51 protein-coding genes and 1 other annotated feature (1 of these 52 running past the window's edge) are annotated in these 57,671 nt (G+C 60.1%); of the genes, 48 read left to right on the top strand and 3 right to left on the bottom strand.

Features of this window, described 5'->3' with window-relative positions:
• The 29 genes from NUV99_08240 to NUV99_08100 all read left to right on the top strand — a co-directional run.
• Positions 1-322 carry the 3' end of an amino acid ABC transporter substrate-binding protein gene (locus tag NUV99_08240; GenBank protein ID MCR4420099.1) on the top strand. 938 nt of this gene lie to the left of the window's left edge, so only the last 322 of its 1,260 coding nucleotides appear in the window; its start codon lies beyond the left edge, outside the window; it ends in the stop codon at positions 320-322.
• A gap of 175 nt (positions 323-497) precedes the next feature.
• Positions 498-2,270: an amidohydrolase family protein gene (locus NUV99_08235; GenBank protein ID MCR4420098.1), complete on the top strand. Its 1,773-nt coding sequence runs from the start codon at positions 498-500 to the stop codon at positions 2,268-2,270.
• Between the two features lie 175 nt (positions 2,271-2,445).
• Complete coding sequence (locus NUV99_08230) at positions 2,446-3,306, top strand: 3-hydroxyacyl-CoA dehydrogenase family protein (protein MCR4420097.1); 861 nt, start codon at positions 2,446-2,448, stop codon at positions 3,304-3,306.
• Positions 3,307-3,349: 43 nt separating this feature from the next.
• Positions 3,350-4,129 carry an enoyl-CoA hydratase-related protein gene (locus NUV99_08225; GenBank protein ID MCR4420096.1) on the top strand — a complete coding sequence of 260 codons (780 nt, stop codon included), beginning with the start codon at positions 3,350-3,352 and terminating at the stop codon, positions 4,127-4,129.
• 23 nt (positions 4,130-4,152) lie between these two features.
• Positions 4,153-5,343 carry a thiolase family protein gene (locus NUV99_08220; GenBank protein ID MCR4420095.1) on the top strand — a complete coding sequence of 397 codons (1,191 nt, stop codon included), beginning with the start codon at positions 4,153-4,155 and terminating at the stop codon, positions 5,341-5,343.
• Positions 5,340-5,819, top strand: coding sequence for a Zn-ribbon domain-containing OB-fold protein (locus tag NUV99_08215; GenBank protein MCR4420094.1), 480 nt, complete (start codon positions 5,340-5,342; stop codon positions 5,817-5,819). The genes NUV99_08220 and NUV99_08215 overlap by 4 nt, the downstream gene beginning before the upstream one ends.
• A gap of 172 nt (positions 5,820-5,991) precedes the next feature.
• Positions 5,992-7,614 carry an AMP-binding protein gene (locus tag NUV99_08210; GenBank protein MCR4420093.1) on the top strand — a complete coding sequence of 541 codons (1,623 nt, stop codon included), beginning with the start codon at positions 5,992-5,994 and terminating at the stop codon, positions 7,612-7,614.
• 135 nt (positions 7,615-7,749) lie between these two features.
• A complete protein-coding gene (locus NUV99_08205; protein MCR4420092.1) occupies positions 7,750-8,574 on the top strand; it encodes a methyl-accepting chemotaxis protein in 825 nt (274 codons plus the stop codon).
• A gap of 36 nt (positions 8,575-8,610) precedes the next feature.
• Entirely contained in the window at positions 8,611-10,041 is a 1,431-nt protein-coding gene (locus tag NUV99_08200; protein MCR4420091.1) for a sigma 54-interacting transcriptional regulator, read from the top strand.
• Positions 10,042-10,247: 206 nt separating this feature from the next.
• Positions 10,248-10,895 carry a cobalamin-dependent protein gene (locus NUV99_08195; protein ID MCR4420090.1) on the top strand — a complete coding sequence of 216 codons (648 nt, stop codon included), beginning with the start codon at positions 10,248-10,250 and terminating at the stop codon, positions 10,893-10,895.
• A 5-nt stretch (positions 10,896-10,900) separates the two neighbouring features.
• Positions 10,901-12,247, top strand: coding sequence for a uroporphyrinogen decarboxylase (locus NUV99_08190; protein ID MCR4420089.1), 1,347 nt, complete (start codon positions 10,901-10,903; stop codon positions 12,245-12,247).
• Positions 12,248-12,373: 126 nt separating this feature from the next.
• A complete protein-coding gene (locus NUV99_08185; protein MCR4420088.1) occupies positions 12,374-13,639 on the top strand; it encodes an amino acid ABC transporter substrate-binding protein in 1,266 nt (421 codons plus the stop codon).
• A 165-nt stretch (positions 13,640-13,804) separates the two neighbouring features.
• Positions 13,805-14,674, top strand: coding sequence for a branched-chain amino acid ABC transporter permease (locus tag NUV99_08180; GenBank protein ID MCR4420087.1), 870 nt, complete (start codon positions 13,805-13,807; stop codon positions 14,672-14,674).
• Positions 14,675-14,678: 4 nt separating this feature from the next.
• Positions 14,679-15,629, top strand: coding sequence for a branched-chain amino acid ABC transporter permease (locus NUV99_08175; GenBank protein ID MCR4420086.1), 951 nt, complete (start codon positions 14,679-14,681; stop codon positions 15,627-15,629).
• Position 15,630: 1 nt separating this feature from the next.
• Positions 15,631-16,350 carry an ABC transporter ATP-binding protein gene (locus NUV99_08170; protein MCR4420085.1) on the top strand — a complete coding sequence of 240 codons (720 nt, stop codon included), beginning with the start codon at positions 15,631-15,633 and terminating at the stop codon, positions 16,348-16,350.
• Between the two features lie 7 nt (positions 16,351-16,357).
• The gene (locus NUV99_08165) at positions 16,358-17,062 is read left to right on the top strand and encodes an ABC transporter ATP-binding protein (GenBank protein ID MCR4420084.1); all 705 of its coding nucleotides are present in this window, start codon (positions 16,358-16,360) and stop codon (positions 17,060-17,062) included.
• Between the two features lie 336 nt (positions 17,063-17,398).
• The gene (locus tag NUV99_08160; GenBank protein ID MCR4420083.1) at positions 17,399-18,544 is read left to right on the top strand and encodes an acyl-CoA dehydrogenase family protein; all 1,146 of its coding nucleotides are present in this window, start codon (positions 17,399-17,401) and stop codon (positions 18,542-18,544) included.
• Positions 18,545-18,798: 254 nt separating this feature from the next.
• A complete protein-coding gene (locus tag NUV99_08155; GenBank protein ID MCR4420082.1) occupies positions 18,799-20,115 on the top strand; it encodes an ABC transporter substrate-binding protein in 1,317 nt (438 codons plus the stop codon).
• A 76-nt stretch (positions 20,116-20,191) separates the two neighbouring features.
• Positions 20,192-21,064 (top strand): branched-chain amino acid ABC transporter permease, encoded by an 873-nt coding sequence (locus NUV99_08150; protein MCR4420081.1) that lies wholly within the window; start codon positions 20,192-20,194, stop codon positions 21,062-21,064.
• Position 21,065: 1 nt separating this feature from the next.
• A complete protein-coding gene (locus NUV99_08145; protein ID MCR4420080.1) occupies positions 21,066-22,133 on the top strand; it encodes a branched-chain amino acid ABC transporter permease in 1,068 nt (355 codons plus the stop codon).
• Positions 22,093-22,857, top strand: a complete 765-nt coding sequence (locus tag NUV99_08140; GenBank protein ID MCR4420079.1) for an ABC transporter ATP-binding protein — start codon at positions 22,093-22,095, stop codon at positions 22,855-22,857. Before NUV99_08145 ends, NUV99_08140 begins: the two co-directional genes overlap by 41 nt.
• Positions 22,850-23,593 carry an ATP-binding cassette domain-containing protein gene (locus NUV99_08135; GenBank protein ID MCR4420078.1) on the top strand — a complete coding sequence of 248 codons (744 nt, stop codon included), beginning with the start codon at positions 22,850-22,852 and terminating at the stop codon, positions 23,591-23,593. Before NUV99_08140 ends, NUV99_08135 begins: the two co-directional genes overlap by 8 nt.
• Before the next feature lie 17 nt (positions 23,594-23,610).
• Positions 23,611-25,251 carry an acyl--CoA ligase gene (locus tag NUV99_08130; protein ID MCR4420077.1) on the top strand — a complete coding sequence of 547 codons (1,641 nt, stop codon included), beginning with the start codon at positions 23,611-23,613 and terminating at the stop codon, positions 25,249-25,251.
• A 64-nt stretch (positions 25,252-25,315) separates the two neighbouring features.
• Positions 25,316-26,587 (top strand): MFS transporter, encoded by a 1,272-nt coding sequence (locus NUV99_08125; GenBank protein ID MCR4420076.1) that lies wholly within the window; start codon positions 25,316-25,318, stop codon positions 26,585-26,587.
• A 115-nt stretch (positions 26,588-26,702) separates the two neighbouring features.
• Positions 26,703-28,235 (top strand): acyl-CoA/acyl-ACP dehydrogenase, encoded by a 1,533-nt coding sequence (locus NUV99_08120; GenBank protein MCR4420075.1) that lies wholly within the window; start codon positions 26,703-26,705, stop codon positions 28,233-28,235.
• Positions 28,236-28,629: 394 nt separating this feature from the next.
• Entirely contained in the window at positions 28,630-29,790 is a 1,161-nt protein-coding gene (locus tag NUV99_08115) for an iron-containing alcohol dehydrogenase (GenBank protein ID MCR4420074.1), read from the top strand.
• Between the two features lie 32 nt (positions 29,791-29,822).
• Positions 29,823-31,709: an aldehyde ferredoxin oxidoreductase family protein gene (locus NUV99_08110; protein ID MCR4420073.1), complete on the top strand. Its 1,887-nt coding sequence runs from the start codon at positions 29,823-29,825 to the stop codon at positions 31,707-31,709.
• 33 nt (positions 31,710-31,742) lie between these two features.
• Entirely contained in the window at positions 31,743-32,030 is a 288-nt protein-coding gene (locus NUV99_08105) for a MoaD/ThiS family protein (GenBank protein ID MCR4420072.1), read from the top strand.
• Between the two features lie 75 nt (positions 32,031-32,105).
• The gene (locus NUV99_08100) at positions 32,106-32,954 is read left to right on the top strand and encodes a C-GCAxxG-C-C family protein (protein ID MCR4420071.1); all 849 of its coding nucleotides are present in this window, start codon (positions 32,106-32,108) and stop codon (positions 32,952-32,954) included.
• A gap of 127 nt (positions 32,955-33,081) precedes the next feature.
• Here the strand turns inward: NUV99_08100 and NUV99_08095 are convergent, their stop codons facing one another.
• Complete coding sequence (locus NUV99_08095) at positions 33,082-33,273, bottom strand: SPW repeat protein (GenBank protein MCR4420070.1); 192 nt, start codon at positions 33,271-33,273, stop codon at positions 33,082-33,084.
• A 369-nt stretch (positions 33,274-33,642) separates the two neighbouring features.
• Between NUV99_08095 and NUV99_08090 the strand changes: the two genes are divergently transcribed.
• From NUV99_08090 to NUV99_08080, 3 genes are all read left to right on the top strand, one after another.
• The gene (locus NUV99_08090) at positions 33,643-35,928 is read left to right on the top strand and encodes a diguanylate cyclase (GenBank protein MCR4420069.1); all 2,286 of its coding nucleotides are present in this window, start codon (positions 33,643-33,645) and stop codon (positions 35,926-35,928) included.
• 19 nt (positions 35,929-35,947) lie between these two features.
• Positions 35,948-37,924 (top strand): ASKHA domain-containing protein, encoded by a 1,977-nt coding sequence (locus tag NUV99_08085; protein MCR4420068.1) that lies wholly within the window; start codon positions 35,948-35,950, stop codon positions 37,922-37,924.
• 70 nt (positions 37,925-37,994) lie between these two features.
• Positions 37,995-38,801, top strand: a complete 807-nt coding sequence (locus tag NUV99_08080; GenBank protein MCR4420067.1) for a methyltetrahydrofolate cobalamin methyltransferase — start codon at positions 37,995-37,997, stop codon at positions 38,799-38,801.
• Positions 38,802-38,908: 107 nt separating this feature from the next.
• On the opposite strand, the gene NUV99_08075 is transcribed toward NUV99_08080, so the two are convergent.
• Entirely contained in the window at positions 38,909-40,585 is a 1,677-nt protein-coding gene (locus NUV99_08075) for an FAD-dependent oxidoreductase (GenBank protein ID MCR4420066.1), read from the bottom strand.
• 370 nt (positions 40,586-40,955) lie between these two features.
• Here NUV99_08075 and NUV99_08070 point away from each other — a divergent pair, with 370 nt between their 5' ends.
• The 9 genes from NUV99_08070 (at position 40,956) to NUV99_08030 (ending at position 47,362) form a co-directional block, all read left to right on the top strand.
• Positions 40,956-41,714: a DUF169 domain-containing protein gene (locus tag NUV99_08070; protein ID MCR4420065.1), complete on the top strand. Its 759-nt coding sequence runs from the start codon at positions 40,956-40,958 to the stop codon at positions 41,712-41,714.
• Positions 41,715-41,781: 67 nt separating this feature from the next.
• On the top strand, positions 41,782-42,240 hold the full coding sequence (locus NUV99_08065) for a thioredoxin family protein (GenBank protein ID MCR4420064.1): 459 nt from the start codon (positions 41,782-41,784) through the stop codon (positions 42,238-42,240).
• A 16-nt stretch (positions 42,241-42,256) separates the two neighbouring features.
• Entirely contained in the window at positions 42,257-42,514 is a 258-nt protein-coding gene (locus NUV99_08060; GenBank protein MCR4420063.1) for a thioredoxin family protein, read from the top strand.
• A gap of 2 nt (positions 42,515-42,516) precedes the next feature.
• On the top strand, positions 42,517-42,780 hold the full coding sequence (locus NUV99_08055) for a thioredoxin family protein (GenBank protein ID MCR4420062.1): 264 nt from the start codon (positions 42,517-42,519) through the stop codon (positions 42,778-42,780).
• Positions 42,777-43,031 (top strand): thioredoxin family protein, encoded by a 255-nt coding sequence (locus NUV99_08050; GenBank protein MCR4420061.1) that lies wholly within the window; start codon positions 42,777-42,779, stop codon positions 43,029-43,031. Before NUV99_08055 ends, NUV99_08050 begins: the two co-directional genes overlap by 4 nt.
• A 37-nt stretch (positions 43,032-43,068) precedes the next feature.
• Positions 43,069-44,172: a TRAP transporter substrate-binding protein gene (locus NUV99_08045; protein MCR4420060.1), complete on the top strand. Its 1,104-nt coding sequence runs from the start codon at positions 43,069-43,071 to the stop codon at positions 44,170-44,172.
• Between the two features lie 109 nt (positions 44,173-44,281).
• On the top strand, positions 44,282-44,773 hold the full coding sequence (locus tag NUV99_08040) for a TRAP transporter small permease (protein MCR4420059.1): 492 nt from the start codon (positions 44,282-44,284) through the stop codon (positions 44,771-44,773).
• A 40-nt stretch (positions 44,774-44,813) separates the two neighbouring features.
• Complete coding sequence (locus tag NUV99_08035; protein MCR4420058.1) at positions 44,814-46,112, top strand: TRAP transporter large permease; 1,299 nt, start codon at positions 44,814-44,816, stop codon at positions 46,110-46,112.
• Positions 46,113-46,249: 137 nt separating this feature from the next.
• Entirely contained in the window at positions 46,250-47,362 is a 1,113-nt protein-coding gene (locus NUV99_08030) for a TRAP transporter substrate-binding protein (GenBank protein MCR4420057.1), read from the top strand.
• 338 nt (positions 47,363-47,700) lie between these two features.
• On the opposite strand, the gene NUV99_08025 is transcribed toward NUV99_08030, so the two are convergent.
• Positions 47,701-48,750, bottom strand: coding sequence for a permease (locus NUV99_08025; GenBank protein MCR4420056.1), 1,050 nt, complete (start codon positions 48,748-48,750; stop codon positions 47,701-47,703).
• A 421-nt stretch (positions 48,751-49,171) separates the two neighbouring features.
• On the opposite strand from NUV99_08025, the gene NUV99_08020 reads away from it, so the two are divergent.
• From NUV99_08020 to NUV99_07990, 7 genes are all read left to right on the top strand, one after another.
• Positions 49,172-49,930 carry a C-GCAxxG-C-C family protein gene (locus NUV99_08020; protein MCR4420055.1) on the top strand — a complete coding sequence of 253 codons (759 nt, stop codon included), beginning with the start codon at positions 49,172-49,174 and terminating at the stop codon, positions 49,928-49,930.
• Positions 49,931-50,117: 187 nt separating this feature from the next.
• Positions 50,118-50,864: a Sir2 family NAD-dependent protein deacetylase gene (locus tag NUV99_08015; GenBank protein MCR4420054.1), complete on the top strand. Its 747-nt coding sequence runs from the start codon at positions 50,118-50,120 to the stop codon at positions 50,862-50,864.
• 55 nt (positions 50,865-50,919) lie between these two features.
• Complete coding sequence (locus tag NUV99_08010; GenBank protein MCR4420053.1) at positions 50,920-51,528, top strand: transposase; 609 nt, start codon at positions 50,920-50,922, stop codon at positions 51,526-51,528.
• A complete protein-coding gene (locus tag NUV99_08005) occupies positions 51,464-52,156 on the top strand; it encodes a hypothetical protein (protein ID MCR4420052.1) in 693 nt (230 codons plus the stop codon). The genes NUV99_08010 and NUV99_08005 overlap by 65 nt, the downstream gene beginning before the upstream one ends.
• Before the next feature lie 222 nt (positions 52,157-52,378).
• The gene (locus tag NUV99_08000; protein MCR4420051.1) at positions 52,379-52,699 is read left to right on the top strand and encodes a metalloregulator ArsR/SmtB family transcription factor; all 321 of its coding nucleotides are present in this window, start codon (positions 52,379-52,381) and stop codon (positions 52,697-52,699) included.
• Positions 52,700-52,811: 112 nt separating this feature from the next.
• Positions 52,812-53,034 (top strand) — a binding site (T-box leader).
• 43 nt (positions 53,035-53,077) lie between these two features.
• Positions 53,078-55,000 (top strand): threonine--tRNA ligase, encoded by a 1,923-nt coding sequence (gene thrS / locus NUV99_07995; protein MCR4420050.1) that lies wholly within the window; start codon positions 53,078-53,080, stop codon positions 54,998-55,000.
• Positions 55,001-55,485: 485 nt separating this feature from the next.
• Positions 55,486-57,543, top strand: a complete 2,058-nt coding sequence (locus NUV99_07990; protein ID MCR4420049.1) for a heterodisulfide reductase-related iron-sulfur binding cluster — start codon at positions 55,486-55,488, stop codon at positions 57,541-57,543.
• Positions 57,544-57,671 lie beyond the last annotated feature (128 nt).

The raw sequence follows: 57,671 nt of genomic DNA, 5'->3' as shown, positions 1-57,671 counted from the left end.
GTTTGCGGATCTCTTCCACAAGTACTATCCGGGCGAGGAGTGCAACTACTGGGGCGAACTCTACTTCTATTCTTCGTTGCAGCACTTCCAGCAGGCCATAGAAGAAGCCGGGACGCTGGACCAGAGCAAGATCCGGGAACTTCTGGCCACCAAGACCTACAATACCTTTACCGGGCCGTTCAAGTACGACCCCGACCGCTTCTTCCGCGGTCACCTGGGCCAGATAGGGCAGTGGCAGAAGGGGATATTCGAGGTAGTCGATCCGGGCGAACACCGTACCGCCGCGCCCATTGTGAAGCCCGCCTGGCCCAAGAAGCAGTAGCCTGAACCGGGCCGAGCCCCGGCTCCGCCCCCCAGGCCGCGGCAAAGAGGCCGAGGGCGGGGCCGGGGCGTAGGAAGCAGAGGTTCGTCCGGGGTGATGGCCTGCTTGCGGCCGGGGGACCGAGGTACGTAAACCGGGTCACGAAGCTCCTGAAGAGAGGAAGCTGCTACCGATAATGAAGGGTCAGGTATTCCCCCGGGAACTCCGGCTCAGGGCTCGGGCGGTGGCGCTGGGGCAGGAATCCCCGGATTTGCTGGTTCGGGACGTCACGGTTCTAAACGTCCATACCGGAACTTTGCTGCCCCACTTTCATATTGCCACCGCCGGCCCCCTGGTAGCCGGGCTGAGCCGGGATGAATTCTCTCCCGGCTCCCAAACGGTGGTGCTGGAGGGTCGGGGAAGGTATGCCATTCCCGGCTTTATCGACGCTCATGCCCACCTGGACGAAGGCGTTGTGACCGTACCGGAGTTCCTGCGCCATGCCCTTCTCGGGGGTACCACCGCCTACGTGACCGACACGGCGGAGGTAGGCAATGCCTTCGGCTGCCGGGGGGTAATCTGGTTTCTCGAGTCGGTCATGGACCAGCCGGCTCACGTTTTTGCCCTGGTGTCGCCCATGGTGCCCGGAGATCCGCAGCTTCTGCCCGGTCACCGCATGCAGCCGGAAGAGGTGGCCGAACTCCTGAGAAGGGCAGAAGTAGTTGGACTGGGCGAGAGCTACTGGACCCGGGTGGTGCGCGACGGGGGGGACCTGCTGACCCTCTATTCCCTGGCGGAAGAGACAGGTAAGGTCGCGGAAGGACACGGCGCGGGAGCGAGAAAGGAGTGTCTGGCGGCCCTGGCATGCTGCGGCATAGGTTCCTGTCATGAGGCCATTAGCCCGGAGGAGGTGAAGGACCGACTATCGCTGGGTCTGTTTACCATTGTGCGCGAGGGTTCGGTTCGGCGCGACCTGGAAGGAGTGGCTGCCCTTGCGGGGGAAGATTTTGATTTCCGCTACCTCGGTTTGGGTACGGATGGCGTGAACCCGGTGGATCTCCTGCGGTACGGGGTAATGGAGTACGTGGTGCAAAAGGCCATAGACTTGGGTTTTGATCCCGTCCGCGCCGTTCAGATGGCCACCATTAACAACGCGACGCATTTCGGGCTGGAACGGTACGTGGGCAGCATCAGCCCCGGGCGTTATGCCGATTTCCTGCTGGTTGAAGATCTTCACCATGTGGGCCGACCTCAGGCCGTAGTGGCCAAAGGAAGATTGGTGGCACAGGATGGGCGCCTGCTGGCCCCTCCCCGCCGTCACCGCTTCCCGGAAGAGGCGCACCGTGCGCTGGACTTCTCCCGGCGTTTTCTGGCCTCCGAATTGACGATAACGGCGCCGCCGGGCACACGTCGGGTGCGGGTGCGCATTGTCCACCAGCGCAATGACGTGGTGACGGAAGAGCAAACACTGGACGTACCCTCTCAAAAGGGGCGGCTCACCTTGCCGCCGGGCATAAACCTGGGGCTGGCCGTGAGTACCCTTCGGCCGGCCAAATGGAGTGCGGGACTCATTTCCGGCTGGAACCTTAGGGCCGGAGCCTGTGCTTCCAGTGCGGTCTGGGACGCGCCGCAGGTCGCCGGCGTGGGGGCCAGCGCGGAAGAGCTGGCGCTGGCCGTGAACCGGGTGGGAGAAATGGGTGGTGGAGTGGCAGTCTGTGAAGGCAACCAGATTGTGGCGGAACTGCCCCTGCCTATAGGAGGGATTATCAGCGACCTGTCCGTGGAGGAAGTAGCCGCCCGCATGAAAGCCATCGATCTTCACCTACGTCGTTTGGGTTATCCCTATGCTAATCCCTTTCTGGCCCTCCGGGTGATGGGCTATGTGGGGGTCCCCCGCCTGCGTCTAACCGCTTGCGGCCTGGTGCGGGTGGGCTCACTGGGAGGCGAGCCGGTGCCTTTGATGCTCTGAAATGTTTTGACCCTGGAAGGTTAACCAGGCCTTGACAAGCAGTACTTCGATGGAGTTAACTATTATTGTGAGCTGCCGCTCGTGAAGTTTTTCACCTTGCTTGTGGTGCCGTCCTTTTACACTGCCAGGAGTTCATCTTAACTAAAACCGCCCCAAAAAGGAAGGTGTGTGCCTCATGGAGATCAGAACCATCGGCATCCTGGGCGCAGGAAGCATGGGCCGGGGCATTGCTCAGCTTGCTGCCCAAAGCGGTTTTCAGGTAGTCCTGAGTGACACCGACCTGGATATTGTAGAAAAAGCGGTCGCGAGCGTCGAGCAGCAGTTGGCCAGACTGGTAGACAAGGGGAAGCTCTCCGACGAGGACAGGAAGAATACCTTGGGCCGCATCAGGAAGGCCGCAGGGGTCAAGCCGTTGGCGGAAACCGATTTTGTCATCGAGGCGGTGTTTGAGGACGAGCAGCTTAAAAAGGACATTTTCCAGGAACTCGACCAGATTTGCCGTCCCGAAGTACTCCTTACTACCAACACTTCCACCATCTCCATCACTTCTATCGCTTCTGCCACCAAGCGGCCGGACAAAGTGGCGGGGATGCACTTCTTTAATCCGGCTCCGGTAATGCGGCTGGTTGAGGTCATCCGCGGTTATTACACCTCCGACGACACCGTACGGACCGTGATGGATCTGGCCCGCCGTATGGGTAAAACCCCGGTAGAGGTAAAGAAAGACTCGCCGGGCTTTCTGGTGAACCGGATCATGCTGGCCCAGTTCTGCGAGGCCATGAAGCTTCTGGAAGAGGGCGTGGCTACGGTGGAAGACATTGATACCGCCGTTAAGCTGGGCCTCAACTATCCCATGGGTCCCTTTGAGTTGATGGACTTCACCGGAGTGGATATCGCCCTTCACACGCTGAACTACCTGTGCAACGAGTTCAAGGAAACCCGTTGGAATCCGCCTTTCAGTCTCAAGCGGGTGGTCAAGGCCGGCCGCTACGGTCGCAAGACGGGCCGCGGCTGGTATGATTACTCGGATAAGTAATGGCAACAGTACTTTTCGTCTTACGGAGAAGGGAGTGACGGGTGTGGATTATGAAACCATTCTCGTGGCCATCGAGGGACCTGTAGCTACCGTCACCCTCAATCGGCCGCCTTTCAACCCCCTAAACTCCAAGGTTTTTCAGGAGTTGGAGGCGGCCTGCACCCGGCTGGAGGCCGATCCCAACGTAAGGGCGGTCATTCTGACCGGTGCGGGTGAACGCGCCTTTGCCGCCGGTGCCGACGTGACCGAGTTGGCCCAGTTGACCCCCCTGGGAGTGCATGCCTTCAATCGCGTCTCCTGGCGGGCCATGAAGAAGCTTGAGGACCTTTCCAAGCCCACGGTGGCCGCCCTGCGAGGGCTGGTGCTGGGTGGGGGTTGTGAGCTTTCCCTGTGCTGCGACTTCCGGGTGGCGGCCGACAACGCCAAGTTCGCTCAACCGGAGTTGAATCTGGCAATCATACCCGGCGGCGGGGCTACCCAGCGGCTCCCGCGTCTGATCGGCATGGCCCGGGCCAAGGAACTCATCTTCCTCGGCGAAACCATCGACGCCGCAACCGCCCTACAGTACGGGTTGGTGCACCGGGTTGTGCCCGCGGATAAGCTCATGGAAGAAGCCAAAGCCCTGGCGGAGAAGCTGGCCGCCAAACCTCCGGTGGCCCTGGCCACTCTTAAGCGGGTAATGCACGCGGGGATCAACGTGGATCTGGATACCGGGCTCCTGTTTGAGAACGAAGGATTTGTGGTGAACTTCTCCTCGGAAGACGCCCAGGAGGGTCTGAAAGCTTTCCTTGAGAAACGCAAACCGGTTTTCCGCGGGCGCTAGAAGTCCAAAAGGTCAACCTGGAGGTGAAGGTGGTAAGCATGGACAGGAACGTGTGCATAATCGCCGGTGGGATGTCGCAGTTCGGGGTGCGGGAGGCTTCGCTGAGGGAAATCTTCCAGGAGGCGGCCAAGGCCTGTTACGAGGACAATCCGGCCGTAAAGCCCAAGGACATAGACGGGATAATCGTGGCCAGCGCCTATCCAGAAAGGCGGGCCTTCCAGACCCATTTGGCTCCCCTGGTAGCCGAGCATGTGGGTATTAAGCCCAGGAGTATATGCATCAGGTGCGAGGTATTGTGCGGCAGCGGCAGCGGAGGAATCATCCTGGCTTACGGCCTGATCAAGAGCGGCGCGGCCGATGTGGTGATGGTCATCGGGGCCGAGAAGACCTACATGCCGCAGAGGTGGGAAACATTCTATTCCGAACTGGCCTCTCAGGATCACGAGTTCGACGCCCCCCACGGCATCGGTCTGCCGCCGCCGATCTTCGCCCTGGTGGCCAAGCAGCACATGAAACAGTACGGAACCACCGAGGAACAGCTGGCTATGGTATCGGTGAAGAACCGGCGCAACGGCATGAACAACCCCATGGGTCAGTTTCGTCAGCCCATCGACTTGGACACGGCCATGAGCGCCAGGCCCATTGTGCCGCCCTTGAAGCTCTACGACTGCTGCGCCCTCACCGACGGCGGAGCGGCGGTCATTCTGGCCTGCGAGGAGAAAGCCAAGGATCTCACCGATCGGCCGCTGGTGTACATTCGCGGCACCGCCCAGGCCTCCGTTCACAACATGAGCGCCAACATGCCCAACTGGACCACCTGGGAATCCCTCAAGATCGCTGCCCAGAAGGCCTATCGGGATGCGGGAATAAGGCCTTCGGACATTGACGTGGCCGAAACCCACGACTGCTTCACCATCTCCGAGATTATTGAGTACGAAGACCTGGGCTTCTGTGAAAAGGGTGAGGGCGGCCGTTTCATCCAGGAGGGCAAGTCCGACTTCGGCGGCCAGGTGCCGGTCAACACCGACGGGGGTCTGCTGAGCTGCGGTCACCCGTTCGGAGCCACCGGTATTCGCCAGGGCATCGAGATCATGAAGCAGCTTCAGGGTCGGGCGGCACGCCAGGTGGAGGGGGCCAGGTTTGGTCTCACGCATAACCTCAGTGGCGGCATTGCCACCCATACCGTGGTGATCTACGGGAGGGATAAGGATTGATCGGCATACCGTATCTGGAAGGCAAGTACGCGGCTACCATGGACCTCTATTCCCAGCAGAGCAAGGAGTTCAACCGCAACTACAAGTTCTACGAGCACCTTCGGGAAGGACGCTTGACTACTACCCGTTGTCGTTCCTGCGGCCAGCGCATGTATCCGCCACGGGTGATGTGCCCGTACTGCACCAGCGACGACCTGGAGTGGGTGGACTTACCTACCCGGGGAAAGGTGCTGGTGTTTGTGGAGCAGTACCAAGGCGTACCCCAGGGATTTGAAGCTCCGCACATTCTAGCAATTATTGACCTTCAGGGCGAGCTCAGGTTTACCACGCGGATAGTCAACTGTAAGGCCGGAGAGCTCAAAGAGGGTGACGAGGTGCGTATGGTGGTATTCCCTCTCCCTCCGTCGTTAGTGGAGACGCGGAACGGGATAGAAGAGAGGGAACGTGTGTTCTACGCCTTTGAACCGGTGAGATAGCTCAAATAGGGCGCGCCGGCCCCTGCGGCCGGCCTCGCTGTCAAGTGAGAAGCGAGGAAGGGCAGGGGCCGGGCGGCCCGTAAATCGGGGAGCCGGCACCATCGCAAATGCGGATCGCGTGCGGAACTTGCCCCCGAGCCGGCTCAGTACAAAGCGCGAAGGAGGTTTACCCGTGAGGGCCTCTGTATGGGAAACGTTTGTAGAAGCGGCCGAGAGATTTCCTGCCCGTACCGCACTGATCTATCAGGGAACGGAGTTCACGTACGCGGAGCTGAGGTCTCTCTGCGAGCGCCTGGCGGGCGCCATGTGCGGGTTGGGAATACGTAAAGGGGACCGCGTTATCGTCTACATGTCGCACTGCCCCCAGTGGGTGATTACCTGGTTCGCCGTTCAGCGCCTGGGAGCGGTGGCGGTTCCGGTAACGCACTTTTACGGTTCGCACGACCTCAACTACATCACCGCCGACAGCGGGGCACAGGTGGTATTCTGCACCGATGCCAACTTCGAGAATGTGGCGGAGATCGCCGAGGAGCGCAGTCTCCGCCACATAGTGGTTACCACCACGGCGGAGATGCTGCCCGGTTGGCGGGGGATACTCGACGCCAAGGTGGCCGCCGCCCAGGGCAAGCAACTACCCCAGGGCGAAAAGGTGAAGGCTTATGTGAACCTCCTGCGGGACGGCGGCGAGGCGCCACCCTATGGGGGCATCGCGCCGGGAGATCTGGCGGAAATCCTTTACACCAGCGGTACCACCGGGCTGCCGAAAGGAGTACCCCTTGCCCACGATGTGTTTCTCCAGGCGGCGGACGTGCAGCGGGCAGGCAGCAAACCCTTGATTCCCATAGGCCGGGACGTGGTTCTGCAGGGTTCGCCGCTGTACCACGTTTTGGGCCAGAACATCGGATTGGGAGCGCTCCTGGCCGGCGATACCCTGGTACTCCTACCCTCCATGAGTATTGACACGGTGTTGGAGGCCATCGACCGCTATCGGATTACCACTCTCTTCGGCACCCCTACCTTCTTCCGCATGATACTGGAGCACCCGACCGTAGACCAATATGACCTGAGTTCCCTGATATGGTGCTATACGGGTGGTGACTACCTCCCTCCGGCCCTTATTGACCGGTGGCAGCAGAAGGTAGGCAGGTATATATATCAGGGCTTGGGTGCAACCGAGGCTTCCGGCGGGATCACCATGACACCGGCGGAGGGCAAGATCCCCGACGGAACCGTGGGCAAGCCTCTCTCCGTGTGGAAGGTGAAGTTGATAGACCCGGATAGCATGGAGACCGTAGGTCCTCCCGGTCAGGGCGAACTGCTGATCTCCTCGGACTGCATGGTGCGGTCTTACTGGAACAAGCCCGAGGAAACCGCCGAGCGCTTCCTCACCCTGGACGGGCGCCTTTGGTATCGTACCGGCGATATCCTGCGCATAGACGAGGAAGGCTGGGTGTACTTCCTGGACCGGTCCGGGGACATCATCAAGCACAAGGGCTACCGGGTAGTCCCGTCAAAACTGGAGCGGGTGCTCACCGAACATCCGGCCGTTTCTGCGGCGTGCGCCATAGGCCTGCCCGATCCCGATGTGGGGGAAAAGATCAAGGCTTTGGTGGTGTTGAACCGGGAAGGCCCGGGAGTGCGGCCTGAGGAGCTGCTGGCATGGTGCAAGGAACGTCTGGCCTCATATGAGGTTCCGCACTGGATCGAGTTTAGGGATACTCTTCCCACCTCGCCCTCGGGCAAGATTCTGCGGCGGAAGGTGAGAACCGAGGAGCGCCAGAAGCTGGGGCTGTAGGCCCGGGCGGGCCGGTTACGGCGGTGGGCTCCCATTTCCGACGCGGGGGCCCACCGCATTGCGTCACCCGAATAGTGGATAGCCTTTCCTTTCCGACTGTTCGGTAAAACTATAATACCGAGGAGAGATCCTGGTATGGATGCTCTGGAGCAGGTTATCAAGGTGGCTCCTCTTTTTAGGGAATTGCTGGGACCCGAATACACGCTGGCGGTTACCGATTTGGAGAAATATATATGGCACATGGAAAGCGAAACCTTTAAGCTCGGGGTTCAGCTTAACGACCCCATACTACCAGGCTCGGTAGCGGATCATGCCCTTAAGGCAGGAAAGCGCCAGGTGCGCGTGGTGCCCAAAGAGGTGCGCGGCATTCCGTATATGGGCATGGGGGTCCCCATTCGGGACGAAGAGGGCAAGGTCGTCGGGGCGCTGGTATGCGTGGTGGGCACCGACCTGCAGGCCGAGGTCCAGGGGATAGCCAGTCGCATCCGGGACAATCTGACGGTGATTAACGACGAGGCCAACTCCCTGGCCTCAGAAGCTCAGGAGTTGGCCGCTTCCGCCACGGAGCTTTCCAGCAAGGCAGAGAATATCCGCAGCGAGATGCAGAGTATGGAAGGGGTGCTACAGCTTATCCGGGACATAGCTTCCATGACCCGGCTCTTGGGCCTGAATGCCGCCATAGAGGCGGCCAGGGCCGGCGACCAGGGGCGGGGTTTCGGCGTGGTGGCGGCAGAAATACGCAAGCTGGCGGAGAATACCCAGCGTAACGTTCAGGAAATTTCTGGCAAACTTTCTCAGGTCATGGGCGCCATAGCCGGATTTCTGGACAGCGTGGTTCAGATATCCGGTGTGGCCGAACACCAGGCTTCTTCCAGCCAACAAATGGCAGCCGTACTGAACAATATGGAGAAGGAAGCAGCCCAGTTGACGGAGATAGCGGCCAAGCTGATTAAGTTATAGGGGAAACAGCCTCGGAAAGGCGGGACGGAGGAACCAGTGGCCAAGGAGATCGAGATTGTCCGTCGGCCGGAGTCGGAGCTGTTAAGCCGGCTGGTGGGGCGGCACCTGGCGGAGTTCTTCGACCATATCGACGACGCCATCATGGTTATCGACGCCGAGGGGCGGATAGTGTATGTAAACAAGGGGTACGAGAGAATCGTCGGCGTCGAGGCGGGAAGAGTTTTGGGGCGCAACCTGGTTGCCCGCAATCCCCACGATAAGCTGGTTCGGGCCTTGAAGACCGGCCAGCCGGTTTATAACGAAGACCTCTACGACGAGAGCCTGGGCTATCGCATACTGGCCACCTGCCTGCCCCTGAGGGACGAGCGGGGAACCATAATAGGGGCTATCGGCATTGGTACCTCCTCGCCCGTTTACCATTTGTCACAGCGTTTGGCCTCGATGGCCTGTACCACCCGAGGGAAAAAGCAGTCCCGCCTTCCCGTGAGTCGAGAGCTCCTTCCCGAGCCCTTTAACCGGATAGTAGGCCACGATCCGGCCTTTGTGCATTCTCTGAATATGGCGGCCCTGGCGGCCAAGACGGACTGTACGGTGATGCTGCGCGGGGAAACCGGCGTAGGCAAGGGAATAATCGCCGAAGCCATCCACCGGTCCAGCCCCAGGGCGCAGGGGCCGTTCGTTTCCCTTAACTGCGCGGCCATTCCGGAGAGCCTTCTGGAGTCCGAGCTGTTCGGTTACGAGGCCGGGGCGTTTACCGGCGCCAGCCCCAAAGGAAAACCGGGTAAGTTCGAGGAGGCCCACGGTGGCACCCTCTTCCTGGATGAGATAGGCGATCTATCTCTGAATATGCAGGCCAAACTCCTTCGCGCTATCGAAACCAAGACCATCGAGCGGGTAGGAGGAGTGAAGCCCAAGAGGATAAATACCCGGTTGATTGCCGCGACCAACAAGAACCTGGAGGTGCTGGTTCAGGAAAAGCAGTTCCGGGCCGACCTTTACTACCGCCTGAACGTCGTGCCCATCTTCGTACCCGCCCTGCGGGAACGGCCGGCAGATATACCCCCGCTGGCCGCCCACTTTCTGGCCCACTTCGCCTCTCTCTACGCCAAGGAGGCGGCCTTTTCTCCTTCGGTCCTGGAAGTCTTCGAGAGGCATACCTGGCCGGGAAACGTGAGGGAGCTGATCAACGTGATCGAACACGCGGTGGTGATGTGCCAGGGCGGGGTGATTCTGCCCGAGCACCTGCCCGAGTACCTGCGAGCTTATTGGTCCGACACTCTGGCAACCGGACCGGTCACCAGAGGTTCCGAAGCGCTGAAGCTGGACGAACTCCTGGAAAAGGTGGAAAGGGAGGCTATTGCGCTGGCCCTGCGCCGGGCGGGAAACAACCGGTCGGAGGCCATTCGGCTACTGGGCATAAGCCGCCGTGCCTTTTATTACAAGCTGCGCAAGTATGGTCTGGGTTAGCCCACACTGGGCTCGGTAGTGGATACTCCGCCGTCACTTCCGGAAGGAATCGCAGGGAGAAGATCGAAGTATTAGTTAAAGAATAGTATTAGGGCTTTTGAATAAGTGCTTTATCTCTGGGGGGAGGTGAAGGAGGAACTCGAGAATGTAGTGGAGAATAAACAGGCCTTGTAGACCAGAAAGCAAGAGGAGGGTGAAGAGAGAAAATGGAAACCAACACCAAGTCTCTGGCCGAGGCGATTGCCGAACTCCGAGAGGAAGAAGCTCTTAAGATCGCTCGGACGTTGCTGGACTTCGGCACCAAGCCTATAGATCTACTGGATGCTTGCCGCCAGGGGGTGGAGGTGGTAGGGCAGCGGTTTGAAAAGGGCGAGTATTTCCTGCCCGAGCTCATGCTGGCCGGCGAAGTATTGACCCAGATTTCGGGCATGGTAAAAGAAAAGATGAGCCAGGCGCCGGAAGAGGGTGGCGTCAGCCGGCTGGGCAAAGTGGTCCTGGGCACGGTCAAGGGCGACATCCACGACATCGGTAAGAACATAGTTTCTTTTCTGCTGGACGTGAACGGCTTCGAGGTTATCGACATCGGGGTGGACGCGCCGGCGGAAAAGTTCGTGGAGGCGGTACGTCAGCACCAGGCCCAGGTGGTAGGGATGAGTTGTCTCTTAACCCTGGCCTACGAGCCCATGAAGGAAACCGTCGAGGCCCTGGCCGCGGCAGGACTACGGGATAAGGTCAGGATCATGATCGGCGGAGCCGCCACCAACGATCAAGTTCGGGCCTATACGGGTGCGGATGCCTGGGGCAAGGATGCAGTAGAGGCGGTTAATCTGGCCCGCAAGTGGGTGGGGAGGTAAGGCCGATGTTTCCCGAAAACTGGAAGCAGATGGCTCCCGACGAGAAGTATCGGGCGCGCGTAGAGGCGTGGCTGGAGGCCAAGAACGTAGCCTTCTCCAGCGAGGAGGTTCGGGCAGCCTATCGGCAGCGCGTGCAGCGCTTGGTGGACGCCATAGAGCTGAAAAAGCCGGACCGGGTGCCGGTGACCCTGATGGTAGGGTTCTTCCCCCCGAAGTACGCCGGCGTCACGGCCCAGGAGGCCATGTACGACTACGGCAAACTGGCCGAAGCCTTCAAGAAGTTCAACCGGGACTTTGCCACCGACTCTCTGACCACCTGCGTGCTGATTGGAGCGGGAAAGGTCTTTGAGATTCTGGACCTGCAGCTCTACCGGTGGCCGGGCCACGGTACCCCTCCCGACACGCCGTACCAGTGCGTGGAGGAGGAGTACATGCGGGAAGACGAATACGATCTTTTTATTCGCGACCCTTCCGATTTCTGGCTTCGCTACTATCTCCCCCGCATCTTTGGGGCCCTGAAACCCTGCAGCATGATGATGCCGCTTACCGACCTGATGGAGCTACCTTTCATGGGGCCCTTCATGGTAATGATGGGTCTTCCCGAGGTTCAGCAGGCATTTGAGAAGTTACTCGAGGCCGGCCGGGCGGCGATGGAGTGGATCCAGACTGCCGGCGCCGTGGAGGCGGAGAATACGGCTACGCTTGGTCTGCCCGGACTGTTCGGCGGCTACACCAAGGCGCCCTTCGACACCCTGGGCGATACCCTCCGGGGTACGCGCGGCATAATGCTGGACATATTCCGGCGGCCGGACAAGGTACTGGCGGCGCTGGACCGGCTGGTACCGCTGGCCATCGATATGGGGCTCCACAGCTCCCAGTTCGGCGGAAGTCCTTGCATCTTCATTCCCATCCACAAGGGCGCGGATGGCTTCCTGTCCCGCGAGGCCTTCGCTAAGTTTTACTGGCCAAGCTTTAAAGCGGTACTCCTGGGCCTGATCAATGAGGGCCTGGTGCCGCTCGTCTTCGTGGAAGGTAGCTACAATCAGCGCCTTGACTTTCTCGCCGATCCGGACCTCCCGAAGGGAAGGATCATCTGGCTGTTCGACCAGACCGACATGGTAAAGGCCAGGCAGCTTTTGGGAGGGAAGGCCTGTATCGCCGGGAACGTGCCCCTGGCCCTGCTGAAGGTCGGGTCTCCCCAGGACGTAAGGGCCTACGTGAAGGATCTGGTTGAAAAGGTAGCCGGTGAGGGCGGGTTTATCCTCTCCAATGGCGGAGTACTGGACGATATCAAGCCGGAAAACCTCCGGGCCATGATAGACGCGGCCTTTGAGTACGGGAAATACCAGTAACCCGTAGGCCACCTTTGATGGGTGGGGGGGTGAGCACCGGGAGGAGGGGGTAGGTCTGTCCGCACTTCCGTGGAAGTTGGAGGGTAATCGGTCCTTCGGCAATTCTTTGAGGGGGGAACGTCCGGTATGACCAAGAGGCGTTTGCGTTGGGTGTCGGTGGTGTTGAGCGTGGTGTTGGTCCTGGCCTTGGTAGCCGGGTGCGCCGGCCAGAAGCAGCAGCAAGCGGCGGCTCCGGAACCGAGTGCCAAACCGGCCAAAGACAAGATCGTCATCGGGCAGGCCATCTCGCTCTCCGGGCCCATGGCCATGGGTGTCGCCACCACCAGCGGGCCGGTATACGAGATGTGGGTCAAAGAGGTGAATGCTCAGGGCGGCATTTACGTTAAAGAGTACGACAAGAAGCTACCCATTGAGTACGTCAAATACGATGATAAATCCGACCTGGGCACCATGACCAAGCTGCTGGAGAAGCTAATCCTGGAAGACAAGGTGGACTTTGTACTGCCTCCGTGGAGCACGGGGTTCCTCTACGCTGCTGCTCCCATAGCCAACAAGCACCAGTATATCCTGATCGGCGGTCCCGGGGGCGCGGTCAAGCTTGAAGAGATCATGCCCCAACTGCCCTACTTCTTCCAGGTATTGAACTTCTCCCGCTCCCAGATGCCCGTACTGGCCCAGATCCTGAACGAACTGGGCATAAAGAGCATAGCGGTGGTGCATCACGAGGACCTGCATGGCGTGGAGTACAAGGAAGTAGGGATTCCCGAGTTGCAGAAGGCCGGCCTTGATATCAAGATGGTTAAAAGCTTCCCCTTGGGCAGCAAGGACCTTTCCCCGCTGCTGAAGGAGGCCAAGTCCATGGGGGCCGAAGCCTTTATAGCCTTCTGCTATCCTGAAGAGACCATGCTTCTTACCCAGCAGGCCATCGAGCTTGGCATCAATTTCAAGGCTTTCTTCTGCACTGTGGGTCCCTACGCTCCTACCTATCGTGATGCCTTCGGAGCAGAAGCCGTAGAGGGAGTAATGGGCGGCGGGGCCTGGAACGAGAAGAGCAGCCCGGGTGCTGCGCAGTTCGTAGAACTCTACAAGAAACACTTTAACCGGGAGCCGGACGACTACTGGGGCCAGCTCTACTATTACTCCTCGCTGCAGCACTTCCAGCAGGCTATAGAGGAGGCCGGGACTCTGGACCAGAGCAAGATCCGGGAGGTTATGGCTACCAAGACGTACGATACCTTCGTGGGTCCGTTCAAGTACGATCCGGACCGCTACTTCCGCGGCCACCTGGGCCAGATCGGCCAGTGGCAGAAGGGCCACTGGGAGGTCATCGATCCCGGCAAGAACCGGACTGCGCCGCCCATACTGAAGCCGGACTGGCCGAAGAAGAAGTAGGAAGAAGCGGAGAATCGGACGCCTGAAGCCGTTCTGCGGGTCGGTATTGGCCGGCTAATGACCAGATAGGCCGCCCGTACGGGGAAGGCAAAAAGGCCTTGTCCCTAGGCGGGCGGCCTCCTGGTGACTGTTTTCTCCAAATATTCCAGAGGATGGGAGAAGACTATGCTGGTTACCGTACTAGACGTGATCGTTGGCGGTATACTCCTGGGAGGAATTTACGCCCTCATTGCCGTCGGTTTGAGCCTGCAGTACGGCGTGGCCAGGGTGCTCAACGTGGCCCACGGTGAGTACATCATGTTGGGCGCGTTCATTACCTGGGCGCTGTACGCTGGTTTCGGGGTGAACCCGCTTGTATGCCTGGCCGTATGCGGTCCTCTGATTCTGGTCGTGGGCTACTTCCTCCACCGAACCATTTATCAGCGGTTGCGCGCTTCATCACCTACGGTAGACGCCTTCGAGGGAAGCTCGATGCTGGCTTCCTTTGGTCTTCTGTACGTTATCCAGAATGTAGCCATCCTGATTTGGGGCGCCGACATCCGCGGGTACTCCTACCTGGCCAACCCGGTGAATATCGGAGGCGCGGTGTTCGCGGCCAACCGGCTGGTAATGCTGGCCTTTGCCCTGGGTATCGGGATTGCCTTCTACCTGTTCTTGGCCCGCACCCGCATCGGCAAGGCCATTCGGGCCGCTTCCCAGGACGCTGCGGCTGCCGGCCTCATGGGCGTGAACATCGAGCAGGTTCTGGCGCTGTGCTTCGGTCTGGGCGCCTTGCTGGCCGGGGTGGCCGGCACTCTCTTGAGCATGTCTTATAGCGTCTACGCCACCATGGGGTTTGAATACACCATAATCGCCATCATCATTGTGGCCCTGGGTGGGTTGGGGAGCATTCCGGGCAGCTTCATCGGAGGCTTCTTGCTGGGCATAATCGGGACTATCGTGACCTATTTCGAGCCCGGTCTGGCCATGGTGGCCTATTACCTGCTGTTCATGGCCCTACTGTTGATAAGGCCGACGGGGATTATGGGGAGGTAGGCGGATGAACCAACCGGTACTGGTACCCGAGACTCTGCCTGCGCGGAAATGGTTGCCGTGGACTTTGCTGGTAGCGGCGGCAGTTATCCTGACGGTGGTTCCGTTGTTCGGCGGCAAGTATGTTTCCGTATTCCTCAGCAATACCTACATGTATGTGGTGCTTACCGTGAGCTGGATTGTTTTTTCCGGGGCTACCCGCTACGTTTCCCTGGCCTCGGCGGCGTTTTTCGGTATCGGCGTCTATACCGCGGCGCTGTTGGGGATGAAGGTGCCGATTTATGAAGCCTTGTTGGTCGGCGGACTGATCAGTTTTGCCTTTGCCCTGTTGGTGGGCGGCATTACCTTGAGGCTGAGAGGTATTTACTTCGCCATGTTTACCTTGGGCCTGGTGCAGTTCGTCGGGACCCTGCTGCGCTGGGCAGAGGTACACTTTTCCGGTCGGGTGGGCCGCCTGGTCCCCTATATGGACTATCTCACCGTTTACTACCTGATGTACGCCATTCTTCTGGCGGTGTTGGTTGTCAGCTTCCTCATAAATCGGTCGCGGTTTGGGCTGGCCCTGCGGAGCATCGGCGAATGCGAGGAGGCGGCCGAGCACGTGGGGATCAATACCACGTGGGCGAAGGTCCTGGCCTTTGCCATCAGCGCCTTCTTCATGGGGGCGTCCGGGGTGGTTATGGCCAGCCGTTGGACCTATGTCGATCCCACCATAGCCTTTAACCTTCAGTTGAGCTTTATGCCCGTCCTTATGGCCGTTTTCGGCGGTATGGGTCAGCTCTACGGTCCGGTCATAGGCGCGGCGGTATTCACTTACCTGGAGGATTTTCTCATTACCCGATTTCCATATTTCTACATGCTGATTTTCGGGTGCGTGATGGTGGTTACCATCCTTTACTTGCCTGAAGGCTTGGTGGGCCTGATCCAAAAATGGCTGAAGCGGGAGCGGGGAAGGTAACATGAGGATGCTGGAGATTGAGAAGCTGACCAAGCGCTTCGGCGGGCTGGTAGCGGTATCGAATCTGGATTTCCACGTGGAAGAGGGGGAAATCGTCGGCCTCATCGGCCCCAATGGGGCAGGTAAAACCACGGTATTTAACCTGGTATCCGGGGCCCTGGTCCCTGATGCCGGGGTGATCGCCTTTAAGGAGAGGCGGATCAGCGGCCTCAAACCGCACCAGATCTGCCGTCTGGGAGTGTCCCGGACCTTTCAGTCGGTGAAGATCTTCCCCAACCTGACGGTTTTCGAGAATGTTGTCACCGGGTATCTTTTTGGCGCCTCCGGGCGTGGGGCCGGTTCAGACGCCGCTCGAGAGGTGGGAGAGATCCTGGAATTCGTAGGGCTGGCTCCTATGGCTTCGGTACCGGCTCGTGACCTGACCCTGGTAAACCAGAAACGCCTGGAAGTGGCCCGGGCCCTGGCCAGCAAGCCGGAGCTGTTGCTGCTGGACGAAATGATGGCCGGCCTCAACCCTACCGAGGTGGGTGAGGCTATGGGGCTCGTCCATCGCATACGCGAGCGAGGCGTAACCGTGGTAATGATCGAGCACGTGATGAAGGCAATAATGAGCGTGTGTCAGCGGATCGTAGTTCTCCACCACGGTGAGAAGATTGCCGAAGGCAGGCCGGAGGAAATCGCCCAGAATCGACAGGTAATAGAAGTATACTTGGGAGAGTGAGGAGGTCATGCTGGAAGTATTCAACGTTCGCTCTTTTTACGGGAAGCTCCAGGTGCTATGGGACGTTTCCCTCAAGGTAGACGAGGGGGAAATAGTGGCCCTCGTGGGGGCTAACGGAGCCGGCAAGACTACTCTCCTCAAGACTATCTCCGGCTTTCTGCCCCCGGCCTCGGGAGAGGTGGTCTTCCTGGGTGAGCGTATCACCGGGTCGCCCCCGCACCAGGTGGTGGAAATGGGCATTTCCTACGTACCGGAGGGTGGCAGGGTCTTTCCGGACATGACCGTCCGCGAGAACTTGGATATGGGGGCCTATACGCCCCGGGCCTGGAAGAGGCGGCATGAATATATGGAACAGGTCTTTGAGCTGTTTCCGCGCCTGAAAGAGCGCCAAAACCAGTTGGCCAGGACGCTGAGCGGAGGCGAGCGTCAGATGCTGGCGGTGGCCCGGGGATTGATGGCCTGCCCCAAGCTTTGCATAATCGACGAGATGTCCTATGGTTTGGCGCCGCGGGTGGTCACGGAGGCGTTCGGCCTGATAAAGAAGCTGCGCAATCAGGGGATTACCGTGCTTCTGATCGAGCAGAATGTGCGTCAGGCCCTGGAGATTGCCGACCGGGCCTACGTATTGGAGAACGGCCGCGTAACTTTGGAAGGAGCGGGCCAGAAGTTGTTGGGGAGCGACTATGTGAGAAAGGCCTACCTGGGTTTGTAGTGGGATCTAACGCCTGACGTATACTTTATATACAAGGGTTTATCTGAGTCGGACAGCTGTATATAAAATATATAGCAGCGATTTCGCCTTTGCCGGCGCGGTTCACATGCCGATGTGATCTCGGTAGCAGGGCCCCCTGTATATCTATTATACACCCGGGGAGATAGCAGGGGGCCGCCCCCGCTTTTCGCCGGTGGTTGTGGGTGTTGGCCTTGTGCGTATTGAACAGATTGTCCGCAGCTGGCACTTTGCTTGCTTGAAGCAAAGCCCGGCAACAAAGGCAGAGTGGGCCCGGGTGAGCCCGTGGCGCGCTACTTAAACCGGGAGGTCGCAACGGTGGAATTTCGGTTGGACGAAGAACAGGAGAGTATTCGGCGGACGGTAAGGAGAATAATGACCGAAAAAGTGGCACCGCGCGCTCAGGCCATTGATGAAAGGGAAGAATTTCCTTGGGACGTGAAGGAACTATTTGCACAAAATGGGATTTTTGCGCTTGCCGTTCCTGCGGAATACGGTGGGATCGATGGGCGTCTGACTACCTACTGTGCGGCCATGGAGGAGGTGGCTCGGGTCTGTGGCTCGAGTTCCATGATCTTGGGCAACCAATCGTTGGGTTCGATCCCTATTATCGTGGCGGGCAACGAGGATCAGAAGCGCAAATACCTGCCGAAGATAGCCGAAGGGGATATTCTGCCTGCCTTTGCTCTGACCGAGCCCAACGCGGGGTCGGATATCGGCTCCATGCAGACGCGGGCCGTACCCGATGGGGACGGGTACGTGATTACCGGTACCAAGACTTTTATTACCAACGCTCCGGTAGCCGATCTTTTCACCGTCTTCGCCAAGGTGCCCACCGAAACCGGGGACAGGATTTCTGCCTTCCTGGTCGAGCGGGGCATGCCGGGTTTGTCCACCGGCAAGGTGGAGAAGAAGATGGGTCTACGCGGGTCCCCTACGGGAGAAGTGGTCCTGGACGGCGTCCGCGTAGGGGCGGAAATGCTTTTGGGTAAAGTGGGAGACGGTTTTAGGATTGCCATGAAGTCCCTGGATAAGGGACGAATCGGTACCGCTTTCCAGGCCATCGGCCTGGCGCAGGGGGCACTGGAGGCCGCGGTTGAATATGCCTGTACGCGGGTTCAATTCGGCGTACCGATTATTGAGCATCAAGGAATCCAGTTTATGATTGCGGACATGGAGACCAAGGTGCAGACGGCACGGTGGCTGGGGTACTACGCGGCATGGAAATACGACTGCAAGGACCCCGACGTCAGCAAGTACTCCGCCATGGCCAAGCTCTGGGCCACGGACATAGTCATGGACGTAACCCGGGATGCGGTGCAGGTCTTTGGGGGTTACGGTTACACCCGCGAGTACCCGGTAGAGCGCATGATGCGAGACGCGAAGATATTTGCCATTTTTGAGGGCACCAATCAGATTCAACGGGTAGTAATCGCCCGGGCGCTGGCGAAAGCCGCTCGTTGACCGTTAGGAAGCTGGGCCGTGTACTTTGAACCGGCCCGTCCCCGTGGAACTTTTTAAGGTTTGTAAAACGAAGTAATTGGCATGAAAATGATACTGGGGTCGATTTGAGCCAATATTGAAGGCAGTGCGGTTGTTGACAGAATTGATACTAGAATGCTTTAATCGTATGGAATTCGCGAATGGGGGTGAGAATGTCATAGCAGATCGAGAGGCAATTCGTTTGGCCGATAAGACTTGAGAAGGGAGGCCCTTGCATGATCCGACTCGCGAGTAGAAGAAACTCGGCAGTGTTCTGCTTAATCCTTGCAGGATTGTTCCTCTTGGGTCTGGCCGGTTGTGGCGGAGGCGAAAAGGAGGCGGCGCAGCCCTCCGGGCAGGCGGAGCCGGTGGTTATGGCGGTGGTTACCGCCTTGGGTTCAAGTGAGGGCCAGGATAGCTTGAGGGCGGCTCAACTGGCTGCTGAGGAGATCAACGCTCAGGGCGGGATCTCGGTAGGTGGAACCAAGAGGCCGATAGAGATAATCTCTATCGATACCCGCGAGCACGAGGCCGGGGTTCCGGTGAGTGATGCCTTGGCCGCTCTGGAAAAGATCATCACCGAGAAGAAGCCACACGTTATCGTTTCGGGAGCTTTCCGTTCCGAGGTTCTTCTGGCTTCCATGGACCTGATACCCAAGTATAAGATTCCTTATATTATTAACATCGCCAAGAGCACCAAGTTTGAAGAAAAGGTTTTGTCGGAGCCGGAGAAGGGCAAGTACTTCTTCCGTCTCGGCAGCAATTCCGCCCATATGGCCCAGTATTTGGGCGGGCTGCTGGAGAACATCAACCAGCAGTTCGGCTTCAAGAGCGCCTACCTGGTAATTCAGGATACCCTTTGGGCACAGGGCACCGGCAAGGCAGTGGAGGGTTGGCTAAAGGAACACGGCTGGACGGTGGTCGGGTACGACGCCTATCCGGTTGGTGCTTCTGACTTCTCCGCTACGCTCTCCAAGGCCCTGCAGGGCAAGGCCCAGGTAATAATTCCGGTGTTCGACATGCCCCAATGCGCCATTCTGGTCAAACAGGCGCGGTCCATGAAGGTGCCGGCGCTTATCGTCGGTCGTCTGGCGCCGCTGGTTCCCCAGGAGGCGTGGGACGTGTTCCAGGGCGAGATCGAGGGGGTTGTCTGCGCGGTAGAAGAATACGGTTCCGTTCCCGTAAAGGCTGCGCCCAAGTCCGTTGCCTTTGTCGAGAGTTTCACCAAGAAGTACGGGGAAGAGCGCGCCCGCAAGATGATCGATCACGGCGTAGGCGCCTCGTACGATGCGGTTTACATGGTAGCGGCCGCCATAGAGCGCGCCGGATCGCTTGACCCGGATGCCGTCAGCAGCGCTCTGCAGCAGACCGACATGGAAGGCACCATAGGCAAGATCAAGTTCGGCAATGACCATCAGGCGATATACGCACTGGATCCCAAGGAGGGAGCTATTGGCGGAGCTTTCCAGTGGAAAGCTCCCGGCGTGCGGGTGCCCGTCTATCCTCCGTCCGTGGCCGAAGGCCAGATCGAGCTTCCCAGTTACATGAAGTAAGGGTCCGGGGGAGCGGGTGCGGAAAGCCCGCACCCGCTCCCCGCATATTACTGCCGGGGAGGCGAAGTGGGTCGGCATGATCGAGAGCGCCTTGATCTACGGTTTGGTGAACAGCCTGGTAATACTCCTCACCGCCCTGGGATTCAGCCTGGTATTCGGCCTTAGCGGCATCGCCAACTTGGCACACGGCGGGCTCTATATAATCGCCGGCTACCTCACCTGGATACTGTTGAAACGTCTTGATCTCCCGTTGGTCGTATCCATTGTGCTGGCCATCCTGGTGGTGGCAACCTGCGGCGCCCTCCTTTATCGGGGGGTGATCCGGCCGATCAAGGGTACTACGTGGTCCGAAGTGGTATCCACTTACGGTATCCTGGTGTGCATAGTGGAGTTTTTCCGCTGGCGGGGCTTCATCACCTACGAGTTCAGTCTGCCGCCCTTCCTTAAGGGAGGAATTGAAATCCTCGGCGTCTCCCTTGATTACCAGCGGCTTTGCGTGGTTATTATTGGGGCGTTGCTGTTGCTGGCCCTATTCCTTTTCTCGCACCACATGCGGCTGGGGCTGGCGCTCCGGGCCATGGCCCAGGACGAACTGACCGCCCTCAGCGTCGGTATCGAGCCCAACTGGACGGCCACGGTGAGCATGGCTCTGGGAGGGGCACTGGCAGCCATTGCGGCCGTCACTCTGCTTCCCATGGGGCTCATCACCGTCAATCTGGGATACGACATCCTGGTGATAGCCCTGGCGGTTTCCGTCCTGGGGGGGCTGGAAAGCCTGGTGGGGCTGGCGCTGGCCAGTCTGCTTCTGGGGTACGCCCAGATACTGGTCTCGACCTTCGTGGGCAGCCACTGGATGGAAATAGTCTACCTGGTAGCCATAATCGGGGTACTGATCTTCAAGCCCTCAGGCATCTTGGGCAAATTCAAGGAACTGGAGGAGAGGGTGTAAATTGCAGCCGTATCGTAAGGAAAGGCTGGACCGGGGCGCAAAGGTCAGGACCGAAGATATCTACGCATTGGCCTCCTTACGGGACCTGGTATACGCCCTGGGGCCTCGGGCGCTGGCGGTAATCGCTCTGCTGATAGCCCCGTTTTTGGAACCCCTGATAGGCGTCTACTGGATGAAGGTCCTGCTCATTACCCTGGTCGTTTCTCTGCTGGCGGTGAGCTGGGACGTTCTCGCCGTAGCCGGTTTGCCCTCGTTAGGCCAGGCACTGTTCTTCGGGGTTGGCGGCTACATGACCGGGTATCTCAATCACCAGTTCGGCTGGCCTCCCGGGGTCTGCATACCCATAGCCACCGTAGCCGGTGCCGCTCTGTGCACGGCACTGCTTACGCCGGTATTGCGTCTGAGGGGCATTTACTTCGGCCTGATTACGCTGGCACTCCCCCTGGTGTTCTCCCGGCTGATCGAGGCTACCAAGATCCTGGGCGGAACCGAGGGGCTGAGCGGCCTGGATCCATTACCCAATTTCACACTGGAACTCTATCTGGGTATAGCGGCGGTGCTGTTCTTTGCCTTTGCCTACCGGCGTCTAATAGAATCCGACTACGGCATGGTACTGCAGGGGATCAACGCCAACGACCGGGTGGTACTGGCCTCGGGCATAAGCCTTACCAAATTCAAGGTTGAGGCGGTGTTCCTGGCTGCTCTGCCCGGTACGCTGGGAGGGGCCTTGCTTACCCATCATTACCAGTTCGTAGGGATGCCGGCTTTTGCCATGGAGTATTCCCTTCTCCCCCTGGCCAGCGCGGTAGTGGGGGGTACCGGTACGCTGGTGGGGCCGGTGCTTGGAGCCTTTATTCTTACCCCCCTGTCCGAAGTGCTGAGGAGCTTCGGCACGCTGCGCATGGTAGTATACGCCATCATTCTGGTGGTGTTCGCGGTGGGCGTTCCCGAAGGGCTTTTGCGTTTCCTGCAGCGCAAGTATCACCAGTTCCAGCGGGTCGTCCCGGTAGAGGAGGTAGCGTGGTCGGATGGATCAGGTGCCGATCTTGCAGATCGTCGAACTGCGTAAGAACTTCGGAGGGGTAAGGGCGGTAGACGGAGTCTCGTTTGAGCTGCGCCCGGGAGAGGCGGTGGGCATCATCGGGCCCAACGGCTCCGGCAAGACCACCCTCGTCAACCTCATCACCGGATTTGTCCGGGCCACTTCCGGGAGGGTGTATTTTAAGGGAACCGACGTTACCGGAATGCCCCCCTATCGCCGGGTCAGTCTGGGGATGGCCCGCACCTTTCAAATGGCCAAACCTTTCTATCACCTGCCGGCTTACAAGAACCTGGTAGTACCCCTGTACTCTGCCCGGGCAAGCAAGCTGAAAGGCGGAAGATACGGGCATCGCGGGGAGACGGCCATCCGCCTGTTGGAGGAGGTGGGGTTCGACCGCGACTCCCTGGTGCCGGAAAAGCCGGCGGGAAGTCTTCCCCACGGGCACCTGAAGCGGCTCGAACTGGCGAGGTGCCTGGCCCTTGAGCCCGACCTGCTCATCCTGGACGAGCTGTTCTCCGGCATGACCGTTTCCGAGGTTGCCGGCGTGATCCCCCTGATCGAGCGGCTGCGGAGAGAGGGCAGGACGCTGCTCATGGTAGAGCACCGGCTGAAGGAACTCTTCCAGGTGGTCAACCGGGTAATAGTGCTGAACTTCGGCCGGAAGATTGCCGAGGGCACCCCGGAGGAAGTAATGCAGATGGAGCACGTACGGGAGGCGTACATGGGAAGCGAGGTGGGCCTTGGTGGTTGAGGCAACGAACCTGACGGTGTTCTATGAGAACGCCCTGGCCCTCAACCGGCTGAGCCTGCGGGTGGACCACGGCGAAGTGGTGGGGGTTTTCGGACCCAACGGCGCGGGGAAGAGCACCCTCATGCTCGTGATCTCCGGCATACTCCAGCACTTAAGGTACCGGGAGCAGCGCAGAGGGGGAGAAAGGATAGCCATATACGGGGAACTCCAATTCGAGGGGGAGGACATCCTGGAAGCCTCGCCGGTGCACCGGGTGAAGCGGGGGATCGTTCTCTGCCGGGAAAGACACCCCGTCTTTCGGGAGAGCAGCGTTATAGAGAACCTGAAGATCAGCGGCTACCTTCAAAGCCGATCTGCCGTTCGCGAGCGGATAGAACTGGTCTTCTCGCTGTTTCCCAGGTTGAAGGACCTGAAAGGCAGACGGGCCGGCATGCTGAGCGGCGGCGAGCAGCAGATGCTGGCCATCGGGATGGCGCTGGTGGCCGGTCCCAGGCTGTTATTGCTGGACGAACCTTTGCTCGGGCTCAGTCCGGCCATTCAAAGCGAAGTAGTAAGGGGTATCCGGAATATCAGAGAGCAAGGTATTACGGTGCTGGTCACGGAACAGTATGCCCGCCCCCTGATGCCGGTAATTGACCGCGGGTACGTGATCGAGAACGGGAATCTGGTGTTGGCCGGAACGCGCGAGGAACTGCTGGACAATCCCGAAGTGAAAGCGGCCTATCTCGGGTGGTAGGAAGGGAGGGTTTGGCAATGGCTCATTCACCTTCGGTCTACGATGCTTTTGAGGCGGTGGCCAGAGAGGCGCCCCGTAAGGCGGCGCTGGTATACCTCGGAGAATCGGTTGCCTATGCCGAGCTGGAGGGCTTGTGCTCCATCCTGGCCAGGGCCCTGGCCGACCTGGGCCTGAGGCCCCGGGATCGGGCGGTGATATACCTCCCTACCTGTCCCCAATGGATAATCGTCTGGCTGGCACTGCAGAAGGTAGGAGCCGTGGCGGTGCCGGTTCACCATTACTACAGCTACCGGGAACTCGAATATATAGTGGTGGACAGCGAGGCGAAGTTCGTTTTCTGTGCGGATACCAACTACGGCTACGTGGCCCAGATCCTCGGCGAGGCCCCATCCGTGAAAGTGGTGGTTAGCAATCTGGCCGATTTGCTGCCCTGGTGGAAACGGGGCCTGGGGCGGCTGATGGACAGACTGCCGTCCGGGCGGGTAGCCTTGCAGACCAATGTCCTGCGGCTGAAGGATCTGCTGCACTGGAAGCAGGAAGCGAAACCTTTTGTTCCCGAAGACTCGGCCGGAGTCCAGGACCTGGCGGAAATAGTCTACACCGATGGGACCACCGGCTACCCCAAGGGCGTGCCGGTGACCCATGCCCTCCTACTGAGAAGTACGTCGGAGCAGAGGAAGGCGAGCGAGTTGATAGTACCCAGGGGAAAGGATACGGTAATTCAAGGAACGCCGCTATGCCACGTGTTCGGCCAGGTAGTGGGGTTCGGGGCCCTGTTGAGCGGAGAGACACTGGTGTTGCTGCCCCGCATGAACCTGGATGCCCTTTTCGACCATATCGTCCGGTACCGCGCCACCACCATTTTCGGGACTCCCACGCTCTTCCAGATGATCCTGCGGCACGAGAGACGGGATCAGTACGACCTCAGCTGCCTGCAATACTGCCTGTCCAGCGGCGACGTGCTGCCGGCCGAGGTACAGCGAGAATGGGTGGAGAAGGTGGGCCGACCGCTGTACCAGGCATACGGCACCACCGAAGCCTGCGGGCCCATTTCGCTCACCCTGCCCGGCGAGGAGGGACCGGAGGCCGGCATCGGACGGCCCTTAGCCTACTGGGAGGTCAGAGTGGCGGACCCGGAGACCCTTACCCCGGTTGAGGTTGGGGAAGTAGGTGAACTTCTGGTGCGCTCGGAAACCATGGTCACCTCCTATTGGAACAAGCCGGAGGAAACCTCCGAGCAGTTCGTTACCATTGACGGTAAGGTATGGTATCGTACGGGCGACCTGGTCAGCCGGGACCGCGAGGGGAGACTCTTCTTTGTGGATCGGTCGGTTGACGTTATCAAACATAAAGGGTACCGGATTGCGCCCTCAAAGATTGAGCGCGTGCTCCAGGAACACCCCTCGGTGGCCACGGCCTGCGTGGTAGGTATACCCGGCGCGGAGACCGGAGAAACCATCAAGGCTTTTGTGGTGCTGAAGGGAGGAGCGCGGGGCACCACGGCCTACGACCTGGTGCGCTGGTGCCGGGAAAGGCTGGCTCCCTTTGAGGTGCCGCAGCATGTTGAATTCCGGGATACGCTGCCCAAGTCCAAGACGGGTAAGCTCCTGCGCCGGGAGTTGAGATCGGAAGAGCGGCGCAAACTCCGGGCCTCGTAGCCTTGACCGGCTTCTCCAAGCGGAGCCCGCCTGGGGGAGGGATCCGGAGTGGGAGCTTGACGACTTGGCCGCTGCCGGGTCCCTTCCCAATGGTTTCGGTCCCGTGGGGGTGATTCAACTGCACTACGGCTGGACGATGATGCTCTTGGGCATGCTGGCCACCATGGCCTCTCACGGGCTGGGCCGCATGTCCTTTACGCTTATCCTGCCGCCGATGAAGGCGGGGCTGGGCCTGACCTATACGCAGGCGGGGTTGCTTGGGACGGGCAATTTCGTCGGCTACGTATTCTTCTCGTTGGTCGGGGGCTTCCTGGCAACTCGTTACGGCAGCCGGCGAGTGATCTCCCTGTCCCTGGCGCTCATGGGAACGACCATGGCGCTTACCGGGCTGGCCAGGAGTTTCCCCTGGGCCTTCGTTATGCGTCTGTTGACCGGAGTGGGCAACGGCGGGGCGTACGTACCGGCCATGGCCCTGGGCTCGGCCTGGTTCACCGCGCGGTACCGCGGTGTGGCCACGGGCATCGTGGCCGGCGGCGTCGGCCTGGGAACGATGCTGGGCGCAGTTTTGGTGCCGCTCATTATTCGGGTCCACGACGCGGCGGGCTGGCGTTTTGCGTGGTACTACCTGGGCGGCCTGGCTTTGGCCGTCAGCGCGATAGCTTACGGCTTCCTAAAGAGTTCCCCGGAAGAAGCGGGAATGGAGCCGGTGGGGTCCGGTGCAGGCCCTGACCCGGGCAATGGCCCGGGAGCTACGACCGTGAACGGCTTCCCTTACCGTGAGAAGGGACTCTGGCACTTGGGTCTTGTATACCTGGCGTACGGGTTTTCTTACGTCATATATATGACCTTTTTCGCCGCCTACCTGAACAATGAGATCGGCTGGCCGTTAGGTCGGGTCAGCACCCTGTGGGCGCTGGTGGGAGGTCTCAGCATCATTTCCGGCGGCCTATGGGGCAGGGTTTCGGATTATCTGGGGCGCCGGTACGGCCTGGCCCTGGTTTATCTGGCCCTCATGATAGCCTACCTCGCATTTGCCTTTTCCCGCACTACGTCGGTCTTATGCTTCTCCGCCATCCTCTACGGCCTGAGCTTTGCCGGCATCCCCACCATAATGGCCGCTGCCAGCGGCGACTTCGTCGGGCCCCGGCTGGCCCCGGCCGGGTTGGGTTTTGTGACCGTGTTCTTCGGAATCGGGCAGGCCTTGGGACCTGCCGTGGCCGGATCCCTGGCAGATGCCACCCGGACCTTTGCCTGGGCTTTCCTCCTGGCGGCGGCGCTTTCGGCTCTGGGACTGGCGGGGTCGCTGTTGCTTCGACCTCCCCCTTCCCGCTCCTGATCTGCCTACCCCCCCCCTTGGCCCGCCGGTAATCGCCCCGAGTGGGAGGTTTTCGCGGCCAGGACGAGAATTCTCACCATGGGACAAACCGCAAATCCACGAGGGGGATCTGTGCATGGAGGCCTTTCCCTGGTGGTCGGAAGAACACCGGCGACTGAAGCAGGAGGTAAAGCACGTAGTAGACGAGCTCGTTACCCGAGCCGAGGAGGCCTGGTGGAAGCGGGAGTTTCCCTGGGATGTCGTGCGCGTTCTGGCGGAGCGGGGCTACTTCGGTGCCGGCATCGCCAAGGAGTACGGCGGAATGGGGTTGGGCGTGACCGGCACCGCTATCGTGGGCGAAGAAGTGTTCCGACTTCCCGGAGCGGGAATGGGGGCCTTTGGCGCCAGCATGCTGGGCGGAGTGCACCAGATAGAGAAGTTCGGCACCGAGGAGCAGAAGAAGAGGTTCCTTCGCCGTGTGGCCGCCGGAGAACTGGGAGCGGTGGCGGCCACGGAGCCTTTCGCCGGCACCGATGTGGCCGGAATGGAGACCGTGGCCCGGCGGGATGGCAACTACTATGTGATTACGGGTAAGAAACGATTCGTAACCGGAGCCGGAGTGGCCAGCCGCTACATGCTGTACGCACGGACCAGCGACGACCCGGACGACATCCGGGGTTACCGGCACCTTACCGGGTTCATCGTAGAGAAAGGCATGGACGGATTTCGGGTGGAACGGATAAACGAGCTGATTGGCCTGGACAACACCTATAACGGCTCCCTGCACCTGGAGGAAGTGCGCGTGCCGGCAGCCAACCGCATTGGCGAAGAGGGACAGGGCTGGCAGCTCATGGTGACCGGTTTCAACTACGAGCGGGCCCTCTGTGCGGTTCAGGCAGCTTGCTGCATCCGCGAGTGCCTGCGCACAGTGGTGCCTTATGCCCGCCGGCGGATACAGTTCGGCCGCCCCACCTTGGAACTGCCCGCCAATCAGATGAAGATTGCCGAAATGCTTGGCAAGCTAAGGCTGGCCCGGCTTTCCGCCTTCTACGCCGCCTACCTGCTGGATTTGGGCTGGGAAGCGGCGGTAGAGTGTTCGGTAAGCAAGCTGGCCACCACGGAGATGTTGACGCAGGTGGCACTGGAGGCCGTGCAGGTGATGGGCGGAGACGGGGTTACCAAGTTCTACCCCCTGGAAAGACTTCTGCGGGAAGCGAAGATTCACGAAATCGCCGGCGGCACCTCGGAAGCCATGAAGCTGCTCATCTTCCGCCTGGGCCTTAAAGAAATGGCCGACGAACTGATAATGAAGCACCGTTGCCGCGACGAACGGCTGCGCGTGCCCCTGCCGGCCGCAGCGATGCCACCGGGACCCGGGAGGGTTGACGGGCCGGCGGTACTACAGGTCCTGGCAGAGGATTACGCGGTGAACCCCGGGCTCTATGTGCCCGTAGAAGACCTGCGGGCCCGGCTGGGGGTGGCAGAGGAGCAGCGCGGGGAACTGGAGGCGGTGCTCGCCGGGCTGGAGGAGGAGAAGCTGGTCAAGCTATTTCGAAAGGGCAACCGGGTTGAACTGGTTAAGGCTACCTATGAAGGATTAAGGAAAACTTATCCCCTTGAGTACTACCGCTATATTCCCGCTTGGGCGCAGGAAGAAAACCTGTTCTAGTTATGAGCCAGACGCCGCCGGGCGCTGCCGATCGGCTGTTGCACGCCGCGAATCGCTACCTCCGGCCTGGCTTCGGGTAGCACCGTGGCAGCCACGCCGGAGAAGACGGCCGCGGCGGTAAGGCTTCAGACCGGTTGGCAACGGAGAACTTAGCAAAGAGTCGGTAATCTCTTTACTGCTTTCTAACCACCGGTTATAATAATAGCAACATATGGACAAACAAAACGAACGGCGTTCCGGCACGGAGGATGGTCGAGGGGAGAACCGTGATCGCAATCAAGAGCCGGGGGCGGGTCTTCCGTGCCAGGAGTGGCGAGGAAAGGGGTGGGGCAAGCAGGAGAAGGGAAGCGGGAAGCAGGTTGGTATTACTGTCTAAGGGAGGACGATACTACCAATGGCGCAGCTCATTTCCAGAACCTCACCGATTCTATTTGGGGTGGGTGCCAGTCAAGAAACGGGTGCCAGGGTCAAGGGGTTGGGGTGTCAGAAGGTACTGTTCCTGACCGATCAGGGAATACGCAAGGCCGGCATAGCCGAACGGATGGTGCAGGATCTCGAGGCCGCCGGCCTGGAGGTCACGCTGTTTGACCGGGTGCCGCCGGATCCGCCCGATCACCTCATCGAAGAGGCCGCAGAGCTCGCCCGGCGGATAGGGGTGGACGGCCTGGTAGCGGTGGGCGGCGGCAGCGTCATGGACACCGCCAAAGGGGTAAACGTCTTGCTTACCAATCCCCCGCCGATTTCGCGGTACTTCGGCGTCAACGTGGCTCCCAATCCGGGCAAGATACTGGTTCTCATTCCCACCACCTCCGGAACCGGCAGCGAAGTTACCGCCATCTCCGTGGTTACCGATACCCAGAACAACCGCAAGATAGGAGTTATCGGCCCGTACTGTCAGGCCAGTCTGGCCATAGTGGACCCCGAGTTAACCGCCGGCATGCCGCCCTCGCTCACTGCGGCTACGGGAATGGATGCCCTCGCCCACGCCGTGGAGGCTCTCACCTCGGCTCTGGCCAATCCCTTCTCCGACGTGTTGGCCGAGCGAGCTATATCCTTGATCTGCCGCTACCTGCCGGCCGCGGTCAGCAACGGAGCGGATATGGAGGCCAGGACCAACATGAGCCTGGCGGCCACCCTGGCCGGCATTGCCTTCAACGACGCCCTGCCCCACCTGGGCCACGCCATTGCCCACGTGGTGGGGGCGCGCTTCCACGTGCCCCACGGGGTGGGTTGCGCCATAGCCTTGCCGGAGGTGGTGGAGTTTGCCGCCGAAGCGGTTCCGGACAAGGTCAGGGTAGTAGGACGGGCGATGGGGGTAGACATGCCGGCAGATCTTCCCGCCAAGGCGGTAGGAGAGAAGGTGGCTGCGGCCATTGCCTCCTTACGGCGGCAGGTCGGGATTCCCACCTTTGGGCAGCTTCAGATCAGCGAGGCCGCACTGCTGGAAATCGTGCCGGGCATCATGAAGGACGATACTGCCAATTTTGTGCCCCGGCCGCTTACGCCGGAGATAGCAGGCGAGGTGCTTCGGAAAGCCTACCGGAACTACTCCTAACCCCTCTACTCGGGAAGGAGGGCGAACAGAGGATGGGAGAACTCAAGGGAGGGTATACCGGCAAGGTCCTGCGGGTCAACCTTTCCCGCCGTGAGTGGAAGGTGGAAGATCTCGACCCCGTGTTGGCGAAGAACTATATCGGGGGAGCCGGACTGGGCATCAAGCTCCTTTATGACCTGCTGGCTCCGGGCGTAGATCCTCTCGCTCCGGAAAACCCGCTCATTTTCGTACCCGGTCCGCTCACCGGAACCGGCGCTCCCTGCGCGAGCAGGATGGCGGTGGTAACCAGGTCGCCGCTCACCGGAGCGGTAGGCATGGCCCTTACCGGGGGGCAGTTTCCGGCGGAGCTGAAGTTTGCCGGGTACGACGCCCTTATCGTAGAAGGGTCTTCGGAAGCACCCGTCTACCTGCAGATCAAGGACGGCGAGGTGCGCATCCGTAGCGCCGAGCGGCTTTGGGGCCTGCTCACCACCGATACCCAGCTATTCATCAAAGAGGAAGTGGGCGACCTCAACACGCGGGTAGCCTGCATCGGGCCCGCCGGAGAGAAGCTTTCCCGCATGGCCGCCATCATTAACGAGCGCCGTGCCGCCGGCCGCAAAGGGGTGGGGGCGGTGATGGGAAGCAAGAACCTCAAGGCCATCGCCGTCCGGGGCACGCAGGAAGTGCCCATCCACGACCGGGAAGGATTTATGGCCGGGGTGCGCAACCTGAACCGGCGGATGCGCGAAAGCCCGTCTCTGTATTCCGCCTTTGCCAAAGGGGGCACCTCCATCGCCGTAGACGCCACCTCGGTGCTGGGCATCCTGGCGGCCAAGAACTGGGCCGAAACCGGCGTGTTCAACCCCCTGGAGCGGGTCGGCTTCCAAGCCCACGACCGCTACACGGTGGACCGCGCCCACTGCTACGGCTGTCCGGTTGGGTGCAGTCAGGTGCGCCTGGTCAGGAGTGGGGAGTATGCGGGTCTGCTCACCGAAGGGCCGGAATTCGAAACCATCTACGCTCTGGGTACCAACGTGGGCGTAGACTATATACCGGCCATAATCGCCGCCGACCGCTGGGCGGACGAATACGGGCTGGACAGCATGTCCGCCGGAGTCACCATCGCCTTTGCCATGGAGCTCTACGAGCGGGGCATAATCAGCCGGCAGGAAGCTGACGGCCTGGAGCTCAACTTCGGTAACCACCGGGCGGTAATGGAAATGCTCCGGAAGATGGCCTTCCGGGAAGGCTTCGGGGACGTCCTGGCCGACGGAACCCGGCTGGCCTCCCAGCGTATAGGGAGGGGTTCGGAGGCTTACGCCCTGCACATCAAGGGCCTTGAGCTTCCGGCCTACGACGTGCGCGGCGCCAAGGCGCACGGTCTCAACTACATCACCTCCTACACCGGCGCCGACCACAATCGGGGGTATGCTTTCCAGGAAATCTTTGGAGTTCCGGTGCCCGAGCCCGTAGACCGCTTTGCCTACGAGGGCAAGGGCCGGCTATGCAAGTGGAACCAGGACGTTCGCACCGCCACCTGCGACTGCCCCACCATGTGCGCCTTCCTTCTGGACCAGGCGGTAGTGGACATAGCCCTGGAGAACACCGCGAACCTGGTAAGTACTGCCTCAGGTCTCTCCTTCACCGCCGAAGAGGTGATGCGGGTGGGCGAGCGGGTGAACAATCTTGCCCGCATGTTTAACGCGCGCGAGGGCTTCGGCAGGGCGGACGACACCGTGCCCCGGCGGCTGATGGAGGAGCCCGTCAAGGCAGGAGCGTCTGCGGGCCAGCGCATTGCCCGGGAAGACCTGGACCGGATGCTTGACGAGTACTACGAGGCCCGGGGATGGGATAAGAGCACCGGCCGGCCCACGCGCGCCAAACTGCTGGAGCTGGGGCTGGAAGAAGCGGCGAGGGATCTGGAGAAACTCTCCTAGTCACCGTACGCCCGCAGAGGGGGCAGGGGGACGATGAGAATAAAGGTGCAGACCATACTCGACCTGGTGCCCGTACTGGGAGGCTTCCAGACGGAGGTAGAGGTGCCTTCCGGAGCCTCCGTGAGGGAGGCGGTGGAGGTGCTGGTGAGACTGCGGGGTGAAGAGCTGGAGAAAAAGCTTATTGACCCCGCCAGCGGCCAGCCCTACCGCCATTTCCGGTGGGTACTGAACGGTCGGGATCTGGCTCCCTATCAGGGTCTTGACACCACCCTGAAGGAAGGGGACACCCTGCTCATTATTCCCCCTGCCTCCGGTGGATGAGGGTGGGGGCATGGGGAGGAATCCCCATGTTGAAATAGTATTTAAAATGTATAAAACTAGAGAGGAGGCGTGCAGGTGAGCGACGAGAAACAGGGGCTTTCGCGGCGAGAGTTTCTCGCCAGTGCCGGCATGCTGGCCACAACGGCCGCAATCGCGGGGGGGAGTGTGTTGAGCATGGGTATTCCGGGGGTGGCGATGGCCGGAGAAACGGTTGAATTGATCGTAAACGGCAAGAAGGTCACGGGGCCGGTTCCTGCCAACCTGGTAAACGGAACCGTGGTGGCTCCGGTGCGGCCGGTAGCCGAGGCTTTGGGCGCCACCGTGGCCTGGGACGGCGCCACGAGGACGCTGACCGTGGCCGGCGCGCAGCCCGGACAGGCAGCCCTGCCGCCCCTGCCCTGGCCGTACAAGAGGCTCGATCCGGAAGTGGTGCGGCGCAAGGGATACGAAGAGTGTTCCCGCATTAACAACTGCATGTACGGGGGAGCTGCCGGCCTTATCCTTGCCCTGAGGGAAGCGGTGGGCTATCCCTGGACAGCCTTGCCCGAGCTGATGTTCGTGTACGGGGCGGGCGGCGTCGCCGGGCTGGGCACCACCTGCGGAGCCCTTAACGGCGCCGCGGCGGTGATCAGCCTGCTGAGCGATCCCAATACCGGGCCTCCGGCCTGCTTTGGCCCCATCACCGAACTGTTCGAGTGGTACTGCACTACCAAGCTGCCCACGGACAAGCACGAGGCCTACTGCAAGGTCAAGAACCAGCCGGCCACGAAAGCCTATTCTCCGTTGTGCAGCTTCTCTCTGTGGCACTGGTTCGTCGCCTCCGGCCAGCCCATGTGGAGTGACGCCCAGAAGGATCGTTGCGCCAAGGTGGTGGGAGATACCGCCGCGCGGGCGGCAGAGATACTTAATGCCCGCTTAGGTTAGGGTTGAAGCGGAACAACGGGATAACGCTGGGGCATATGACCAGGGGCGGAGGTATGACCCTCCGCCCCTGGGAATTCGAGGCAAGAAGCCGGGCGCGAGAATGCAGGCCGTAGTTATAGGTTCTTAATCAGGCTTTGGCGGCTTTGCCGCTCTCTTCTTTCCCACCCGGGGCTGGCAGAAGGAAACCGAACACGACCACCAAGACGCCTAGAACGATGTTGGCCAGCAAGGCCCCCAGGTTGGCCGAGGTGCCTACACAGAAGGGAACGATGATTACCAGAATTCCGAGGATCAGGAGAATCCACTTAGCCCACTTCAACGCAATCACCCCTGGAACCCGTGTTTACCTGCCTATTCTGCGCCCGGCAGCAATCCTGCGTTGTGGGGCTATGGATACAAATACATACGTTACTCACTACTCTCAATATAACACTATCTAGTTCTGCTGTCAATAGTTGGACGGGCTTGTCTCGCACCGGTCTTCCTAGCCTCTGGTCGCGATTGCTTTAGCCAGGCGACCTGGGCGCCAAGCTCAACGCAGGCGGAGTGTGACCGGTGGGCACCCGGCCTTCGACTACCACCAGGGGTGACGCGCGGTGTGCAACCCAGAGGAAGGAAGTGTAGCGGCACTTGAAGAATATAACGGTTACACCGACGGCGGTTCCGCCTGCGGCGAGGGGTGGGACGGTTGAGGCTTAGAATCAAGGCGGTAATGGCGGTAGTATGGGTCTTCGCCTTAGGTTCTTTCCTTTTCTTCTTTCTCTTTGACCGAGCCGCCGAGCGAATGGTCGGGCTCATCGAACAGGAGACCGCCAAAAGAGACCTGGAGCGCGCGTTCCTCGCTTTGGAAAAAGAGACCTCCGCCCTGGAGACCGTGGCTAAGGATTGGGCCGCGCGTGGGGATGTGGCCGCTTACGTGCAGAGTGGTAATCCGGGGCAACTGGAGGTTGCCCTTGACCAGAGCGTGTTCTCCCGTCTGGACATTGAGTTTCTGGTTCTGATTGATGCCTGGGGCCGGGTGGTCTACGCGCGCGGTCTGGATCCCCGTACCGGGCAAGAACTGAGCCTCCCTAGTCAAATCCTGTGGACGCGACCAGAAAGCGGCGAGCTAAAAGGAGTGGCAGTAACTTCGGTGGGCCCGGTACTGGTGGCCGCGGTTCCCATTCCTGCAACGGCGGGTTCCTCTCCTCAGGGAGTGGTGGTTATGGCCAGACTGTTCGAAGCCGAATTGGTCGAGCGCCTGGCCTCGCTGACCCGGCTGACCCTCTCGGTACGCGCCTTTAGCGCCGAGGAGGTAGCAGGTCTTCCGCCTCGAGGGCAACTGGCTACCGGACAGGTGTTCTATACCCTCCCGGTCTCCGAAGAGGAAACGGCCAGTCTGGTGGCCATGCGCGACGTATTCGGGCAACCGCGACTGGTCCTACAGGTCAACTCCGAGCGTACCGCCCTCAGGATCGTGAGGCTTACCCGTCGGATCTTGCAGTTATTACTGCTTTTGGCCGTGGGGGCTTCTTTTGCCATCACCTGGGTATGGCTGGACCGCAGCGTATTGAGCCGCCTCACCCGGCTGACCCGAAAGGTGGCGGAGGCCGCTCCTGACCCCGGGCTGGCCAGGGAGTTCCTGGAGGTAGGCGGCAACGACGAACTGGCCGTGCTGTCCAAGGAGCTGGGCCGAATGCTGTGGCGTATCGAGGAGTACCAGGGAGCTCTGCGCGAACGGGAAAAGCGGTATCAAGAGGTGGTGGAAAACGCCGCCGAAGGCATTGTGGTGGTACAGGACGGGCGGATTCGGTTGGTCAACCGTGCGGCCCTACGATATACCGGGTACACCGAGGGGGAAATGATAGGTCGGAACTTCGGGGAACTGGTTCACCCGGAGGATCTGGATGCCGTCCGCCGGGAGTACGCCCACCTTTTGGCTGTTGGGGAGGCTCTGCTGGGATTCCGCTTCCGCATTCTGACCAAGGGCGGAGAGGTGAGGTGGGCGGAGGCCAACTCGGTGGCAGTGGATTGGGAAGGCCGCCCGGCCGTCCTCCATTTCCTGAACGATATTACTCCAAGGCGAGTTCTGGAAGAGGAGTTGGAAAGGCTTACGGCCGAGAAGTCCCTGATCCTCGACACCTTAACCGAACGGGTAATCTTTGTGGACCGGGAACTGCACATCATATGGGCTAACCGGGCCGCCGCCGAGGCAGCCCGTGCCGATCCCTACTATCTTATCGGTGCCAAGTGTTACCAGGTTCTGCAAAGGCATGAGGCGCCTTGCGAAGGCTGCCCGGCTCTTTCTGCCATGGATACCGGTCTGCCGTGTACCGCCGAACTGAGTTACGAGGAAGGCAGGTACTGCCAGGTAAGCGCCTCGCCCGTCAGGGATGAAAAGGGCAAGGTTGGGGGAGCGGTAGTAAGCATTCTCGACGTTACCGAGAGGCGGCGCTACGAGGAAGAGCTGCGTTACCTTGTCTCCCACGATTCACTCACCGGGCTGTACAACCGGGCTTTCTTCCGAGAGGAAATGGAAAGGCTTGGCGCCGGCAGGGAATTTCCCTTGACAATTCTAGTAGCGGATATGGACGGGCTCAAGATCATTAACGATACTTGGGGTCACGCCAAGGGGGACGAAATGCTGGTGGCCTGCGCCGAAGTATTGAAGAGCACCTTGCGCCGTTCGGACATACTGGCCCGGGTAGGCGGGGACGAATTTGCCGTCTTGCTCCCGCGGACGGACGAGCGAGCTGCGCGGGAAATCGTCCACCGAATCCAGCGCGCGGCCGAGGCCTACAACGCCCTGAGGAAGGAAGTCCCGCTTCTCTTGTCCGTGGGCTGGGCTACGTGTCAGGCGGGCGAGGAACCCCTGGAGGAGATCTACCGAAGAGCAGACGAGAAGATGTACCAGGAAAAGGCCGCCAACCGCGAGGCCTCGCAGAAAAGGCTGGAGCAGCAGGCGGGCACGGCCGGTGGTCGACGCGGTAACTGAAGCCGCAGGAGGTGCCGAGATGGCGTACACGGTAATCTTTCAGCCTTCCGGTCGGCGAGGTGAGGTGAAGGCCGGCACCACCCTCCTGGAGGCGGCGCAGCAGCTTGGGGTAGGGCTGGAAAGCGCCTGCGGTGGCGCAGGTACCTGCGGCAAGTGCAAGCTCCGGATTGAGAGCGGGTTCTTCCCGAAGCTGGGCATTACCTCCACTCCCGCACACCTTACGCCCCCTACCGAAGAAGAGAAGCAAAAACTTGAGGCCCGGGAGCTGCAAGACGACTACCGCCTGGCCTGCCGGGCGCGGGTCGAGGGCGACGTTCTGGTTTACGTGCCCGAAAAGAGCCGCGTTGCGCCCCAGGTCATACTGGAAACCGGACGGGAAAGGGCCTTCAGGCTTGACCCGGCGGTCCGCAAGTACTATCTCGAGCTGAGTCCGCCGACTCTTCGGGATCCTCGCGATGATTGCGAGCGGCTGCGGGACGGGCTGCGAGCACAATACGGGCTGGGCGGGGAGCTGAAGATCGATTACGCAGCCCTGCTCTCCCTGCCGGAGGCGCTGCGGCGGGAAAACTGGAAGGTTACGGTAACCGTATGGATGGACCGGGAAATCATTGCCGTAGAGCCCGGTCGGAAAGAACTGGCCTACGGGGTGGCCGTGGACGTGGGTACCACCACCCTAGCCGCCTACCTCTGCGATTTGGGGCGCGGGGTGACCGTCGGCCGCAAGTCGGCCATGAACCCCCAGGTGCGCTACGGAGAGGACATCCTGTCGCGCGTCGGGTATGCCGCCTCCCGTCCTTCGGGTCTGGAAGAGATGCAGAACGCGGTGGTGCAGGCCGTAAACGGGCTGATCCGCGAAATGGTGGCAGAAGCGGGTATCAGCTCCGAAGAGGTGCTGGATATTGTTCTGGTAGGGAATACGGTCATGCACCATATCCTCTGTGGGCTGGACCCCCGTTTTGTGGGGCAGGCTCCTTTTGCTCCTGTGGTAAAGGGCCCGCTGGATCTCAGGGCCCGCGATCTGGGCATCGAAATCGCGCCGGGAGCCAAAGCTCACCTGTTGCCTCTGGAAGCAGCGTTCGTAGGAGCGGATAACGTGGCCGTTCTGCTGGCCGAGGAACCCTACCGCCAAGAAGACGAGATCTGGCTGATAATCGACATCGGAACCAACGGCGAGGTAGTCCTGGGCAACCGGCGGCGGCTGCTGTGTACGTCCTGCGCTACCGGCCCCGCCTTGGAAGGGGCGCAGATCCGTTTCGGGATGCGGGCCGCGCCGGGAGCCATAGAAAAGGTAAGGATCGATAGCCACACCCTGGAGGTCGGCTACAAGGTCATAGGGCGGGAGGAGTGGTATCCCGAGATAGGCCATACCGGAGCCCGGGGAATATGCGGCTCGGGCATAGTGGACGCGGTGGCGGAGATGTTTAGGGCGGGCGTGCTGCTTCCCGACGGTCGGATTAACCGTCGGCTGGCGACGAGCCGAATCCGCCAGGGCGAAGACGGCCAGCCCGAGTTCGTCCTGGCCTGGGCTCCCGAAACCGCCCTGGGGCAGGACATCACCGTTACCCAAAAGGACGTACGGGCCGTGCAGCTGGCCAAGGCTGCCCTTTACGTGGGGGCGCGATTTCTGATGCAGAAACTGGGCGTAGACAAGGTGGACCGCATCGTACTTGCCGGCGCCTTTGGAACCTATCTGGACCGGGAGAGGGCGCTGATGATAGGCATGATACCGGACTGTGAACCGGAGCGCATAGTGGCGGTAGGTAACGCCGCCGGTGACGGGGCGCAGATAGCCCTGTTTGACCGCAGTAAGCGCACCGAGGCCGTGCAGGTGGCCCAACAGGTGGAATTTGTGGAAACGGCCGCGGAGCCGGATTTCCAGAAGCATTTCCTGGCCGCCATGGCCTTCCCCCATGCCCGCGACGCTTTTCCCCATGCTCGCCGGATGCTGGGGTTACCCGTATTGACCGGGGACCTGGCCGGACGGGCGGGTTCGTAGGGAATTGACGACAAAATCGGCTCTATGGTAAGCTCCGAACAGTAAAATACTATAGGCGGGTGGTGTGGTCATGTACTTACTGGTCGGTGAACTCATTAATACCAGTCGCGAATCGGTGAAGAAAGCGGTGTTGGCACGGGACGAAGCCTTCATTCAAGATCTGGCCCGCAGGCAGGCCGAGGCCGGGATACAGTACCTGGACGTCAACTGCGGAGACATAGGAACGGACCGTGAAGAAGTAGAGGCTATGGAATGGCTGGTAACGGTGGTCAGGGGGGTAACGGATTTGCCGCTTTGCATCGACAGCCCCAACCCCCAGGCTCTGGAGGCCGGTCTGGCCCTGGCTTCTACGCCCACCCCCATGATAAATTCTATTACCGCCGAGCAGAAGCGTTACCAGGACGTGCTTCCCCTGGTCCTCAAGTATAAGGCCAAAATCGTGGGCTTGTGCATCAGCGATGAGGGTATGCCCAACAGCGTGGAGGAGCGCGAGCGCAACGCCAGGTGGCTGGTAGAGAGCCTGCGTGGCGCGGGGGTAGCAGAGGATGACATTTACCTCGATCCCCTGGTGAAACCGGTATCCATCAACGACCAGCACGGAGTCGAGGTCCTGGAGTTCATCCGCCGCTTCAAAGAGAGCTTTCCCCGGGTGCACCTCATATGCGGGCTCAGCAACGTGTCTTTCGGCCTGCCCGGCCGCCGCTTCCTCAACCGGACCTTCCTGGTTCAGACCATGACCTGCGGCATGGACGCCTATCTGTTGGACCCGACGGATAAAGACCTGATGCGGCTGTTCTACGCCTCGGCGGCCCTGTTGGGGAAGGATCGTTTCTGCGGCCGGTACCTGCGTGCCTACCGCAGCGGCCTGTACAGCTGAGGCCGCCTATTGCATATTGTATAATGCGGGTAAACCGGAAAGGAAAAGGGGTGCGGCCGAAAAGGCCGCACCCTTCGTGGGAGCGCTACTTGGTCTTGGGTCCGGGCTCATTCGGCCTCGTACGGCCAGGCCGCCATCCCGCCTTCCAAAAAGCTCACCCTCCGGAACCCCGCTCCTTCCAGGATGCGCTGGGCCTCGTAGCTGCGCACGCCTGCGGCGCAGTAGACTACGATTTCTTTTTCCCGAGGCAGTTCTTCCAGCCGGCGACGAAGCTCCCCGAGGGGTATGACCACGGTATTGTCGGCTCTTATATGCCGCATGCGGTGCTGCGGTAGAGTCCGTACGTCCAGGAGCACGAAGTCATCGCGACGGGCCAGCTTCTCCCGGAGTTCTCGGGCGGAAACGGTTCGCGCAATGCCGGCGTCTTTGTTCCGGACCGTATTCACCGCATGGTGGATCGGGTCCAGTGGCGTGTTGAAAGGCGGGGCGTACCCCAGGTCCACCAGGGCCAGGTCTTCTGTCTTGGCACCGTAGGCGATGGCCGTTGCCAGCACGTCGATACGCTTCACCACCTCGCCCGGCCCGATCCCCTGGGCCCCCAAGAGGCGGCCGGTCTTGGCCTCGGTGACCAGCTTGAGAATAACCATTGCCTGGTCGGGGTGGTAGTGGGTCCGGTCGTTGACGCCGATAAGGGTGGAGGTCGCGTCCAATCCGGCCTCGGCGGCCTGGGCCTCTCCCAAACCCGTCCGGCCCACGTTTACACCCAGGACCCGCAGTACTGCCGTGCCCAGCACACCCGGAAAGCGGGTCCTAATACCGGCGAGGTTATCGCCTACCACCCGTCCCTGCCGGGCGGCAATGGAGGCCAAGGGCAGATAGACTTTCCTGCCGGAAACCCGGTGCACGTTCTCCACGCAGTCGCCCAGGGCGTAAATGTCGGGATCGCTGGTCTGGAGGTATTCGTTTACGGCTACGGCGCCGGTTTCTCCCAGGGCGAGCCCTGCCGCCCTGGCCAGGCCGACGTTGGGCCGCACCCCGGTGGCCAAGACCACGAGATCGGCAGGCAGGGTGGTGCTGGCGGTCACTACCGCCCGGACGCGGCCATCGCCTTCCACCCGCAGCACCTTTTCGCTTAGCAGTACGTTGGTTCCTCGGTCGGCCAGCCACCTGGCCAATAGAGCGGCCAAGTCGGCATCCAGCATGCCGGGTAGAATCTGGTCTTTGACCTCTACCAGGGTAACTGTCATTTCCCGCCTCCGGAGGGCGTCGGCTGCTTCAAGGCCGATCATTCCCGCGCCGATGACAACGGCGCTCCGCGCCCCCTGCATACCCGCGGCCAGGGCTTCGGCGTCCTCCGGCCGGTTGAGGCGGTGTACGCCCTTGAGATCCAGGCCTTCAACGGGTGGAGTAAGCGGCTCCGACCCGGTGGCCAGAACCAAATGGTCGTAGGCAAGCGAGAATTCCTTGCCCTGCGCATGGTCCAGCAGCCGGACCTCCTTGCGGGCGCGATCCACGGCGATGGCCTCGGTATGGGTGAGCACCCTTACCTGGCGTTCGCTCCAGAAGTAGTCCGCGTCTCGCCGTACCCCGTAGGCGGTGGCGAAAAGTTGGCCGTAGTCCTTCACCTCGCCGGCCAGGTAGAACGGCAGGCCACAGGAGGCGTAAGAGATAACACCTCCCCGCTCCACGATGGTGATCTCCGCTTCCGGGTCCAGGCGGCGGGCCCGGGCGGCCACTTTCGGTCCGGCGGCCACCCCACCGACGATCACGATCTTGTGCGCCACTATGGCACCTCCCGAATGGCGATTTTAACCGAGACCCATCGGTCCACCGGCGTGCGCTTTCCGTACGCCGGGCGTCCTCGGTCGAATGCAGTATAGCGTAAAACCCTTGGCGCCGGCAACCGCCGGAAGGGGGAACAGGACCGAGATGATCGTCCTTGACACCCGGTCAGACCGTCTCTATAATATCATTAGTTAATTCTCATGAAATAATTGCTTTATCCTTCGGTTTCATAAGCCGCCTCTCAATTCGACGGGTACGGTAGGTGGAGGCGGGTTTGGGAAAGGGGGGGATTTGCGGCTCGGGTCTGCGCGATCGACGGCTGGATCCCATAAGTAAACCCACATCATTCCCAAAGGAGGTTGGCGCAAGGTGTCGCGGGTTCAAGAGGAACTTAAGGTATTTCAGGGGTTGGACTTCTCTCTGCCGCCGGTAGCCGTAAAATTCACGCTGAGCAAGCCGGAGGGCATTGAGAAGCTGGATAAGGCCATGGCCCTGTGCGAGATGATCAGAGAGGCTCAGGATCGCCGCGTACCCTTTTATGCTACCCGGGACAACGAAAACTGCGTTGGTTCCATCCCTCTGGGCTGGGAGGACATCCACCCGTTTGCCGAGGCTGGTCTGATCGGTCAGCGGTGGGGCATTTTTGAGGAGCCGCGGGCCAATTCCAGGGTCTATATTGATGTACCCAAGTTTTCTAAGGGTGTAGTAAATTACGTAGTCTTCGCTACTCTGGATAACCTTACTTTTGATCCCGACCTGCTGTTTGTGTTGGCTTCCCCCAGTCAGGCGGAAATCGTCCTTAGGGCTATGACCTATTCCACGGGGGAACTGTACGAAAGCAAGACGGCCAATGTTCTGGCATGCGCTTGGCTTTTCGCCTACCCGTTCCGGTCGGGCAAGGTCAATTTTATCACCACTGGACTGGGCTTCGGGATGAAAGGTCGCCAAGTGTATCCCGAGGGCCAGGTACTCATCACCATTCCCTTTAACTGGATCCCCATTATTACCCGTAACCTACAGCAAATGCAGTGGGTTCTGCCGGCCTATAATTTAGGCAAGGAAAAGTTCATGCAGGCCGCGATAAAACTACACGAGGATCTGCAACGCGAGATGGAGCAAAACGCCTAATCACCAGTCTCCGAGGCGTAACCCTTTAACATTCTCATTATTAACTTTCAAAGGGAGGGACCCCTTCATGGAAATTATCGTAATAGGGCCCGAACCACCCTGCATCCGCTGTAAGACCACCTTCAAGGTAGCCCAACAGGTAGCAAGCCGCTTTGGCGAAGGCATAGCGGTCAGGAGAATATCTACTGAGTCCGAGGAGGCAAAACGGTACGGAAACGTGGAAGGCGGCCATACTATTGCGGAGATGGAGAACGTGGAGCACGACCATGAAGGCATAGAGAAGTTGCTGGGGCAGATAGACCAGGTACTGGAACAACAGCCCGATGCCGAGGCGGCGGTAAAGCCCTTGATGGACGAGATTGAGAACAAGCTTACGCCCATCAAGCAAAAAGCTCAGGAACGCGGCTACCTGATGACGCCGGTGGTAGTGGTGAACGGCCAAGTCAAGGCGGTGGGATACGTACCCAAAGCCGAGGAATTCCAGGAGTGGATCAGAAGCGAGTTGGAGCCGAAGGGACAGAACTAAGGGGGCGCCAGTGGGAATGGTCACCATAAAGATAATCGGACCCACACCTCCATGCTCCAAGTGTAAAGAAGTAGAAAAGCGGGCCAAAAAGGTAGCGCAGAAGTACGAGGGAAAGATTGAGGTGCTGAAACTGGACGCCGTATCGCCCGAGGGCAGGAAGTATGGGGCGCTGATAACTCCGGCGGTGCTGATTAACGACAAGGTGCTGTCCTCGGGCAAGGTATTGTCCGAGGCGGACATCGAGCGGGCCGTAAAAAAGGAACTGGGGGGCTAACGGTGATACCTAAGGTGGAATTCTTTAGCGGGGACCCGCCATGCCAGGACTGCCTGAAGGCCTTCACGCTGGCGGACGAATACGCCGCCGAGCGCCAGGGACGGGTAGAAGTAATTAAACTCTTTGGCGCCGAGGCGATGGAGAAGTTCCGAGCCTACAACCTGTCCTGTACCCCGGCCATCGTCATTGAAGGAAGACTGAAAATTGAGGGGATATGCCCTAGTCGAGAGACCCTAGATCGAGCAGTAAGGGAGGTACAGAGGTGACCGCGATCAAGGTTGAGGCCTTTCTGGGGGCTAATGAAGCCTCGGCGGAGGTGGAGCGGCTTTTACAAGAAGTTACGGCTGAATTTGGTGAACAGGTTGAGCTAGTGGTTTACCGCGAACCGAATGAACTGTTTGATGAGTACAGCCTCACCCTAACGCCGGCCATAGTGGTAGATGAGATGGTTAAGATCGAGGGCTTTTGCCCTAGTAGGGAAACGGTAGCGGCTGCAATTCGCAACCTGTTGGTATAGCTTTTGACTATCAGCGATGGTCTAAGGGGGGTAGAACATGCGAGGAAAAACGTGGCTGATCCTGGTGGCAGTGTTAGTCATCAGTGTACCGGTTCTGAGCGCCTGTGGAAGCCAACCCGCCCAGCAACAGCCTTCGGGCCAGGCGGCAACCCAGGAGCCGATTAAGTTGCTCTTTGCTACCTTTGAGTCGGAGAACGCGGGTTTTATGGTGGAAGCGGTCAAGGCCTTCGGCCGGGACCTGGAGCAGAAGACTAACGGAAAGGTGAAGGTAGAATACTCCTATGCTCAAGCGTTAGGCAAGATCCAGGAGTATTATGATCTTGTGGCGCGCGGTGTGTGCGACGCCGCCTTCTGCGCGCCCTTCATGGTGCCCGGGGTATTTCCACTGGCGGAGATGACCACTCTTCCCTTTAAGCTTCCCTCCGCGGAAATAGCTACGCAGGCCATGTATGAGGTGTACAAGAAAGGGTACTTAGACGAGGCCTATAACAAGGGAGTGAAGCTGCTGTTTATTGCCGCGGGCCAGGGAGACCCGCTGACTACCACCAAGAAGCCCGTGCGTACCCTTCAGGATTTCAAAGGCCTGAAGATCAAGGTTTCCGGCGGGCAGCAGAACCCGCGCGTGGAGGCCATGGGCGGAGTGCCGGTCTTTATTTCCGGTGCCGAGGTCTATCTCGCCTTGGAGCGGGGCACGGTGGACGGGCAGATGGCCGGGTACGCCCCCTTCCCGCAGTTCAAGTGGTGCGAGCTTACCCGCTACGCCACCGAGCCCGGAATGGGCGCCGGGAACTGGGCCTTCTTTATGAACGAAGCCTCTTACAACAAGTTGCCTGAGGATGTCCGCCAGGTAATCGACGAAATGGCGGCCAATAACGAGTACGGCCTCATCGGGGCCAAGAATCTCGACCGGATGGCCGCGGCAGGCAAACAGTGCCTAATCGATCACGGCGCCCAGATAATCAAATGGGAGCCGGCCGCCCTGCAGGAACTGAGCGAGAAGAATAAGGCGGTATGGGAGAAGTGGATCAGCGAGCGCGAGGCCAAAGGCCTGCCGGCCAAGAAGGCGCTAGACGAGATGTATCGGGCCCTGAAGCAACTCGGAGTGGATGATCCCGCCTACGGGTACATTCCGCAAGGCTGAGCTGAGGAAAGCCTGAGAGCTGAGTCGCGGTGACCGAAACGAGTAATCCTGCTGGTCCCGGTAGCCAAAGCGACCGGGACCAGCAGGCATGAAGAAAGGAGGAAAAACGGTGGCAGAAGAGGCCCCGAACGGTCAAGGCCTCTGGAGGAAGGCGGAAGAGGGCCTAAACCTGGGCAGTGTGGCTCTATTGCTAATCATGATGTTTCTGGGTGCCTTCGACGTAATCGGCCGGTACCTTTTCAATAGCCCCATAACCGGAGCGATGGAGTGGAGCCAGATGTTACAGGTGGGGCTGGTCTTCCTGGCCCTGGGCTACGTTCAGGCTACCGACTCCCACGTGAAAATGGAGTTCTTTCTGGTGCGTTATCCCCGGAACCTGCAGAAGGCGATCATCATTGCCGGTCTGGCTCTCACCTTCGTGGTCTTTGCTCTAATGTTGTGGCAGTCCGCGCTTATCGCTGTGGCCGATTTGAAGCAAGGAAGGCTAATCGAGACGGTTTTGCTTCCGATATATCCCTTCAAGTTCCTGGTGCCCATTGGTTCCTTCTTCGTTTGCGTAGAGTGTGGGTTGCAGATAATCTCTAAGCTAAAACCCAGTTAACCTACTGTAACCGAAGCAGGTGGAAAGGGGTTGTCGCGCCTTGGAGAACCTTATAACCGGCATAGTTGCGTTAATAGTGCTTCTAGCTTTGATCTTCCAAGGGGTGCCCATCGGTATCTCCTTTGCCGTGGTCGGTGTGGCCGGAATCATGTTAATGCGGGGGCCGGAGGTGGGATTATACAGTCTGGGGAGCATTCCCTTCACCTGGGCTTCGGCGCAAATGATCCTGCCGGTACCGCTGTTCGTTCTGATGGGTTATTTGGCCTTTTACGCCGGGATTAGCCGCGATCTCTTTGTGACCGGACACCGTTGGATGGGGAAGTACGCCGGAGGGCTGGCCATGGGCACCATGGTGGCCTGTGCGGGTTTCGCCGCCTGCTGCGGGGCGGCGCCGGCGGCCGCAGCCACCATGGGGGCCATCGCCTACCCGGAAATGGCCAAGCGCGGTTACCACAATAGGCTCGCCACCGGGTGCCTGGCGGCCGGGGCCGGCGTATCCATACTTATTCCACCCAGCGTGCCCATGATCATCTACGGTTCTCTTTCCCAAACCTCCGTGGGTCACCTGTTCATCGCCGGCGTTTTGCCGGGCCTTATTTTGACCGGGGCCTACGTCCTGACCATCTACGTTTTGTGTCGGCGCAATCCCAACATCGGCCCACCGAGCGAATCCTTTACCCTCAGGGAGCGACTGGCCTCGCTGAAGGGCGTATGGGGGATGCTCCTGCTTTTCGCCCTGGTGATCGGCGGCCTTTTTGTGGGCGCCTTCACGCCCACGGAGGCCGGCGCCATAGGGGCCTTCGGGGCCTTCCTAATTGGGCTGGCCAGGCGCAGGCTTTCGCTTGCTAATCTGCTGGCTGCAGCCAAGGAAACGGTGCGGGTTACGGGCTTCGTGGTGACCCTGATAATCGGGGCGCAGATATTCAACACCTTTCTTGACCTTTGCCGCTTTACTTCCGGGCTCTCGACGTGGATAAGCTCGCTCGGTGTTTCTCCCTACGTCATCCTAGGTTTCGTATTGATCATATACCTTCTCCTGGGAATGTTTCTGGATATCATGGCCATAATCCTGCTGACCATCCCCACCTTGGCTCCCATCATGTCTGCCCTGGGCTTTGACCTTATATGGTTCGGGGTCATAGTAGTCCTGCTGGCCATGACCGGTTTTCTGACGCCGCCTATAGGGATGAACGCCTTCGTAGTGCAGGGGGTAACCAAGGTGCCCTTAGAGGAGATATTCAGAGGGGTTACGCCCTTCGTGGTGGTGACCATAGCCATCATCGTGCTCCTTATTATCTTACCGCAGATAGTCTTGTTACTTCCGAGCATCGCTAAATAGTCAGGCCCTCCGGCCAAGAGGGGGTGAGGAGGAGGAGACCATGAGTTAGATCCACTCTAACATTTTGCTGCCGAGGGAGTTACGAGGCCGGAGCCGGAAAGTAATTCGGGCGGAATCCACAAGGGGGGAAGTGAAGAATGATCAAGCGCGGTTTGTTGCTAATGCTGACAATAGTTATTGCAAGCGGATTGGTGTTAGCGGGGTGCTCCCAGCCGTCTACCTCTACTACTACCACCACCCCTGCGCCGGCCGAGAAGCAAGAACCGATCACCCTGCTTTTTGCCACCTGGGAGTCTCCTGAGGGCGGATTTTACGTCGAGGGCATTAAGGCCTTTGCCGCGGACCTGGAGAAGAAAACCAATGGGAAGGTTAAGGTGGAGTTTTCCTGGGCGCAGGCGCTGGGCAAGACCCCGGAGTATTACGACCTAACGGTGAAGGGAGTTTGTGACGCGGGTTTCTGCGTCCCCTTCCAGGCCAAGGGCGTATTTCCGATGGCGGAAATTGCCAGCCTCCCCTTCCATTTCCCCAGCGCAGAGATAGCCACCAAGACCGCATTTGAGCTTTACCAAAAGGGGCTGCTGGACAAGGCGTTCGACGAGAACGTCAAGGTCCTTTTCCTGATAGGGGGTATGGGCAACCCCTTGTTTACCGTAAAGAAGCCGGTCACCACCCTGGCCGACATGAAGGGCCTGAAGGTCAGGACTTCCGGCGGTGCCTATAACGACCGCGTGAGCGCCATGGGAGGCGTGCCGGTGTTCATCCCCGGCTCGGAGTCCTACCTGGCTCTGGAGAGGGGCACGGTGGGGGCCACGCTCGAGGATTACGGTACCATAAGGACCTGGAAGACCTGTGAGCTGCTCCGCTACGCCACCGAGCCTCCCATGGGCACGGTAATCCTGGCCTTCCTCATGAACAAGGATACTTATAACCGGTTGCCCGAGGACGTGAGGTCGGTAATCGACGAGATGGCCCGGAATAACGAGTACGGGCTCATAGCGGCGAAGACCTTTGGGGGTCTGGTGGAAAAGGGCAGGCAGTGCTTCCTCGACCACGGCGGCACCATTGTCCAGTGGGAGCCGGCCGCCCTGAACGAGTTGGGCCAGAGGTTCCAGCCCCTGTGGAGCAAGTGGATAGAGGAGCGGGAGGCGATGGGCCTGCCGGCCCGGCAGGCGGTGGGTGAGATGTGGTCGCTGCTGAAGCAGCAGGGCGTGGATCCTCCGGCCTTCGGTTACAGTCTTTCGGGCCAGTAAGGCAGGGGGCAGCGAAGGGGCTGCGTCGCTCCGGTTAGGGTCGGAAGCAGTATTTACCGGTGGCTTCTAAGGGGCCCGGCGACCACACTCTTGGTCGTAGCGGGCCTCCTGTCCTTTTAACGTCAAAGTGAAGGCATCTCAAGGTGAGGTATACCTCATCCTCAACCGTATGGTAGTGCCCGGCATGGACTTGCCGCCGTCGGACTCAACCCTCCGAGACACGGTAGGTAACAAACGTCGAGGGCGGAGTAGAGGTCGATCGACCCGGACCCCGCCCTCGGTTTAAGGGGACTGTAGGGAGCAGAAGAGCGTCTGTCGTGAGTAGTTCGAGTACCTCCTCAGCCGTGGAAGATAAAGGTTCCGAAGAACCACCCTACAAAGGTGCCCAAAACCACAATGGTCGGCACGTACACCAGTGCCTTCTTAACCCCGAATACCCTAGCCGTGGCTATCCAGTTGGGAAGGCTCAAGCCCGGCCCGGTAAGCAGGAGGGCGAGCGCGGGGCCCTTACCCATGCCCAGGCTCATCAGGGTGTGCACAAAGGGGGCCTCGGTCATGGTGGCAAAATAGGTTATGGCCCCGATCATGGTGGCCAGGAAAGAGGCGCGCAGACCGGATCCGCCTAGCCACTGACTAATCCATTCCTGGGGGAGAACCTTGCCGATCACGCCTACGGCAAAAACCCCGGCCAACAAGAGAGGGAAGATGATGCGGACGAACCACCAGGTTTCGCTCAGCCAGTCCCGGATCTTTTCGCCGGGAACCGCCTTATAGGCATATGCTGCCATTATTATCGTGAAAACCGCCCACACCAGTACCTTGTGGAGGTAGGGCCCTCCTCGGACCAAGTAGTTAGGCATAAGGAGGGAGAGCAGGATAAGAACCAGCAGGACAACCAGTTTGGGCTCAATAACCGCCTCCCTCTCCGGTCCGGAAACCGGCCCGGAATCTGCGTCTTCCCTGGGCCTAAAGCAGAGGCTCATTATGAAGCCAACTATGAAGGCCATAGGCAAGGCGGCGGCAATCCTGGCCAGGGCCATTCCGCCTCCAAGTACGGTGCCGGTGTAGGTCAGCGCCAGTATGTTGCAGGCCGGTGCCAACCACAGGATTATGAAAGCCACCCCGATGCCGGCACCACTGTAATATAGGCCGCTGGAGACCGGAATGACCGTACAAGAGCAGGCGGCCAGGAAGAAGCTAGATACCGAGGCTAGGGAGAAGGATTTTAGCTTGCTGGCCCGCTCTCCGAGGTAAGTAAGTATGGTCTGCCGATTGATGAAGGTGACCATGGCGCCGGCGAGAAGGAAGGCCGGAACCAGGCAGGTTAGAACGTGGGTAGCCACGTAGTCTTTAAGGGCGAGCAGGCCGGCCATCAATATTTCCGACATTCACTCTTCCTCCTTTTGGGCTGGATCCCTCGGTGTTAGGTCTCTGCTTAGGCGCTGTCAGTTTGCTGGGCCCGATGAGCTACTACCGACTAGGTGGCGGCATGAGTGACACCTCCTTCTGGGCGACGTGGGTTACGTTGAGAGTATATCATAATATATGCATATTGTAAACCATTAACGGACTTCTTTCTCGCCCTCTCTGGTTATACGTCCTCGGATTAGCCGTCGGCACCCGACCTGGGTGAGACTGGACGCCAAGGCATTGACATGGCGAGTTGGCCAGGGTACAATAGGTTCGATCTATGAGTATATTCGTATATATTGTCTAAGTCAAGACCCCAATACCCTAAGTTATCCCCAGTTTCCGCCGGCAGAGCAAACGATCCGCCAGCCCAATGACGTTCTGGAGGAGGGAAAACTAGTGGAAAACAAGACGGATGGATCTCCTGGTACCCCGCGGTCAGTGAACTTGGTAGTCAACGGAAAAGAAGTTACCGATGTGGGCCGGCCGGCGTGGCGGGAGAAGGAGGTGGTAGCTGCGGTTAGGCCGGTGGCCGAAGCGCTGGGGGCAACCGTGGCCTGGGACGAAAGCGCCCAGACCATGAGCGTGGTGAGCCCCCCCGCGGGCTCACTACCTCCTCGACCGTGGCCGTACCGGGCGTTAGACCCGGAGGTGGTTCGGGAGCGGGGCTACAACGAGTGTCAGCGTCTCAACAATTGCATGTATGGCGCGGGTGCGGCGCTGGTGCTGACCCTGCGGGAAGCAGTGGGCTATCCCTGGACCGTCTTTCCCTTGGAGGTATTTCTCTACGGTGCCGGCGGAGTGGCGGGCCTGGGGATGATCTGCGGGGCGCTGAACGCCTCGGGGTTGGTCATGAGTTTGGTAATGGATCCCACTACGCTGCCGCCCGCCTGTTTTGGCCCGATAAGGGAGCTGGTAACCTGGTATTCCACCACTCCCCTACCCACCGATAAGCATGAAGCCTATTGCCGTTTCAAGAAACAAAAAGCTACCGTAGCGGGTTCCCCATTATGTAGTATGTCCCTCTTTAATTGGGGTATGGCCACCATGGAACCGATTTTTGGGGACCCCCAAAGGGACCGCTGTAGCAAGCTGGTGGGAGACACCGCCGCCAAAGCGGCGGAGCTTCTTAACGCCGCGTTGCTTAACGGGCGGTAATAGCCTTTCACGGCCCCGGCGCCACCGGCCTATGCTGGCTTCGGCCGGCAGTCGGTGCTGGCCCTTCCGCTACCCGACTTTACCGGGTACCGAGCCCGGCGCAAGCGAGTGCGGAAGCGGGCGCCGCGCCTCGCGGGGAGGAAGGACCCGGTAGCACGGCGAACCTATGGAGGCGGGGGTGAACCGTATGGCCGAGAGTTACGGGCGGCAAGTAGCACGGGTGGCGGAGTTACTGCGGCAGCCGGGGCGGCATTGGGCGCTTACGGGGGCAGGGATCAGCACGGAAAGCGGCATTCCTGACTACCGCAGTCCGGGTACCGGCTTATGGAAAAAGATGGAGCCCACTCGGGTGGCCAGCGTGGAGGCCCTGGAGCGGGATCCGGTTTTCTTCTACCGCATGAACCTGCCGCGGTGGGCCAGGATTCAGGAGGCCCGGCCCAACTCCGGCCACCTGGCCCTGGCCGAACTGGAAAGAGCCGGCTTTATCCAGGGGGTGGTAACCCAGAACGTGGACGGCCTGCACCTTAAGGCCGGCTCCCGCCGCGTATACGAGGTGCACGGCCACCTGCGGACCGGGCACTGCCTGGGCTGCGGTCGTTCTTTCCCCTTCGAAGAGATGTGGAGCCAGTTCGAGCGGGGTAGCCTTCCCCCGCGTTGCGGCTGTGGGGGCATGATCCGGCCGGACGTGGTGCTTTTCGGAGACCGGATGAGCGAGGACTACTACGCCGCCGAGCGAGAGCTGGCCAACTGCGACCTGCTCCTGGTGGTGGGTACCAGTCTTCAGGTGTATCCCGTGGCAAGCCTGCCTCGGTATGCCCGGAAGCTGGTGATTATCAACCTCATGCCCACCCCTTACGACGGGGAGGCGGAGGTGGTTATCCGGCAGCCCATCGGCAAGGCCATGGCCGATCTCTTGCAGGCGCTGGAGGTGTAGCTGGATTATCCTACCTGTAAAGAACTTGGTCGGCAGCGGCCGGGACGACTACACGGTGCGGGCGGTACGGAACTCCATATTGGCAGGCATAGTTTATCAGCATCCCTCCATAGAGAGCCTCAGGCGGGAGCTAAAACGTAACGGGCAGCTGCGCCATTTATGCGGTATTGATCCTGTCCGGGGAGAAGAAGCGGTACCGCCGGCCTGGGTATACAGCCGGTTCCTAAAGAAACTGATGGCCCGCCAACAGTTACTGGGGGCGATGTTCAACCGGCTGGTAGAAGAACTGACAAAGCACCTTCCCGACTTTGGCCGGGTACTGCCCGTAGGCGGAAAAGCCATAGCCAGCTTTGCCCGAGGCAGAAAGCGTCAAGCCGGCAAAGTGGTTAAGCGTGATGGCCGGCACGATGTGGACGCCGACTGGGGGCAAAAGACCCTGCGGAGGCAAAGAGAAGACGGCAGCACCTGGGAGAAAGTAGTGCGCTGGTTCGGCTATAAACTCCACCTAGTAGTGGATGCCACCTATGACCTGCCGGTAGCCTTTAGTCTCACCCAAGCCTCAGCCAGCGAAGTAAAGCAAGCGCATTGGCTCAGACCAAATGGCCGAGCAACTACCGGCTATCATCCAAAGATGCGAATACCTTTTAGGGGATCGGGGCTATGACGATGGCAAACTCAACACCAAGCTATGGGACGAACACGCCATAAAGCCGGTCATAGACATCCGCAATATGTGGCGCGACGGAGAAGAGACCAGACTCTTAACCGGCTGGGCCAATGTGGTTTACGACTATAAGGGTCAGGTGTACTGCTACTGTCCTCAGACCGCACAGCGCCGGCCCATGGCCTACGGCGGGTTTGAAAAGGACCGGGGCAGCCTAAAGTGCCGGTGTCCTGCCCGGCACTACGGACTAACCTGTATGGGCATGGACCGTTGCCGGGTGAAAGGCGCGGTAAGGATCCCGCTTAAAGAAGACCCTCGAATCTTCACTCCCCTAGGCCGGTCTAGCTACGCCTGGAAGAGCATCTGCAAAAAGCGCACCGCCGTAGAGCGGGTCAACAGCAGACTGGATCGGGTGTTTGGCTTTGAAGAGCACTACATCCGGGGGCTAAGGAAGATGAAACTAGGGTGCACCCTGGCCCTGTTGGTAATGCCGGTCATGGCCTTAGGAAGAGTGAGAGAGAAGAAGGTACAAAACCTGCGCCGCCTAACCGAGACGGCCCCCCAAAAAGGAATTCGGTACGGCAAGGGGGCTGGTATATCCCTTTTGGCCCCCCCAGGTTACACCTGATGGATAATGTTCCTATAGTTGGTTATAAGACAAACCTCCGAAATAGCAAGAGCCCGTCAGACGGGCTTCGATGGCTGCTATACCCCAACCAGAATTGCGGGGTCAACGCAAATGCCTCCGTGGGGGACCTAATTGACTTCGAGTATAAGCTATGTTTCAATGTAATAAGGATAGGCGAAAACTTATATACTAATGTCTTTTAGGAGAGAAGGATCTATGCCGATTAATGAGCGTACCTTGCAGCTACAGGCCGATCTTCTGAAGGCGCTGGCTCATCCGACGCGTCTACGTATCCTGGAGTACCTCCGCAGTGGTGAGCGCTGCGTCTGCGAGATTACCGAGCAGCTTGAGCTGGAGCAGGCCAACGTGTCGCAGCACCTGGCGGTACTTAAGCGTCAAGACCTGGTGAGCTCGCGTAAGGACGGCTTGCGCATGCTCTACCGCATCAATTACCCAGAGATCTATGAGCTCCTGGAGACCGTCAAACGCATACTTCACCTGCAGGCCCGGGCGACGGTTGCCGTCCTGGAGGAGGTAGGCTAAGGGCCTGACTCTTGGTCGGACTGAGCTTTTAACCTAACGGGTTATGACACCAGGAGCGGTTGGAGGTTGACAGCCCCGGGGCGGGCAAGTAAAGTATAGCTGGGTACAGCGTCCAAAGGCGATGAACGGGAGAGTACCGTCGGCTTGCCCGTCAAGAGAGGCGCGGCCGAGGCTGCGAGCCGGCCCGGCGGGCCGGTGGGAACACCGCCCGGGAGCTGCGCCGCGAACGGCTTCTAGCCCAGTAAGCGGCGACGGGCAGCCGCCGTTATCGGCCAGAGGGGGAAAGGCTCTTGCCTTTCCAACAAGGGTGGAACCGCGGGCATCCCGTCCCTTAGGGGCGGGATGCCTTTTTAGAGCCGTAGGTAAGGAGGAAAAGCGATGTTCAAGGTGAGACTGGCAGACTGGGTGCCGGACAGAGTGGGCGGCGAGCAAACCCTGGCCGAACTGGCCGGCTTGGCCTTAGGCCGGGAAGCAGGGCGCGTATTGGCCGCCTCGGTGGCGGGCAAACTGTACGATCTGGGTCGGACCGTGGGAGCCCTTCCCCAGGCAGAGGAAGTGGCCTTCCTCACCTTTGAAGACCCGGAGGGCCGTCAGGTGTACTGGCACAGCAGTGCCCACATTATGGCCCAGGCAGTACAACGCCTCTTTCCCGGCACCAAGCTGGCCATCGGCCCGGCCATCGAGGAAGGCTTTTACTATGATTTTGGCTCTCCCCACGCCTTCACCCCGGCAGACCTTGAGGCCGTTCAGGCGGAGATGGAGCGCATTATCGCCTCCGACCTGCCCTTTGAACGCCGGGAGGTGAGTCCGGAAGAGGCACGGCAGGCCTTCCTCGAACGGGAAGAGCCGTATAAGCTGGAGCTGCTGGCGGATCTCCCCGCGGACGAGCCGGTCTCCCTTTACCGGCAGGGCGAATTCGTAGACCTGTGCCGGGGCCCTCACGTCCCCAGCACCGGGAAGATTGGTACGGTAAGGCTCTTGAGCGTGGCCGGCGCCTACTGGCGGGGATCCGAGACCAGGGAAATGTTGCAGCGCATCTACGGGATATCCTTCCCGGAAAGCGGGGCGATGGAAGCCTACCTCCGGCGCCTGGAGGAGGCCAAACGCCGCGATCACCGCCGGCTGGGCCCCCAGCTGGAGATTTTCAGCCTCCACGAAGAAGGTCCGGGCTTTCCCTTCTTCCACTGGAAGGGCATGATCCTGCGCCAGGAACTGGAGGATCACTGGCGGCGGGAGCACCGGCGCCGGGGTTACCTGGAAATCCGTACCCCCATCCTCCTCAGCCGGGAGCTCTGGGAGCAGTCCGGGCATTGGGATCACTATCGGGAGAACATGTACTTCACCCGCATCGAGGACCGGGACTTCTGTATCAAGCCCATGAACTGCCCGGGCGCCATCCTGGTGTATCGCTCCCGCCAGCACAGTTACCGTGAGCTGCCGCTGCGCCTGGCCGAACTGGGGCTGGTTCACCGGCACGAAAAGTCGGGGGTGCTGCACGGCCTGTTGCGGGTGAGGAGCTTCACGCAGGATGATGCCCACATTTTCCTTTTGCCTTCTCAGATCAAGCAAGAAATCCTGGGGCTTCTGGATTTGATCGACGCCTTTTACCGGCATTTCGGTTTCGACTACTTCGTAGAGCTGTCCACCCGACCGCCGGACGCCATGGGCTCGCCCGAGGTATGGGAGGAGGCCACGCGCGCCCTCAAGGAGGCCCTGGAGGCCAAAGGGCTGGGCTTCCGGGTAAACGAAGGGGAAGGGGCCTTCTACGGTCCCAAGATCGACTTTCATCTGCGCGACTGCCTGGGCCGCACCTGGCAGTGCGGAACCATACAGCTCGACTTCCTACTGCCCGAGAAATTTGACCTCACCTATATCGGCGAAGACGGCCAGAAGCACCGGCCGGCCATGATTCACCGGGTGGTATTCGGGAGTCTGGAGAGGTTTATCGGCATTCTTATCGAACATTACGGTGGGGCTTTTCCGCTCTGGCTGGCGCCCGTGCAGGTGAAAGTCCTGCCCATTGCCGACCGTCACCGGGAATGGGCGCAGAAGGTGGCCGATAGGCTGGCGGAAGCCGGAGCCAGGGTAGAGCTGGACGACCGCAACGAGAAAATCGGCTATAAGATCCGCGAGGCGCAGTTGGAAAAGGTGCCCTACATGTTGGTGGTAGGAGACCGGGAGGCGGCCGCCGGAACGGTTAGCGTCCGGCACCGGGAGGGAGGAGACCGGGGTTCGGCAGCGCTGGAGGACTTCGTGGAGCGCTTCCTGGCGGAGGCCAGATCCGGCAGGGGGGACGCCTAAGGCATCGGGTCATCCTGTTTTTGCCCGGCGCCCCGGTTTATTGTGCGCCTAAAGCCTTACCGGGTACGGCGCCGGGTGTAGGCTGTGGAAGCAGGCTCCGTTCACGAAGTTAACACTGTGTTTCCGGATTTGCGACGGCAGGGCAACGTCTTTCATGACCGTCCGGATGCAGGTCACAAAGAATAGGTTGTGTCTTGAAGGCAGGTATTGGCGATCGCTGATGTAGGGCGATGCGGCCAAATTGGCATAAGGCTTGCTTATACCGGTAAGGGGATGACTGGATTGACCAAAGGTAAGTGGACCAGCCTGGCAGCAGGAGCAGCAGGCACCTTGTCTGGAGGCGCAGGAAGAGGGGGTGGGGCTGCGAACCGGCGTGAGGAAGGCTCGAGCCGAAATACTCAGGGAACGTTGCCCGGCCGGGGCCGGGGCTGAGAAGTCACCGGGCACGCCTTGGGAGGGTGCCGGAGGAGCAAGGAGGGAAGGGAATGGTAGCACAGAGGGAACTGTACTGGAACATTCCGGAGCACCTTTTGATCTACGCCGTCTTTGCTATAGTAGCCCTGGTTGTACTGTACGGTCTCTATCGCCACTACCAGCTTTGGAGACTGGGCGGACCGGAGAAACGTTGGGATCAGCTCGGCGAACGGATCTGGACCGTTATCTGGGAGGGCTTCGGCCACTGGCGGCAATTGCGGGATCCCTACCCGGGAGCCATGCACTTTTTCATGTTTTGGGGCATCATAGCCCTGTTCGCGTTGGGCGCCTTCCTGGACTTCATTCAGATTCTAACCGGATATCATTTTCTGGCCGGAATCCCTTATCTGGGCGTCTCCTTCATCCTGGACGTGCTGGGCCTGCTGGCCCTGGTAGGGGTGATCATGGCGCTGGTGCGCCGTTACATTGTTCGCCCCGACCGGCTGGATAACAAGCCGGAAGACGCCATAATCCTGATCCTCTTGGCCGGCATCTTGGTTACCGGATACCTGGTGGAAGGGCTCCGCATGGCGGCCACGGGCGATTTCTGGGCGGCGGCCCAGCCCGGCGGGGCGGCAGTAGCTAACTGGGTGGCGGGCTGGCCGGAGGCCACCCAGCAGGCCGCACACCGGGCCTTGTGGTGGATACACGGCGTGCTGGCCCTGGCGGCGGTGGCCTACTTCCCCTATTCCAAGCTCTTCCACATCCTGTGCGGGGCGGTAAATCAGTTTTGCCGGAATCTGGGACCCAAAGGAGCTTTGGTGCCCCTGGACCTGGAGAATGAGGAGATCGAGGTTTTCGGGGTAGAGAAGATCGAAGACTTCTCCTGGAAGCATCTCTTTGATACCGATGCCTGTACCCGGTGCGGTCGCTGCCAGGACAACTGTCCCGCCTATCTGAGTGAGAAGCCGCTCTCCCCCAAGCGCCTGGTGCAGGACCTGCGCACGCATTTGTGGGAGCGCGGCCCGGTGCTGGCGGCCAAGAAGGCCCGGGAAGCCAAGGCCGGAGGCCAGGAAGTAACCCTCACGGAGCAGGAGCAGGCAGTGCTGGACAAGGCGCTCATCGGCGAGGTTATCTCCGAAGACGTGATCTGGTCCTGTACCACCTGCCGTGCCTGCATGGAACAGTGCCCGGTGTTCGTGGAGCACATAGACAAGGTAGTGGGCATGCGGCGCAACCTGGTGCTGTCCGAGAGCCGCTTCCCCGGCGAAGCCCAGGTAGCCTTCCGCAACATGGAGAACAACGGGAACCCGTGGGGTATCGGTTGGGCCAATCGGGCCGACTGGGCTAGGGATTTGGATGTGCCCATCATCGGGGAGCTCGAGGAAGGGGAAGAAGTAGAGGTCTTGTTCTGGCCGGGTTGCTCCGGTGCCTTCGACGACCGAAACCGCAGGGTGGCCTCGGCTTTCGTGCGCCTGCTTAAGGAGGCCGGGGTCAAGTTCGCCATTCTGGGCACGGAGGAGAAATGCTGCGGAGATTCCGCCCGTCGCCTGGGTAACGAGTACCTGTTCCAAATGTTGGTGCAGGAGAACGTGGAAACCCTCAAGAACTACCGGTTCAAAGAAATCGTCACTACCTGTCCTCACTGCTTCAACACCCTGAAGCACGAGTATCCGCAGTTCGGCGGTGAGTTCGCAGTGGTGCACCACAGCACCTACCTGTGGCGCCTGCTTCAGCAGGGGCGGCTGGCTCCCAAGGGCAGACTCGACCTGCTGGCTACCTACCACGACTCCTGTTACCTCGGCCGTTACAACGACATTTACTCCGAACCCCGCAAGGTTCTGGAAAGCGTAGGCGGGCTGCGCCTGACGGAAATGGAGCGGCATCACGACCGGAGCTTCTGCTGCGGCGCCGGCGGCGGCCGTATGTGGCTGGAGGAGAAGCTGGGGCGGCGCATCAACGTGATGCGTACCGAACAGGCCCTGGCCAAGAAGGTGGAGCTGGTTGCCACCGCGTGTCCCTTCTGCCTGGTCATGTTAACCGACGGATTGAAGGATAAGGGGATAGAAGAGGGCGTACAGGTTTTGGATCTGGCCGAAGTGTTGGTAAGAACCCTGGACCAGCACTGACGGTAGTGCCTCGGGTGCGGGCGGCTCCGTAGTCCGGAGCCGCCCCTAATCTTCCGACGCAGAGGACGCAGAGCTGACGTATCCCCACTTTCGAGTTAAGTTGAGTTGACTGGCGGTACCGGGTGCTC

Source organism: Clostridia bacterium, assembly GCA_024653205.1.
Taxonomy (GTDB): Bacteria; Bacillota; DSM-521; order Neomoorellales; family SLTJ01; genus JANLFO01.
Note: the sequence above shows the minus strand (reverse complement) of the source record. Positions and strands in the feature narration are given on the sequence as shown.

Coding starts and splice junctions, on each gene's coding strand:
- NUV99_08235 (MCR4420098.1), top strand. CDS start 498: ATGAAGGGTCAGGTATTCCCCCGGGAACTCCGGCTCAGGGCTCGGGCG.
- NUV99_08230 (MCR4420097.1), top strand. CDS start 2,446: ATGGAGATCAGAACCATCGGCATCCTGGGCGCAGGAAGCATGGGCCGG.
- NUV99_08195 (MCR4420090.1), top strand. CDS start 10,248: ATGGAAACCAACACCAAGTCTCTGGCCGAGGCGATTGCCGAACTCCGA.
- NUV99_08065 (MCR4420064.1), top strand. CDS start 41,782: ATGGAAATTATCGTAATAGGGCCCGAACCACCCTGCATCCGCTGTAAG.
- NUV99_08190 (MCR4420089.1), top strand. CDS start 10,901: ATGTTTCCCGAAAACTGGAAGCAGATGGCTCCCGACGAGAAGTATCGG.
- NUV99_08175 (MCR4420086.1), top strand. CDS start 14,679: ATGAACCAACCGGTACTGGTACCCGAGACTCTGCCTGCGCGGAAATGG.
- NUV99_08165 (MCR4420084.1), top strand. CDS start 16,358: ATGCTGGAAGTATTCAACGTTCGCTCTTTTTACGGGAAGCTCCAGGTG.
- NUV99_08180 (MCR4420087.1), top strand. CDS start 13,805: ATGCTGGTTACCGTACTAGACGTGATCGTTGGCGGTATACTCCTGGGA.
- NUV99_08085 (MCR4420068.1), top strand. CDS start 35,948: ATGGCGTACACGGTAATCTTTCAGCCTTCCGGTCGGCGAGGTGAGGTG.
- NUV99_08150 (MCR4420081.1), top strand. CDS start 20,192: ATGATCGAGAGCGCCTTGATCTACGGTTTGGTGAACAGCCTGGTAATA.
- NUV99_08205 (MCR4420092.1), top strand. CDS start 7,750: ATGGATGCTCTGGAGCAGGTTATCAAGGTGGCTCCTCTTTTTAGGGAA.
- NUV99_08105 (MCR4420072.1), top strand. CDS start 31,743: ATGAGAATAAAGGTGCAGACCATACTCGACCTGGTGCCCGTACTGGGA.
- NUV99_08140 (MCR4420079.1), top strand. CDS start 22,093: ATGGATCAGGTGCCGATCTTGCAGATCGTCGAACTGCGTAAGAACTTC.
- NUV99_08185 (MCR4420088.1), top strand. CDS start 12,374: ATGACCAAGAGGCGTTTGCGTTGGGTGTCGGTGGTGTTGAGCGTGGTG.
- NUV99_08130 (MCR4420077.1), top strand. CDS start 23,611: ATGGCTCATTCACCTTCGGTCTACGATGCTTTTGAGGCGGTGGCCAGA.
- thrS (MCR4420050.1), top strand. CDS start 53,078: ATGTTCAAGGTGAGACTGGCAGACTGGGTGCCGGACAGAGTGGGCGGC.
- NUV99_08045 (MCR4420060.1), top strand. CDS start 43,069: ATGCGAGGAAAAACGTGGCTGATCCTGGTGGCAGTGTTAGTCATCAGT.
- NUV99_08080 (MCR4420067.1), top strand. CDS start 37,995: ATGTACTTACTGGTCGGTGAACTCATTAATACCAGTCGCGAATCGGTG.
- NUV99_08170 (MCR4420085.1), top strand. CDS start 15,631: ATGAGGATGCTGGAGATTGAGAAGCTGACCAAGCGCTTCGGCGGGCTG.
- NUV99_07990 (MCR4420049.1), top strand. CDS start 55,486: ATGGTAGCACAGAGGGAACTGTACTGGAACATTCCGGAGCACCTTTTG.
- NUV99_08025 (MCR4420056.1), bottom strand. CDS start 48,750: ATGTCGGAAATATTGATGGCCGGCCTGCTCGCCCTTAAAGACTACGTG.
- NUV99_08005 (MCR4420052.1), top strand. CDS start 51,464: ATGGCCGAGCAACTACCGGCTATCATCCAAAGATGCGAATACCTTTTA.
- NUV99_08120 (MCR4420075.1), top strand. CDS start 26,703: ATGGAGGCCTTTCCCTGGTGGTCGGAAGAACACCGGCGACTGAAGCAG.
- NUV99_08015 (MCR4420054.1), top strand. CDS start 50,118: ATGGCCGAGAGTTACGGGCGGCAAGTAGCACGGGTGGCGGAGTTACTG.
- NUV99_08115 (MCR4420074.1), top strand. CDS start 28,630: ATGGCGCAGCTCATTTCCAGAACCTCACCGATTCTATTTGGGGTGGGT.
- NUV99_08110 (MCR4420073.1), top strand. CDS start 29,823: ATGGGAGAACTCAAGGGAGGGTATACCGGCAAGGTCCTGCGGGTCAAC.
- NUV99_08030 (MCR4420057.1), top strand. CDS start 46,250: ATGATCAAGCGCGGTTTGTTGCTAATGCTGACAATAGTTATTGCAAGC.
- NUV99_08060 (MCR4420063.1), top strand. CDS start 42,257: ATGGTCACCATAAAGATAATCGGACCCACACCTCCATGCTCCAAGTGT.
- NUV99_08155 (MCR4420082.1), top strand. CDS start 18,799: ATGATCCGACTCGCGAGTAGAAGAAACTCGGCAGTGTTCTGCTTAATC.